The organism is Vibrio sp. S9_S30, from assembly GCF_014694455.1.
GTDB lineage: Bacteria > Pseudomonadota > Gammaproteobacteria > Enterobacterales > Vibrionaceae > Vibrio.
Map to the genome: position 1 here is coordinate 115,344 of NZ_JAAUWT010000012.1, position 57,671 is coordinate 173,014.

49 protein-coding genes (2 of these 49 cut by a window edge) are annotated in these 57,671 nt (G+C 44.1%); 30 read left to right on the top strand and 19 right to left on the bottom strand.

What is annotated here, in order from left to right:
- Both HC752_RS15335 and HC752_RS15340 read right to left on the bottom strand, forming a co-directional pair.
- On the bottom strand, window positions 1–282 hold the 5' portion of the coding sequence (locus HC752_RS15335) for a glycine cleavage system protein R (RefSeq protein ID WP_190336044.1). The gene continues 231 nt to the left of window position 1, outside the view; only the first 282 of its 513 coding nucleotides appear in the window; the start codon lies at window positions 280–282; its stop codon lies off the left edge, out of view.
- Between the two features lie 192 nt (window positions 283–474).
- Complete coding sequence (locus HC752_RS15340; protein ID WP_190336045.1) at window positions 475–1,377, bottom strand: DUF3943 domain-containing protein; 903 nt, start codon at window positions 1,375–1,377, stop codon at window positions 475–477.
- A gap of 200 nt (window positions 1,378–1,577) precedes the next feature.
- Here HC752_RS15340 and HC752_RS15345 point away from each other — a divergent pair, with 200 nt between their 5' ends.
- Both HC752_RS15345 and HC752_RS15350 read left to right on the top strand, forming a co-directional pair.
- A complete protein-coding gene (locus tag HC752_RS15345) occupies window positions 1,578–2,813 on the top strand; it encodes a CinA family nicotinamide mononucleotide deamidase-related protein (protein ID WP_190336046.1) in 1,236 nt (411 codons plus the stop codon).
- A gap of 219 nt (window positions 2,814–3,032) precedes the next feature.
- Entirely contained in the window at window positions 3,033–3,299 is a 267-nt protein-coding gene (locus tag HC752_RS15350; RefSeq protein ID WP_190336047.1) for a 30S ribosomal protein S6 modification protein, read from the top strand.
- A gap of 42 nt (window positions 3,300–3,341) precedes the next feature.
- On the opposite strand, the gene yfaE is transcribed toward HC752_RS15350, so the two are convergent.
- The 4 genes from yfaE to ubiG form a co-directional block, all read right to left on the bottom strand.
- Window positions 3,342–3,623, bottom strand: a complete 282-nt coding sequence (yfaE, locus tag HC752_RS15355) for a class I ribonucleotide reductase maintenance protein YfaE (protein WP_190336048.1) — start codon at window positions 3,621–3,623, stop codon at window positions 3,342–3,344.
- Window positions 3,623–4,756 carry a class Ia ribonucleoside-diphosphate reductase subunit beta gene (gene nrdB, locus HC752_RS15360; RefSeq protein ID WP_190336049.1) on the bottom strand — a complete coding sequence of 378 codons (1,134 nt, stop codon included), beginning with the start codon at window positions 4,754–4,756 and terminating at the stop codon, window positions 3,623–3,625. Before nrdB ends, yfaE begins: the two co-directional genes overlap by 1 nt.
- Window positions 4,757–4,835: 79 nt before the next feature.
- Complete coding sequence (gene nrdA, locus HC752_RS15365) at window positions 4,836–7,118, bottom strand: class 1a ribonucleoside-diphosphate reductase subunit alpha (protein ID WP_190336050.1); 2,283 nt, start codon at window positions 7,116–7,118, stop codon at window positions 4,836–4,838.
- 847 nt (window positions 7,119–7,965) lie between these two features.
- Window positions 7,966–8,676, bottom strand: a complete 711-nt coding sequence (gene ubiG, locus HC752_RS15370) for a bifunctional 2-polyprenyl-6-hydroxyphenol methylase/3-demethylubiquinol 3-O-methyltransferase UbiG (RefSeq protein ID WP_190336051.1) — start codon at window positions 8,674–8,676, stop codon at window positions 7,966–7,968.
- Window positions 8,677–8,951: 275 nt separating this feature from the next.
- Between ubiG and gyrA the strand changes: the two genes are divergently transcribed.
- The 10 genes from gyrA to HC752_RS15420 all read left to right on the top strand — a co-directional run bounded on the left by gyrA (window position 8,952) and on the right by HC752_RS15420 (window position 21,705).
- On the top strand, window positions 8,952–11,600 hold the full coding sequence (gene gyrA, locus HC752_RS15375) for a DNA topoisomerase (ATP-hydrolyzing) subunit A (protein ID WP_190336052.1): 2,649 nt from the start codon (window positions 8,952–8,954) through the stop codon (window positions 11,598–11,600).
- A gap of 805 nt (window positions 11,601–12,405) precedes the next feature.
- Window positions 12,406–12,585, top strand: coding sequence for a hypothetical protein (locus tag HC752_RS15380; protein ID WP_190336115.1), 180 nt, complete (start codon window positions 12,406–12,408; stop codon window positions 12,583–12,585).
- Window positions 12,586–12,900: 315 nt separating this feature from the next.
- Window positions 12,901–13,497 carry a GTP cyclohydrolase II gene (locus HC752_RS15385; protein WP_190336053.1) on the top strand — a complete coding sequence of 199 codons (597 nt, stop codon included), beginning with the start codon at window positions 12,901–12,903 and terminating at the stop codon, window positions 13,495–13,497.
- 156 nt (window positions 13,498–13,653) lie between these two features.
- Window positions 13,654–14,913 (top strand): imelysin family protein, encoded by a 1,260-nt coding sequence (locus HC752_RS15390; protein WP_190336054.1) that lies wholly within the window; start codon window positions 13,654–13,656, stop codon window positions 14,911–14,913.
- Window positions 14,914–14,980: 67 nt separating this feature from the next.
- Window positions 14,981–16,369 carry a di-heme oxidoreductase family protein gene (locus HC752_RS15395; RefSeq protein ID WP_190336055.1) on the top strand — a complete coding sequence of 463 codons (1,389 nt, stop codon included), beginning with the start codon at window positions 14,981–14,983 and terminating at the stop codon, window positions 16,367–16,369.
- A 12-nt stretch (window positions 16,370–16,381) separates the two neighbouring features.
- Window positions 16,382–17,467, top strand: a complete 1,086-nt coding sequence (locus HC752_RS15400) for an imelysin family protein (protein WP_190336056.1) — start codon at window positions 16,382–16,384, stop codon at window positions 17,465–17,467.
- A complete protein-coding gene (locus HC752_RS15405; protein ID WP_190336057.1) occupies window positions 17,457–18,590 on the top strand; it encodes a DUF1513 domain-containing protein in 1,134 nt (377 codons plus the stop codon). Before HC752_RS15400 ends, HC752_RS15405 begins: the two co-directional genes overlap by 11 nt.
- A 199-nt stretch (window positions 18,591–18,789) precedes the next feature.
- On the top strand, window positions 18,790–20,301 hold the full coding sequence (locus tag HC752_RS15410; protein WP_190336058.1) for a L,D-transpeptidase family protein: 1,512 nt from the start codon (window positions 18,790–18,792) through the stop codon (window positions 20,299–20,301).
- Window positions 20,302–20,411: 110 nt separating this feature from the next.
- Window positions 20,412–20,963 carry a DUF882 domain-containing protein gene (locus HC752_RS15415; protein WP_190336059.1) on the top strand — a complete coding sequence of 184 codons (552 nt, stop codon included), beginning with the start codon at window positions 20,412–20,414 and terminating at the stop codon, window positions 20,961–20,963.
- A gap of 88 nt (window positions 20,964–21,051) precedes the next feature.
- Window positions 21,052–21,705: an MBL fold metallo-hydrolase gene (locus HC752_RS15420; RefSeq protein ID WP_190336060.1), complete on the top strand. Its 654-nt coding sequence runs from the start codon at window positions 21,052–21,054 to the stop codon at window positions 21,703–21,705.
- 85 nt (window positions 21,706–21,790) lie between these two features.
- On the opposite strand, the gene HC752_RS15425 is transcribed toward HC752_RS15420, so the two are convergent.
- Window positions 21,791–22,465 (bottom strand): DUF2982 domain-containing protein, encoded by a 675-nt coding sequence (locus tag HC752_RS15425; protein ID WP_190336061.1) that lies wholly within the window; start codon window positions 22,463–22,465, stop codon window positions 21,791–21,793.
- Between the two features lie 197 nt (window positions 22,466–22,662).
- Between HC752_RS15425 and HC752_RS15430 the strand changes: the two genes are divergently transcribed.
- The 6 genes from HC752_RS15430 (at window position 22,663) to HC752_RS15455 (ending at window position 29,052) form a co-directional block, all read left to right on the top strand.
- Entirely contained in the window at window positions 22,663–23,031 is a 369-nt protein-coding gene (locus HC752_RS15430; RefSeq protein WP_190336062.1) for a MarR family transcriptional regulator, read from the top strand.
- A gap of 625 nt (window positions 23,032–23,656) precedes the next feature.
- A complete protein-coding gene (locus HC752_RS15435) occupies window positions 23,657–24,754 on the top strand; it encodes a TRAP transporter substrate-binding protein (RefSeq protein WP_190336063.1) in 1,098 nt (365 codons plus the stop codon).
- 248 nt (window positions 24,755–25,002) lie between these two features.
- Window positions 25,003–25,527, top strand: coding sequence for a TRAP transporter small permease subunit (locus HC752_RS15440; RefSeq protein ID WP_190336064.1), 525 nt, complete (start codon window positions 25,003–25,005; stop codon window positions 25,525–25,527).
- A gap of 15 nt (window positions 25,528–25,542) precedes the next feature.
- Window positions 25,543–26,826 carry a TRAP transporter large permease gene (locus tag HC752_RS15445; protein ID WP_190336065.1) on the top strand — a complete coding sequence of 428 codons (1,284 nt, stop codon included), beginning with the start codon at window positions 25,543–25,545 and terminating at the stop codon, window positions 26,824–26,826.
- A 135-nt stretch (window positions 26,827–26,961) separates the two neighbouring features.
- Window positions 26,962–28,317 carry a cache domain-containing protein gene (locus HC752_RS15450; RefSeq protein ID WP_190336066.1) on the top strand — a complete coding sequence of 452 codons (1,356 nt, stop codon included), beginning with the start codon at window positions 26,962–26,964 and terminating at the stop codon, window positions 28,315–28,317.
- 78 nt (window positions 28,318–28,395) lie between these two features.
- Window positions 28,396–29,052 carry a response regulator transcription factor gene (locus tag HC752_RS15455; protein ID WP_190336067.1) on the top strand — a complete coding sequence of 219 codons (657 nt, stop codon included), beginning with the start codon at window positions 28,396–28,398 and terminating at the stop codon, window positions 29,050–29,052.
- Between the two features lie 128 nt (window positions 29,053–29,180).
- Here HC752_RS15455 and HC752_RS15460 read toward each other — a convergent pair whose 3' ends face one another.
- Complete coding sequence (locus tag HC752_RS15460; RefSeq protein ID WP_190336068.1) at window positions 29,181–29,669, bottom strand: MarR family winged helix-turn-helix transcriptional regulator; 489 nt, start codon at window positions 29,667–29,669, stop codon at window positions 29,181–29,183.
- 497 nt (window positions 29,670–30,166) lie between these two features.
- Here HC752_RS15460 and HC752_RS15465 point away from each other — a divergent pair, with 497 nt between their 5' ends.
- On the top strand, window positions 30,167–31,744 hold the full coding sequence (locus HC752_RS15465) for a BCCT family transporter (RefSeq protein WP_190336069.1): 1,578 nt from the start codon (window positions 30,167–30,169) through the stop codon (window positions 31,742–31,744).
- Window positions 31,745–31,841: 97 nt separating this feature from the next.
- Here HC752_RS15465 and HC752_RS15470 read toward each other — a convergent pair whose 3' ends face one another.
- The 6 genes from HC752_RS15470 to HC752_RS15495 all read right to left on the bottom strand — a co-directional run bounded on the left by HC752_RS15470 (window position 31,842) and on the right by HC752_RS15495 (window position 41,123).
- Window positions 31,842–32,567: a 3'-5' exonuclease gene (locus HC752_RS15470; protein WP_190336070.1), complete on the bottom strand. Its 726-nt coding sequence runs from the start codon at window positions 32,565–32,567 to the stop codon at window positions 31,842–31,844.
- A gap of 11 nt (window positions 32,568–32,578) precedes the next feature.
- A complete protein-coding gene (locus HC752_RS15475) occupies window positions 32,579–34,462 on the bottom strand; it encodes a DUF294 nucleotidyltransferase-like domain-containing protein (protein ID WP_190336071.1) in 1,884 nt (627 codons plus the stop codon).
- A 235-nt stretch (window positions 34,463–34,697) separates the two neighbouring features.
- Window positions 34,698–35,888: an amino acid aminotransferase gene (locus HC752_RS15480; RefSeq protein WP_190336072.1), complete on the bottom strand. Its 1,191-nt coding sequence runs from the start codon at window positions 35,886–35,888 to the stop codon at window positions 34,698–34,700.
- Window positions 35,889–36,134: 246 nt separating this feature from the next.
- Entirely contained in the window at window positions 36,135–37,637 is a 1,503-nt protein-coding gene (locus tag HC752_RS15485; RefSeq protein WP_190336073.1) for an HD domain-containing phosphohydrolase, read from the bottom strand.
- 346 nt (window positions 37,638–37,983) lie between these two features.
- Window positions 37,984–39,384 (bottom strand): asparagine--tRNA ligase, encoded by a 1,401-nt coding sequence (asnS, locus tag HC752_RS15490; RefSeq protein WP_190336112.1) that lies wholly within the window; start codon window positions 39,382–39,384, stop codon window positions 37,984–37,986.
- Between the two features lie 119 nt (window positions 39,385–39,503).
- Window positions 39,504–41,123: a methyl-accepting chemotaxis protein gene (locus tag HC752_RS15495; RefSeq protein WP_190336074.1), complete on the bottom strand. Its 1,620-nt coding sequence runs from the start codon at window positions 41,121–41,123 to the stop codon at window positions 39,504–39,506.
- A gap of 671 nt (window positions 41,124–41,794) precedes the next feature.
- Between HC752_RS15495 and HC752_RS15500 the strand changes: the two genes are divergently transcribed.
- The 3 genes from HC752_RS15500 to queD all read left to right on the top strand — a co-directional run bounded on the left by HC752_RS15500 (window position 41,795) and on the right by queD (window position 44,039).
- The gene (locus tag HC752_RS15500) at window positions 41,795–42,355 is read left to right on the top strand and encodes a hypothetical protein (RefSeq protein ID WP_190336075.1); all 561 of its coding nucleotides are present in this window, start codon (window positions 41,795–41,797) and stop codon (window positions 42,353–42,355) included.
- The gene (locus HC752_RS15505) at window positions 42,352–43,530 is read left to right on the top strand and encodes a hypothetical protein (RefSeq protein ID WP_190336076.1); all 1,179 of its coding nucleotides are present in this window, start codon (window positions 42,352–42,354) and stop codon (window positions 43,528–43,530) included. Before HC752_RS15500 ends, HC752_RS15505 begins: the two co-directional genes overlap by 4 nt.
- Window positions 43,531–43,676: 146 nt before the next feature.
- Window positions 43,677–44,039: a 6-carboxytetrahydropterin synthase QueD gene (queD, locus tag HC752_RS15510; RefSeq protein WP_101114681.1), complete on the top strand. Its 363-nt coding sequence runs from the start codon at window positions 43,677–43,679 to the stop codon at window positions 44,037–44,039.
- Between the two features lie 100 nt (window positions 44,040–44,139).
- Here the strand turns inward: queD and HC752_RS15515 are convergent, their stop codons facing one another.
- The 4 genes from HC752_RS15515 to HC752_RS15530 all read right to left on the bottom strand — a co-directional run bounded on the left by HC752_RS15515 (window position 44,140) and on the right by HC752_RS15530 (window position 48,299).
- Complete coding sequence (locus HC752_RS15515) at window positions 44,140–44,616, bottom strand: GNAT family N-acetyltransferase (protein ID WP_190336077.1); 477 nt, start codon at window positions 44,614–44,616, stop codon at window positions 44,140–44,142.
- Between the two features lie 63 nt (window positions 44,617–44,679).
- Window positions 44,680–46,038 (bottom strand): L-serine ammonia-lyase, encoded by a 1,359-nt coding sequence (locus HC752_RS15520; RefSeq protein WP_190336078.1) that lies wholly within the window; start codon window positions 46,036–46,038, stop codon window positions 44,680–44,682.
- Between the two features lie 81 nt (window positions 46,039–46,119).
- Window positions 46,120–47,373 carry an aromatic amino acid transport family protein gene (locus HC752_RS15525; RefSeq protein WP_190336079.1) on the bottom strand — a complete coding sequence of 418 codons (1,254 nt, stop codon included), beginning with the start codon at window positions 47,371–47,373 and terminating at the stop codon, window positions 46,120–46,122.
- 335 nt (window positions 47,374–47,708) lie between these two features.
- Entirely contained in the window at window positions 47,709–48,299 is a 591-nt protein-coding gene (locus HC752_RS15530; RefSeq protein WP_190336080.1) for a CoA pyrophosphatase, read from the bottom strand.
- Between the two features lie 119 nt (window positions 48,300–48,418).
- Between HC752_RS15530 and HC752_RS15535 the strand changes: the two genes are divergently transcribed.
- Window positions 48,419–48,958, top strand: a complete 540-nt coding sequence (locus tag HC752_RS15535) for a heme NO-binding domain-containing protein (RefSeq protein WP_190336081.1) — start codon at window positions 48,419–48,421, stop codon at window positions 48,956–48,958.
- Between the two features lie 132 nt (window positions 48,959–49,090).
- Here HC752_RS15535 and pabB read toward each other — a convergent pair whose 3' ends face one another.
- Window positions 49,091–50,458, bottom strand: a complete 1,368-nt coding sequence (gene pabB / locus HC752_RS15540; RefSeq protein ID WP_190336082.1) for an aminodeoxychorismate synthase component 1 — start codon at window positions 50,456–50,458, stop codon at window positions 49,091–49,093.
- A gap of 326 nt (window positions 50,459–50,784) precedes the next feature.
- Here pabB and HC752_RS15545 point away from each other — a divergent pair, with 326 nt between their 5' ends.
- The 7 genes from HC752_RS15545 to HC752_RS15575 all read left to right on the top strand — a co-directional run.
- Window positions 50,785–52,308: a fumarate hydratase gene (locus tag HC752_RS15545; RefSeq protein ID WP_190336083.1), complete on the top strand. Its 1,524-nt coding sequence runs from the start codon at window positions 50,785–50,787 to the stop codon at window positions 52,306–52,308.
- Between the two features lie 199 nt (window positions 52,309–52,507).
- Entirely contained in the window at window positions 52,508–52,693 is a 186-nt protein-coding gene (locus HC752_RS15550; protein ID WP_190336113.1) for a hypothetical protein, read from the top strand.
- A gap of 67 nt (window positions 52,694–52,760) precedes the next feature.
- Window positions 52,761–54,140, top strand: a complete 1,380-nt coding sequence (locus HC752_RS15555; RefSeq protein ID WP_190336084.1) for a YcjX family protein — start codon at window positions 52,761–52,763, stop codon at window positions 54,138–54,140.
- Window positions 54,137–55,159: a YcjF family protein gene (locus tag HC752_RS15560; protein ID WP_190336085.1), complete on the top strand. Its 1,023-nt coding sequence runs from the start codon at window positions 54,137–54,139 to the stop codon at window positions 55,157–55,159. The genes HC752_RS15555 and HC752_RS15560 overlap by 4 nt, the downstream gene beginning before the upstream one ends.
- 160 nt (window positions 55,160–55,319) lie before the next feature.
- Window positions 55,320–56,861 (top strand): transcriptional regulator TyrR, encoded by a 1,542-nt coding sequence (gene tyrR / locus HC752_RS15565; RefSeq protein WP_190336086.1) that lies wholly within the window; start codon window positions 55,320–55,322, stop codon window positions 56,859–56,861.
- 2 nt (window positions 56,862–56,863) lie between these two features.
- On the top strand, window positions 56,864–57,445 hold the full coding sequence (gene rimJ, locus HC752_RS15570) for a ribosomal protein S5-alanine N-acetyltransferase (RefSeq protein ID WP_190336087.1): 582 nt from the start codon (window positions 56,864–56,866) through the stop codon (window positions 57,443–57,445).
- A 32-nt stretch (window positions 57,446–57,477) separates the two neighbouring features.
- Window positions 57,478–57,671, top strand: the 5' portion of a protein-coding gene (locus HC752_RS15575; RefSeq protein WP_190336088.1) for a DUF2947 domain-containing protein. The gene runs 286 nt beyond the window's last position; only the first 194 of its 480 coding nucleotides appear in the window; its start codon is at window positions 57,478–57,480; its stop codon lies off the right edge, out of view.

Consider the following 57,671-nt stretch of genomic DNA (forward strand, 5'->3'; position numbering starts at 1 on the left):
AGAATCCAACCGGATTTGGTGGACGGTGTCGGTTTCGTAACTCAAATCACTCACTTGGCTGAATTGTACAGTGAGATCGGGGGTATCTAAGAAAGCTGCTTTGACGGCTTCTTCATTCTCAGATGGCAACTCTATTTTTATAACAGCGGCGACTTGGTGTTCGATGAAATTCACTTTGCTAAGCAGCCACTTTCCACCATTATCGTGTGTTATTGATGCCAATTTCTTGATAGTGGTAGGGGTTGCCGTGCCGACAAAATTCACAATAAACGTCGTGTACATATTACGTCCTCTTGATGGCAGGGTGGGTATATTTAAGTATAGGAAATTACCGGAAGGGAAATAGGATACGAATCAAGTTTATTAAAACCGAAGTAGGTGTTGCTGAAAAAAGGCATAGCTCTAAAAATAAAGACAGTTCTAAAAACAGAAAAAGCGCCAGCACGGGCGCTTTTAAGTAGGGTGATAGCAACATTAAAACGTTAACGTCAGCTCCATCCCGTAGAACTGTTTGTCCAGTGGACCTTGCGGGTTGACCGCCATGTCGGTTTCGGTTTGGTAACCTGTCCAAGGTTGAGTTCGGAAGTTAAATTTCGCATCGCCGCCCCATGCGTCTGTTACCCAATAATGGATGTGACCAATTGGGTTTAAGAAAAACAGTGATACGTCCCCGAGAGTTTCTGACCCTAGTAATTCGCCACCATTTTCAACTATTCTTTGCTCGCCTGCGAACATGAGTTCACCAACAACCGCGCCAAAGAAAGGCGTGATAAAAACATCTTGCCAAGAGGGGATTTCAGCAAACGCTTCTACGCCAAACTCCCAGAACAGAGTCGACATCGCCATTGAGTAGAGGTAGGACTCAAATTCATTAAATCCTGCATGGCGAGAGGCAGTGTAATACACACCGCCAAAGTATGGGTGCATGATGTAATTGAGGAAGTGTTCGTCTCTGTCCCAAACCGGACCTTGGCTAACGTTATCAAGCCATTTTTTTCCGAGCTTACTCATATCGCGGGCTTCGGCATCCCACTTGGTAATGCTCTCAGGTAGAAGCGTCATTAAGCCAACGGTAGCAACACTGAGACCCAAAATCGTATAAGTTTGTTCTGTAAGGTATTGCCAGTCTTTTTCGGGTTGCATTTGAAGATACAAAGGAAGAGGCGCGTCGAGTTTTGGTTCCGTCTCAATATTGTCATTTAAAGAGAGATAGAATGGATTTACATTTGTTTCAATGCTAAGACTGTAGCTTTGTTGATTATCGCCGTTATATAAGTCATAAGAGAAGTTGTTGATATCAAAATCAGCAGCTTGAGTTGACGTAGTAAAAACAAGCAATGCGGTAGACAGTGGCTTCAGTCGCACAGAGATCTCCATTGAGAAAAACCAAAATTTGTGAGTTGTGCATTATTCTCTTTACGAATGAGAGATGCAATCCCTTTAATTGTTAGAAAATTGAAAATATTAGCATGTAAGGCGGTCTGATTAGAATGGTTGAAGGGGATTTGATTGATTATTGATTACTATTTAGCACCTAACAACTGTGATATCAGAAGAAAACAGCGAAGGTTAAATTTATGTTGAAAGTGGCAATGTTAAGTACAGGTGAAGAGGTGCTTCATGGTGATATTGTGGATACTAATGCGTCATGGCTAGGTGAAATCCTATATCAAAGTGGGTTTCAACTTTCTGCGCGTTCTACAGTTGGTGATCAGCTTGACGTGTTGAAAGATGAAATTTTGCGTCTTAGCGAGTCTTTCGACATTGTTATTGTGAATGGCGGACTCGGTCCAACGACCGATGATTTAACGGCCTCGGCAGCCGCGAAAGCATCTGGACAGAAACTTCGTTTGTTTCAAGATTGGTTAACTGTTTTAGAAGAAAAATTTACACGTCGTGGGCTTGTCATGCCAGATAGTAATCTCAAACAGGCGATGCTTCCAGAAAAGGCCACTATCATTGATAACCCAATAGGGACGGCATGTGGGTTTTCAATGACGCTCAATAGGGCCAAGATGTATTTTACTCCGGGTGTTCCAAGCGAATTCAAGCGTATGGTTGAGGAGAAAATAATTCCGATATTTAGCGAGACATACCGTGATGTTCTCCCATCTGAATGCAGCAGGATCTACACTATTGGGCTCTCTGAGTCGGGGATATCGGACAAATTAGACCCGATTAAACTGCCCGATCAATATGAACTGGGATACCGTTCTTATTTGCCTTTCATTGAAGTTAAGTTATTTGGACCAGCGGCGGATATGGAAAGGCGCTTGAAGTTGCTTCAAATTGTTTATGGTCACCTGCAAGACAATGTTGTGAGCGTGGATGAACCCATGATTGATAATGTTGCTGCTCTCCTGATCGAAAGAGGCACTACGTTGTCGCTTGCTGAACAAGCCAGTGGTGGTTTTCTAACGAGTTGGCTGCACGAGAATGAGCTGTTGGCAAAACAGGTCAAGCAGAGTTGGGTGATGAACACTGACATGGATAAAAATTTGGTTGAGCAAGATCCACTTGCCGCTTCTTTAGCCTTAGCGGCTGCAACTCGTGAAAACGGCAAGGCGACGTTTGGTTTGTCTTGTGGGAAATTGAAAGACAATGTGTTTGCTGTGGCTTTATCTACCGGAGATGGTGAGTGGGGACAAGTATTCGAGTTTGCGCGCAATTATGGTAAGCAGGATAAACGTAGCTTGATCGCTGCTGTTATGTTGGACATGTTAAGGCGTCATTTAGAGGAAAAAGCTGTCTTTGGACATTACAGCTCTCTGGTTAGAAAAAAAGAGCTTTATGTGCCAAATTCTGCGGTATAAAAGTTATAAGAGAATTCGTTGACTTTTAATTTGTCGTTATCTCTCAAAGGGTAAAGACAAGTTAAAAATGACTCGATAGGTTTCATTTTTTATGCAAGTTATTTTTTGACCATTTTCTTTATTTTGAGGCTTGGGATCGGCCGAGAATTAGCTAATAATAAGAAGGATCAAAATAACAAATGGCACACTGTTCTCATCATTTACGATCTGGAGGGACCCATGATTACACAAACAATGATCAAAGTTTGGTACCGAGTATCCGGTGAAAAAGTGTTGTTAGGAGAAGCACATAGCAAACATGTCGGTGATTTAGTCTCGACTTGGTTAGCAGCCCCTGTCGCAGATAATGATACCCCGAATGGTGGCTATCGAATGTCATTGTTTGATGACGATGGTAAATCAATAGGTGAGAAAGACATTTCCTTCAAAACGGCTGAATATTTACTCAGAAAATATGCAAGTCTAAGCAATTCTGAGTGTGTTTAATAAGTGGGAAATGAGCAGATATTAAAATGATATCGTGAGATATCAAGCGCTTTTGACCTTGAGCTGATAGTTTACTTTTTCTAATTCAACATCGGTTTTTGCCCTGCATATGCAGGGCAAAATTTCTTTTGGCTGTGTCAATGCCATCGCAAAACCAACGTATTCGACCTCTCCCGACTTCAACTCACATCGGCATGCGCCACAATGACCATCTCGACAGTTGTACTCAGGTTCAAACCCAGCGCTCTCCATTTCCTCCAGCAACGTCTTTCCGTTGCTGGTGAGAATAATAGGGTTAAGTTCGTTGATTTTGATTTTTGGCATTACAGTTCAAAGTCCCCGAAATCTTCAGCGTCGACTTCGTTATCGATCTGACCCACTAGGTAAGAGCTGATTTCCGCCTCTTGTGGTGCGACTTGAACGTTATCAGACGACAACCAGGCGTTGATCCATGGAATTGGGTTAGAATTTGCACCAGGGTATGCTGCGTCCAAGCCGACGGCTTGCATACGAATATTAGTGATGTACTCGACATACTGACAAAGAATATCTTTGTTCAGACCGATCATGGAACCGTCTTTGAACAGGTATTCCGCCCATTCTTTTTCTTGCTCTGCTGCTTCTTTAAATAGGTCGAAACATTCTTGTTTGCATTCTTCAGCGATTTGTAAGAACTCAAAATCGTCTTGACCATTACGGAGTATATTCAGCATGTGCTGTGTGCCCGTTAAGTGCAGCGCTTCATCACGGGCAATAAGCTTGATGATTTTGGCGTTGCCTTCCATCAGTTCGCGTTCAGCAAACGCAAATGAGCAGGCAAAGCTTACGTAGAATCGAATGGCTTCTAGCGCATTAACAGACATCAGGCAAATATAAAGTTTTTTCTTCAGTGTGGTGAGACGGATATCAACCGTTTTCCCATCAATGACGTGTTTACCTTCGCCATAGCGGTGGTAATCGTTCGTCAATTCGATTAGATCATCGTAGTAATGGGCGATGTCTTTCGCGCGCTTTAGGATGTGTTCGTTCTCAACGATGTCATCAAATACTAAACCCGGATCATTCACAATGTTACGAATGATGTGAGTGTATGAGCGAGAGTGAATCGTCTCAGAGAAAGACCAAGTTTCGATCCAAGTTTCCACTTCTGGAAGTGAGACTAGCGGAAGCAACGCAACATTTGGGCTACGACCTTGAATAGAATCAAGAAGTGTTTGGTACTTCAGGTTACTGATGAAAATATGCTTCTCATGATCGGGCAGTTTGTTGTAGTCGATACGGTCGCTTGACACATCCACTTCTTCTGGGCGCCAGAAAAAAGAAAGCTGTTTTTCAATCAGCTTTTCAAAAATTTCAAACTTCTGTTGATCGTAACGAGCTACGTTCACTGACTGACCGAAAAACATCGGTTCTTTTAATTGGTCATTTTTCTTTTGAGAGAAAGTACTGTAAGCCATAAATGCCTCAAATCCATTAAAGCCCCTTTGAAATCAAAGAGGCTGTTTTAACTTTTGCTTTGAGTTAATGCTCAAAACTTTAAATCTTACAAGCGCCGCCTGCACAATCATCTTCTTGAGCCTTAGCCGCTTCAGATTGTCCATCGCTCGCACCATCACGGGTGTTGTGGTAGTAAAGCGTCTTAAGACCGTACTTGTATGCGGTAAGCAAGTCTTGCATCAGAAGCTTCATTGGCACTTTACCGTTTGGTTGAACACTTGGGTCGTAGTTCGTGTTCGCAGAGATCGCTTGGTCTACAAACTTCTGCATAATGCCCACAAGTTGCAAATAACCATTGTTTGACGGAATCGTCCAAAGTAATTCGTAATTGTCTTTCAAATTGACATAATCAGGTACGACTTGTTTCAAAATGCCGTCTTTCGACGCTTTTACGGAAACGAAGCCTCGTGGTGGTTCGATACCGTTAGTCGCGTTTGAAATTTGCGATGACGTTTCAGATGGCATTAACGCCGACAGCGTCGAGTTGCGTAAACCGTGTTCCACGATTTCTTTACGTAGAGAATCCCAATCGTAATGCAGTGGCTCGTCACATACGTTGTCTAGATCTTTCTTATAGGTGTCGATAGGCAGTAAGCCTTTCGCGTAGTTGGTTTCGTTGAACAGTGGGCACGCACCTTGCTCTTTCGCCAGGTTCATTGAGGCTTTTAGTAGATAGTACTGAATTGCTTCAAATGTACGGTGTGTCAACCCATTGGCGCTACCGTCTGAATACTTCACGCCATTTTTCGCGAGGTAGTAAGCGTAGTTAATCACACCCACACCTAAGGTACGGCGGTTCATGGTTGATTTACGAGCTGCTGGTAGCGGGTAGTCTTGGTAATCTAGTAGTGCATCAAGCGCACGAACAACCAAGTCAGACAGTTCTTCAAAGTCATCTAGGCTTTCAATCGCACCTAGGTTAAACGCAGAAAGTGTACAAAGCGCAATTTCACCCTGGTCATCTTCAACATTATTTAGAGGTTTGGTCGGAAGTGCGATTTCTAAACAAAGATTAGATTGGCGAACCGGTGCAACCGCAGGATCAAACGGGCTGTGTGTATTACAGTGGTCTACGTTCTGAATGTAGATACGGCCTGTGGATGCACGCTCTTGCAGAAGAAGAGAGAACAAATCGACGGCTTTAATGGTTTCACGTTTAATGGAGTCGTCGGCTTCGTATTTCTCGTATAAACGATCAAACTCCTCTTGGTTTTCGAAGAACGCATCGTACAGACCTGGTACATCCGAAGGTGAGAACAGAGAAATGTTTCCACCTTTAATCAACCGTGAGTACATCATCTTGTTGATCTGTACACCGTAATCCATATGACGGACACGGTTTTCTTCTACGCCACGGTTGTTCTTCAATACCAACAAAGATTGAACTTCGCGATGCCAAAGTGGGTAAAATACGGTGGCTGCGCCGCCACGAACACCACCTTGAGAACAGCATTTAACCGCGGTTTGGAAGTATTTGTAGAACGGAATACAACCTGTGTGAAACGCTTCACCGTTGCGTATTTCAGAGCCTAGCGCACGGATACGACCAGCATTAATACCGATACCAGCACGTTGAGAAACGTAACGTACGATTGCGCTAGACGTTGCGTTGATAGAATCCAGGCTGTCATCACACTCAATCAGTACGCAAGAACTGAACTGGCGAGTAGGGGTACGAACACCAGACATAATGGGGGTAGGTAGGGAAATCTTAAATGTCGATGCTGCGTCGTAGAAACGTTTGATGTAATCAAGGCGCGTATCTTTCGGGTACTTCGCAAACAAGCACGCCGCAACCAGTATATAAAGGAATTGTGCGCTTTCGTAGATTTCTTTAGTTACGCGGTTCTGAACGAAGTATTTACCTTCAAGCTGTTTCACAGCAGCGTATGAAAAATTCATATCGCGACCGTGATCTATGAAGCTGTTCAGTTCCTCAAACTCAGACTGCGTGTAATCTTCGATTAGGTGTTTGTCGTACTTGCCAGCATCAACCAACTCAGAAACGTGTTTATAAAGTGTTGGGGGCTCAAACTGTCCGTACGCTTTTTTTCGCAAATGGAAAACAGCGAGTCGAGCGGCAAGATATTGATAATCTGGGGACTCTTCAGAGATTAAGTCAGCAGCAGATTTGATAATGGTTTCATGAATGTCCGACGTTGTAATACCGTCGTAAAATTGAATGTGTGACTTCAATTCAACTTGAGAAACGGAAACATTGTCTAGTCCTTCTGCAGCCCATGCGATAACGCGATGGATCTTTTCCAAATCAATGTTTTCTTTGCGACCGTCCCTTTTTGTCACAGTGAGTTGTTGGTTCATTCTGGTAGATTTCCCTGACGAAACTGCTAAAAGCCGTATTTCTTTGGTAGTTCTTGTAAAAATGTAGTCGGCTTTGTGATCTATATCCACTACATATTGTGCTTAAAAACACTATATGTGGTGTTGTTCGATTGAACGAGTTACAAGATAGTGCGTGATGAGTGACTTTTCAAGTTGGATAGGCTGCAAGACTTGTGGATAAGTTGGGGGAAGAAAAAAAATCGTAAGTAGGCACTAACCTATCATTTTAGGCAGAGATTACCTGCAAAAAAGATCCCATTCCAGAGTGTTTTAATTATGAGCAGAATAAAAAATATTTTTCTTGATCTTTGGGAAAAAATCGAGCTCAAAATTAAGCTGTACAAAGGTCACACAAGTCGTTGTCATATTGCGCGAAAAGACGATGAATCTCTACTTTTTACAAAAAATAACTTTCTTGATTGATGGCTTATTTTTTTAGAGATATGGGAAAAAATGGCATATAAAATTCGGTTTTTCATTACGCAGTGAGGCACGTTGCTGATCAGGGAGTTTTGAATGCGTTGAGAGAGTAAAAAGTCAGCGGCGTTAGGGAGTCTCATTCGCATTTTTTTGAGATGTCTAACAGCATGTCAATGCACGTGTACGAGGCTTTGATTCTGCCTCCATCAACGCTGTTTAGTGTTTAGGTGACAATAGAGAACTTGAGCAATTTAAAGGTCTGCGATGCAGGTGTGTAATAGATAAGAGGGATGGTAAAGACATCTTTAGGAACAGAATAGAGGGCGTAATAAGTAGAGGAAATAAAACAATAAAAAGACAACCGAAAAATGGTTGCCTTCATCAAAAGAAACAGGCAATGACGATACTAAGTTAGGCGTGTTGTGTGAACGATATAGTTAACGTCGACGTTGTTTCCTAGCGAATACGTATCGGTCAGCGGGTTGTAATGCAGCCCTGTAATGGATTCTTCAGTTAGGTCGGTTTTATCAACCATTTTTAGCAGTTCTGCTGGGCGGATAAATTTTCCATGATCGTGCGTGCCTTTTGGTACGAGTTTCAAAAGATGCTCTGCACCAACAATGGCAAATAAGTAAGATTTGAAATTGCGGTTTAATGTAGAGAAGAACACTTTCCCACCTGGCTTCACCAGTTTGGCACAAGATTGAATCACAGAGAGTGGGTCGGGGACGTGTTCCAACATTTCCATACAAGTTACTACGTCGTACCTTTCTGGATTTTCTGCGGCATGATCTTCTACAGTGCTTTGAACATAATCGAGTTTCGTTCCTGTTTCCAACGCATGAAGGCGAGCCACTTCAAGAGGCTCTTTTCCCATATCCAACCCCGTCACTTCCGCACCCTCTTTCGCCATACTTTCCGCCAATATGCCACCACCACAACCCACATCGAGCACCTTTTTACCGAAGAGACCTTGGCAATTATCCTGCACGTAATTCAGTCTTAATGGGTTGATTTGGTGTAGAGGTTTAAATTCGCCTTCTAAATCCCACCATCTGGAAGCCATATCTTCAAACTTTTTGATTTCCGCAGGATCGACATTTTGTTGTTTGGTCATAACAATCACACTCAGGATTAGGATTGACGCATTATAGCGACTGAAAAGCAGGAGAACACCTGAATTCCGATTTTGTGGAATTAGGCATTACAATATGGCTAAAATTCATACAGATAAGGCTGTTCTGTACGATTTCTCAACGATTGAATCACAACCAAGGTCACAACATGATAAAACGAAGGGGAAAGAGATGCCGAACGGGGTATTTGTGTGTTATATTTTTGAACCTTGTACGTATCTAACATACGATCAAACTATAGAGGGATAATGGCTCTATGAGCGATCTAGCTAAAGAGATCACGCCCGTAAACATTGAAGATGAGCTTAGAGGTTCATACTTAGACTACGCGATGTCCGTTATCGTGGGTCGTGCTCTTCCAGATGTGCGTGATGGTCTAAAGCCAGTACACCGCCGCGTTTTATTTGCGATGAATGTGCTAGGCAATGATTGGAATAAACCATATAAAAAATCTGCCCGTGTGGTAGGTGATGTTATCGGTAAATATCACCCTCATGGTGATAGTGCAGTTTACGATACGATTGTGCGCATGGCGCAGCCGTTTTCACTTCGCTATATGCTCGTCGATGGTCAAGGTAACTTTGGCTCGATAGATGGTGACTCTGCAGCGGCAATGCGTTATACCGAAGTTCGTATGGCGAAAATTGCCCATGAACTGCTTGCTGACCTCGACAAAGAGACGGTGGATTACGTACCAAACTACGATGGTACAGAGCAGATCCCTGCAGTACTTCCTACAAAGGTTCCTAACCTGTTGGTAAACGGTGCTTCTGGTATCGCAGTGGGTATGGCAACGAATATTCCTCCTCACAACTTAACCGAAGTGATCAATGGATGCTTGGCATTCATTAATAATGAAGAAATCACAATCGATGAGTTGATGGACTACATTCCAGGCCCAGATTTCCCTACGGCGGCATCAATTAGTGGTCGTAAAGGCATTGTTGAGGCTTATAAGACGGGTCGTGGCAAGATCTACATGCGATCAAAAGCTGAGGTCGAAGCGGATAAAAATGGTAAAGAAACCATTATTGTCACTGAAATCCCATATCAGGTGAACAAAGCTCGCCTTATCGAAAAGATCGCGGAACTGGTTAAAGATAAGAAAGTTGAAGGCATCAGTGCACTGCGCGACGAGTCTGATAAAGACGGTATGCGTATTGTTATTGAATGTAAGCGTGACGCAGTAGGTGAAGTGGTTCTTAATAACCTATACGCTCAAACTCAGCTACAAACCACTTTCGGTATCAACATGGTTGCCCTGAATAACGGTCAGCCACAGTTGTTTAACTTGAAAGATATGCTTAAGTGCTTCGTCGATCACCGCCGTGAGGTTGTGACTCGCCGTACCATTTTTGAATTACGTAAAGCGCGCGATCGCGCACACATCCTTGAAGCGCTTGCTCTTGCATTGGCTAATATCGATGAAATCATTGAGCTCATCCGAAATGCTGCAACCCCAGCTGAAGCGAAAGCAGGTCTTGTCGCTCGTGGTTGGGATCTGGGTAATGTGGCTGCCATGCTTGAAAGCACGGGTAACGATGCCGCTCGTCCAGATTGGCTTGAGCCTGAATACGGTATTCGTGATGGTCAGTATTTCCTAACAGAAACTCAGGCACAAGCGATTCTCGATCTTCGTCTACATAAGTTGACTGGTCTTGAGCACGAGAAGATTCTAGATGAATACAAGGAACTTCTAGAAGAAATCGCGGAATTGATGCACATCCTAGCAAGCACAGAGCGATTGATGGAAGTGATCCGTGAAGAGCTTGAAGCAGTGCGTGAAGGTTTTGGCGATCAGCGTCGCACAGAAATCACAGCGGCTGTTCACGACATCGACATGGAAGAGCTTATCGCTCAAGAAGACGTGGTCGTTACTTTGTCTCATGAAGGCTATGTTAAGTACCAAATTCTAAGCGATTATGAAGCTCAACGCCGTGGTGGTAAAGGCAAGAGCGCAACTAAGATGAAAGATGAGGATTACATCGAACGTCTATTGGTTGCGAACACACACGATAACATCTTGTGCTTCTCTACTCGTGGTAAGACATACCGTCTAAAAGTGTATCAATTACCTCTAGCAAGCCGAAATGCTCGCGGTAAACCTATTGTAAACATCCTTCCTCTTGAAGACGGTGAGCGTATTACTGCGATCTTACCAGTATCTGAATACTCCTCGGATAAGTACATCTTTATGGCAACGGGTGACGGTACGGTTAAGAAGACGTCTTTGGATCAGTTTGCTAACGTACGTTCAAATGGTCTGATTGCCGTTAACCTACGAGATGATGACTCATTAATTGGTGTCAATATTACCGATGGCGAAAGCGACATTATGTTGTTCTCCCAACAAGGTAAAGTGGTGCGCTTCGCGGAAGACAAAGTGCGTGCGATGGGGCGTACTGCTGCTGGTGTTCGTGGTATGAAACTGGCAGAAGGCGACCAAGTCGTATCGTTGATTGTACCTTCAAATGATGGTGACGTTCTGACAGTGACGCAAAACGGTTACGGTAAACGTACACCGCTTGCAGAGTACCCTACGAAAGGCCGTGCTACTCAAGGCGTTGTTTCTATAAAAGTGTCTGAGCGTAATGGCTGTGTAGTCGGCGCGGTTCAGACGGAAGAAAACGACGAGTTTATGATGATCACGGATGCAGGCACTCTGGTTCGTACTCGCGTATCTGAAGTAAGCCAAGTAGGTCGTAATACTCAGGGCGTGACTCTGATTAGAACAGCGGCAGACGAAAACGTTGTTGGCTTGCAACGTATCGAAGAGATCGAAGAGTCTGAATTACCACCTGAAGGTGAAGAAACAGAAGTAGAAGCGACAGCGGAAAACAATGCTGAGCAATCTGAATCTGCCACAGGGCAAGACGCTCCAGAAGAAAATGATTCTGAAGAGTAATCTTCTCAGTATCAAATAAATTAAAAGCCATCGGCATGACGCTGATGGCTTTTTTAATATAAGAATGCCTAAGTGAACGAGCAGCTAATGTGACTTCACTTAGGCATTTGTGTTTACGGCACATTACTCTGATTTCAAAGAGGAAAACTCTTTGCGAGCCTAGATGTATACGCTTCGATTAATTGATTAAACAGTTGTTCTTTATGTTTAAAAGAATACGCAACTCGCGTTTGGTCTAACACTTGCTTTCTGAACCATGGATCTCGATGTGGCGCTTTTAAACGCATGAATGAAAAATAATGCGGCTATCTCAAACTTTCAGGTTTGGTGTAATTTGATGGCTAACAAACGCCTTACCAATGTCCTTGTAAACAAATGTTTGCTGGAGTGCTCTAGAGAATAAGTGTGCTTAGAAAGCCAATATAAGCGGTTTCCGTCAGCCTGTCTTCATCTGTTGGCTTTGCTTAACAACGGAGATAAATGAAGAACAAAGATGTTGTATTTGACGGTTGATGGAAGGAAGCAAAGAAAAGCAATAAACTTTAATGAAAAGCTCAGTGACGTTATGTATGGAGGGTAAGGTGACAAGACATTAGTTTTGCTTAGTTCTTTCTATTGAATAAAAAGCTCATATAATTTCGTCTTGTCTCATTTTTAGCAAGTAGCTCATCGCGCAAAATCAATTTTGTGACATTAAACCAAAAAAATAGCTAAACGTCTCTTGTACTATATAGTGAGTGTTACTATTATTCTTATAAATTATTGTAGTTATATAGAAAACGTTTCGCAATAAAGGTGATGTTTCGTGGAACCAACTATCTCCAGTTTACGGCAAATTTTTCAAAATAAGGTCCATTCCGCCTCTGGCGTGCAATCTTCCGTTTCCGGTTCTGCATCTACCTTATCTGTTCTAACAAAAGAAGAGCTTTCAGAGCTTGAAAACCTCTGGGTTCAGCTTATTCTTTGGCAGAAAAAGCAGCATTAAACGGTTATAATTCCCGACATAATGTCACGTCAATTGCCTGTAGTGATTGGCTTTCTGTAAACAACACATTCTCATTCTTCTCTAAGCCCGCAAACGTTGCGGGCTTTTTGGCTTTACTCATGTTTCATCCGGAGTAGGTTTTGTGATTCTCATTAAGTGTTATATTATAACAATTGATTGAATGAGGATTTAGAGAATGATCGATTGATTATCATATCTCGTATCCCCATCTAGTAGTCAGAATGCCTCTGCATTACAATATAGAGAGCTAATGTAAGAGTGTGTAGAGCACATTCATTATAAATGGGAAGAGTTATGGCGGAAGTACGAGCCAGAGTAGAATTGAAAGTGGGTTCTAAGAGCCACATTGATGCAGAATTATTGTCTTTTCACGGATTAGAAACAGATAAAGAGCATGTTGCGGTCGTCTTCAAATCGGCAGATAAAGGTAGCGAAACGCCATTAGTAAGAATGCATTCCGAGTGTTTGACCGGTGACGTGTTTCACTCATCGCGGTGTGATTGTGGTGAGCAGTTAGATGAAACCATTGTAAAAATGGGGGAGCTAGGCGGTATCATCCTTTATCTGCGTCAGGAAGGACGTGGCATTGGCTTGTACAATAAAATTGATGCGTATCGCTTACAAAGTGAAGGTATGAATACGTATGAAGCGAATAACCATTTAGGTTTTGGTGATGATCTCCGAGATTTCACAGAGGCGGCTCAAATGCTTGAAGCATTAAGCGTTAAGAAGATTCGCCTTATTACCAATAACCCTAAAAAGATAAAAGAATTGCAAGACCACGGAATTGAGATAGAAGAAGTCGTCAACACCCACGCGCATATCAAACATGGAAACGAGAACTATTTGAAAGCAAAAGTCTCGCATGGTAAGCACTTACTGGATTTGTGATAGATCTATTATTTGTTCAAAATAAACCCCACAATTGTGGGGTTTATTCGTCTTCGTTGCTTGAAATTAAAATGTAAATTTGTATGATCGAAATCAAGGTGCAAATGATAATAATTAGCACTACATATACAATTTTGCTCAACAAGGACGATTTTCATGATCCCAAAACGATTTATTGCTCGCGCTGTGGCTGCTTCACTTCTTGTGACCAGTGGCGTGTCAATGGCCGCTGTTACTAAAGGTCAGGTAGTAGAGCATTACGCCGACCTCGCTTACGCTGTTTTTTCCGATGCAACCATCACTGCAAAGAACCTCGATCAATCCATTGACCAATTCCTAGCCAACCCTTCTGAAACTTCTTTGGAATCTGTGCGTCAAGCTTGGATTGATTCTCGTGTACCTTACCAACAAACCGAAGTATTCCGATTCGGCAATGCTGTAGTCGATGATTGGGAAGGACAATTAAATGCGTGGCCATTGGATGAAGGTCTGATCGATTACGTTGCTTCAGACTATCAATATGAGTTAGGTAATGAAGGTGCGCGGGCTAACATCGTGGCCAACACTCACATTCAAGTTGGCTCTCAAACAGTAGACGCGAGCAAGATTACACCGCAACTTATTGCTGATCTTAATGAAATTGGTGGGTCAGAAGCGAATGTTGCTTCTGGTTACCACGCCATTGAATTTTTACTTTGGGGACAGGATTTGAACGGCACTAACTTTGGTGCTGGTGATCGTGCCTATACTGATTTCGTTGATGGCTCAGGTTGTACTAACGGCAACTGCGACCGCCGCCGCGATTACTTGAAAGCGGCCTCTCAGCTCCTTATCCAAGATCTAGAATGGATGGAAAAGCAGTGGTCGCCCAATCAATCAGACAATTACCGTCAGGAGCTGCTATCTGATTCGGCGGACAACGGATTGCGTAAGATGCTATTTGGCATGGGATCGCTTTCCCTCGGTGAATTGGCTGGTGAACGTATGAAGGTCGCGCTGGAAGCAAACTCGACAGAGGACGAGCACGATTGTTTCTCAGACAACACTCATAACTCTCATTACTATAATGAGCAAGGCATCTATAACGTTTTTACGGGGCTGTACAAGCGTGAAAATGGTCAATTAGTTTCTGGTCCTAGTCTTTACGACTTAGTGGCTCAAAAAGACAAGCAAGCAGCGAAAGACATTCAGAAACAATTTGATATGGCCCGTGCTCAGGTCGCTCAGCTTGTGGTTTCCGCAGAGGAAAACAATCAACATTTTGACCAGTTGATTGCGGCGAATAACGTGAAAGGTAACGCGTTAGTGAACGACACCATCATGTCCCTCGTGATGCAGACCGGTTCAATTGAACGTGCAGCGAACATCATTGGTATCGATAGCCTTAACCCAGATACTGCTGACCACGAGTTTTGATCGTACATTATTATAAAAACGAGTTAAGGGCTCTATAGGAGCCCTTTTACACTTGAGAAGCACAAGAATGAAGCCGTTTCTAGTTCCCACCATTATTGCAACGCTGCTGATCGCAGTCAGTACCCATGCCTATGAAATTAAATCGGGTGGCGGTACCAGCGTGAAAAAAGACGGTCCTAACGCATTTTCACTCCCTGCTTATAATTTGCCCATGACATCTCGGCTGGATTTCAATGTTGGTAACAGCTTTTTCCGTAACCCATGGGTTCAAGCGCCCGCTTCGACAGATGCCCGTGATGGTTTAGGTCCTTTATTTAATACCAATGGTTGCCAAAATTGTCACATTAAGGATGGGCGTGGTCATCCGCCAGAGCCGGGTGAGGCAAATGCCGTTTCGATGTTAGTTAGGCTGAGTATTCCAGCGACAACACCAGAACAGAAGCAGGCGTTTATACGTGATGGGACCGTTCCAGAACCGACATACGGAGGGCAGTTGCAAGATTTCGGTCTTCCTGATGCCAAGCCTGAAGGGAGAATCAAACTCACGTACAGCGATGTAGTGGTCACGTTTTCAGATGGTGAAAAGGTGGTATTGAGAAAACCCAACCTAAGTATCACCAACCTGAATTATGGACCCATGCACCCTGATACTCAGTTTTCCGCCCGTATCGCACCTCCGATGATTGGATTAGGGCTTTTAGAAGCTATCCCAGAGGAGACCATCCTAGCAATGGCAGATCCTCAAGATAAGAATGGAGATGGGATATCAGGCAAGGCAAACCGTGTATGGGATGTTGTAACAAACAGTGATGCGTTGGGTCGATTCGGCTGGAAAGCGGGGCAACCCAATCTTATGCAGCAAAATGCCGCTGCATTTAATGGAGATTTAGGCTTAACGAGCGCTTTGTTCCCTAATGAAAACTGCACTCGCGCGCAATCTATCTGCTCCGATTTACCTCATGGTGGAAAGCCGGAAGTCAGCGAAAAGATTCTGAACTTCGTCGAGTTTTATTCTCAGCATTTAGCGGTTCCGATTCGCAGAAACGTAAGAGATCCTCAAGTCATTTTGGGTCAGGCAAAATTCGTTGAAGCAGGCTGCCAATCTTGCCATTCGGTCAACATACAAACGGCAAAAAATGATCGCTTTCCTGCCTTATCAGAGCAGACCATTCATCCTTATACTGATATGTTATTGCATGATATGGGGGAAGGATTGGCCGATCACAGACCGGAGTATCTCGCGAATGGTCGTGAGTGGCGAACGCCGCCACTTTGGGGGTTGGGTTATACCCAAGAAGTGAGTAAGCACACGAATTTCTTACATGACGGTCGTGCCAGAAATGTCATGGAAGCGGTACTTTGGCATGGCGGTGAAGCCAAGCCTGCTCAAGAGAAAGTACTCAATATGTCAAAAAATGAGCGTGAAGCGCTAGTCGCGTTTCTTAACTCACTGTAATTGAGGTGAAACATGAAAAAAACACTGGGTTTATGTTTGTTGGCGTTGGTTGGTTGCCAGTCCAACGATGCTGAGATACCTCAAGCGGTTATGATTCAAGACAGCGCAGAAAAGACATCAACGGCTTACGATCCGGCAGCGAAAAACAAAGCGGGCTCCCATGTCAGCGAGGCGGTGTATGAAGTTGAAAAAGAAGCGGCGTTGGGACTGCTAGCGAACAGCAAGCTTCAAGCGCTCAGTTGGCGGCAATACTGCCATTCCGATGAAGTTAAAGAGGAAGCGCTTAAGTCTGTTTGGCGCAACACGATGATCAGCTGGATGGCTTTGCAAGGACAAGAGCGAGGTCCTGAAAGTGCATTAAATGAAAGCTGGAATATGCAGTTTTGGCCAGATAAAAAGAACACAACAGGTAGGAAAATGTCTGCTTTGGTGAAATCAAACCAGGTATGGACCGCAGATCAAATTGCTCAAAAAAGTGTGGCTGTGCAAGGGTTAGGGGCCATTGAGTGGCTGTTATATGACTCAGCGTCTCCGATTTCAACGGATAAAGCCAAAACATGCCAAAGCGGTTTGGGTATTAGTGAAAATATCGCTCACCGTGCACAAGTGATTGCGCAGGCTTGGGAAGACAATCCTTGGCAATCATTCGATGAAACCAAGTGGAATTCTGAATACCTCAATCTGCTTTCTAATCAATTGGAATATAGCATGAAAAAGTTGAGTCGACCGCTCGCGAAAATTGGCAATCCGCGACCATACTTTTCGGAATCTTGGCGTTCTCAAACATCGCTCTCGAATCTAAAAGCCAACGTAAAAGCGTTGCAGTCTCTATACTTGGCTCTTGGGAATGGTCTTGATCGCCAATTGAGAATTCGAGGAAGAGAAGCACTTGCTGACAGCATTGTTGATCAGTTTGACTTGATTCTTGATACATGGCCAGCAGACGCCAGTTTGTTTGCCCGGTTAAAGTCGAAAGAAGGCTATCGAAATACGTTAGCGCAATACAATAAATTGGCGTATTTGAAGTATCTGATCCATGAAGAGGTAGCGGTTGAATTGGGTGTCGTCGTAGGGTTTAACGCAACTGATGGTGACTGATAAAACAAGAAGAAGGCTGCTAAAGGCCGCCTTATTTGGTGCTTCTGCGCCATTACTAACGGTTGCTTGCTCATCAAGAGAGCAAACGCGCTATTCTTCCCCTGCCTTAATAGGGTGCTCCATTTTAAATCGCGACAAATACTTTGCGACGGTTGCGGATATAGAAGGTAGCCCAATACACCAGATTCCACTTCCTGCAAGAGGTCACGGTGTGGCGATCGACAAAAAGGGATCACTGGCGGTGGTTTTTGGTCGAAGACCGGGTGCCTTCTTCCAGCCTTTTGATTTTCACACTGGCGAGACGCTTCCAATCGTGGCGACCAAACCGGAACGCCATTTTTATGGGCACGGTGTGTTTTCTCCCGATGGGCAACTATTGTATGCCACAGAAGGAGAGAGAGGTTCGAGCCGAGGGATTATTGGTGTTTATGATGCTTCCAGAAATTTTGAAAAGATTTCAGAATTGACAGGCTTTGGTTTAGGTCCTCATGAAATCATCATGTTACCTAATGGTCATTTAGCGGTGGGCGTTGGAGGGGTTCATACCAATGGTCGAAGACCGTTAAACCTTGAAACCATGTCACCGTCACTTACCTACATCAGCTCGGAAGGCAAAATACTTGATCAAGTGTCGCTTTCAGATAACAGGCTGAGCATCCGGCATTTGGCGTATGGCTTTCAGCAACAAAGTGTTGAGAGTCAAAGCCTTCAAAAACAAGCGAATACCCAAGGTCTTGTTTTTTGTGGGCAGCAATACCGTGGGTCACCCGACGATTATCCAGCCCTGTTAGCGGTTCATCGTATGGGGCAACCATTGGTTTCGTTTAAGGCAGAACCCGAACAGTGGGCACGCTTTAACCAGTATATTGCCAGCATAGCGGTCGTAGGTGACTGGGTACTGGCGACATCTCCTAGGGGAAATTGTTATGGGATCTGGAGCGTATCAACAGGGGAATTACTGGACATTGAGTCACTTCCTGACGCCTCGGGGGTTGTAGTAAATCAGAATGCTTTCAAAATAAGCTCAGGAGCAGGAAGAGTGATCTCGCGCCCCATTCAAGGTGATGAAAAAAAATATTCATCTGGTATTCATTGGGATAACCATTGGTCTTCGATAATCTAAAAACTGATACAAGTTTTTATAGTATTTTTTTGCCATACTTTAGGAACACATATATTAGAAACTAAAGTAAGTGAGGCGGGTTGTGGGATTGAAGAAGTGCTGTTTTTTCATACTTATAACTATGCTGCCTTACTTTTCGTTAGCAAACAATTACTACGCGGTAACATGGGTAAACAGCTCAACCCCAGCAGGGGTGGTTTTGTCGCATCAAGATGTTATCGCGTCGCTTTACCACGAGTATCAATATCAACCTATTTGGTTTCAATACGATGCGATAGTGGCATTTGAATCTCAGTTAGAAAATCTAGTACTGTCAGACGTAAGTGAGCTTTTCTATAAAAGATTGTTGGCCCTCAAAAAGGCTCGCTATTACAATCGTTGGCAAGAGTTCGATGTTTTAGCGACAGACACCCTATTAAATTACATCAGCTATACAGAGTTGGCTCAATCCATGGGGAAGGGGTGGTTTTTCGGAGGAGGAGTACCTGCAATCCTGCCACCTCCTTCAGAATTTAGCTTGAGTGCGTTCCGTTTAGCGTTATCTCAAGATAAATTGGTCGAGTTTATTTCGGCTCTGGTACCACAGTCTCCCTTTTACAGCGACTATCAATTTGCCATTCATGAACTCAAGCCTTGGCTTAACATCTACCTAGGTGACTATAGCCAAAAAAGGCGTTATGCCCGTCTCGGCGATAGGCTTTCACATAAACGTGTATTGCTTAATCGGCTTGAGGTATTGAGGTATGACGTGTCATCGGTCGATATTTCTGCTCAGGACAACGCTGATAAAACGTACGATGCTAACCTTGAAGTATTGATCAAACAATTCCAAGCCCAACATGGGTTAGAGCCTGACGGTATTATTGGTCCAAAAACCATTCAATGGATCAACGCATCAATAGAGGAACGCCTTCGGCTTATTGCATTAAATGCACAGAGGCTGCGTGTTTGGCCTCTTCAAAGAGATCACATTGTGTTGGTTAACGTTCCTCAATACTCGATGTCGTACTGGCTTGGAGGGAAAGAAACCTTTTCTTCGGATGTGATAGTAGGTCGCCCTTCAAGGAAGACGCCGTTGATTGATACTAGAATGGATTCGGTGATAGTGAATCCGAGTTGGAACGTACCTCGTAAAATCATGGAGAACGACATATTACCCAAGGTCATCAACGAAGAAGCGTATCTGACCGACCATCATTATGAGATTGTTGAAAGTTGGCAAAATCGGATATTGGTGGATCCGCGAGGCATCGACTGGGCGTCCATTGACCCTAAGAATTTCCCGTATCGTATTCGTCAAACCTCCGGTCCATACAATGCTTTGGGAAAATACAAATTCAATACCCCAAATAAGAACGCCATCTTCTTGCATGATACACCCGCTAAATCATTGTTTGCTCAATCTAGGCGGGCATTCAGTTCCGGCTGCATTCGCATAGAGTCGGCGGAGAGCTTTGCGCATCTGCTGTTAAACACGCATTCTAAAATCCAACCTAGCCACCATGAAAGAATCAGTCGGGAAGAGACGGTTGTGGTTGCGTTGAAAGAAAAGATCCCCGTATCCATCATCTACCAAACGGTTTGGACAGAAAACGGACAAGTGCAATACCGCAGTGACGTCTATAAATACGATCAACTGAGTCGCAGTTCAAATTTTGACGCGAAACTTACAAATCTAATCAATGTAGATAAAACTCTTTCTGCTCAATAACTAACCATCACTATTGTGTTAAACGCAAATAATTTGAGCTGCCGACTAATTGACGGTTGTATCAATTGCGTTTACTGTCGCGACTTTGCAAGCCGCACTAGATTATTGAGATGACAATAAGAGAACTCACTCGCCGAGATTTTTTATGTAGGACAGCACTCGTCACTGCTGCCGTGACGCTCCCTTTTTCTCCTACCGTATTGGCCACCTATGCAAACCGACCGCGCACCTTGTTGTTGAATAACCTACATACCGGTGAGTTGCTTGAATCTTGCTATTTTGATGGCAAAAAGTATGTGTCTAACGAGATGGCTCAGATTAACCGTTTGTGTCGTGATCATCGTCGAAATGAAGTTCATACGATGGATAGAGCATTGTTTGATCAGATAAACGCTATTCAAAACATCATTGGTAGCAAAGCGGAAGTGCAAATTATTTCGGGTTACCGCTCGCCAACAACCAATGAAACGTTACGTGAAAAATCCAAATCGGTGGCCAAAAAAAGCTATCACATGCAAGGAAGAGCACTCGATTTTCGTCTAGATGGCGTTCGACTGTCGGAGGTGAGAAGAGCGGCGATGTCGCTAAAAGTGGGTGGCGTCGGTTACTACCCTAAAAGCAATTTTATCCATATTGATACGGGGCCGGTTCGGGCTTGGTAGGCAGCTTTTCGGCTCGTCTGTCTGCTTGTAAAAATCAAAGGCAAATGTCATAGTCTTTGGCGATTCAAGTTGATACAAGGTAAGGAAAATGAGCCTTCAATATAGAGTGGTGCCTGTCACTTCTTTCCAACAAAATTGTTCCATCGTTTGGTGTGATGTCACCATGGAAGCCATTGTGGTTGACCCTGGAGGCGATGTACCGAAATTAGAGGCAATGATCCGCGACTTAGGTGTGAAGATCGTAAAAATTGTGCTTACTCATGGGCATTTAGACCATGTTGGTGGTACAGAGGAGCTGGCTCGGTCACATAATGTTGACATAATTGGTCCACATAAAGCAGACAATTTTTGGTTACAAGGCTTGGAAGGACAAAGTCAAATGTTTGGGTTCCCGTTAACCGAAGCGTTTGAACCGACAACATGGTTGGATGAAGGTGACATTGTCACATTCGGGCAGGAACAGTTAGACGTTTTACACACTCCGGGTCATACACCTGGACATGTTATTCTTCACAGTCAAGCATCTCAAACCGCATTCGTTGGTGACGTTTTGTTTCATGGTGGTGTGGGTAGAACGGACTTTCCTCAAGGGGATTTCAATACACTCATCCGCTCGATTAAAGAAAAATTATGGCCTCTGGGTGATGACGTCAAATTCGTTCCAGGTCATGGTCCGGAGTCTACATTTGGGCGAGAAAGGGCAACCAACCCATTCGTTGCAGACGAAATACCACTCTATTAAAAGTGATGGTAGATTAAGGTGGATGGTAGATTAAGGCGGATGGCAGATTAAGGCGGAATTCAGGAAGTGTTGGGCTGATGACCCTTTAAGTGTTTTCATTGTCGGCTGCTGCTAGGTACCGTCTAACTAAGCCGACAAATTCTTCCTCACTTCTATCTAAATCCGATGTGGAAATGAAAATATCGTACCCAAAGTTTTCTCGTTGGTAGGTCATTCTATTCGCCAGTATCGCCTGTAATCCTTTATATATATAGCCCCTTTGAGTGACGAAGTGTTTGGAATCTAAGACAATATCTTCAAAGGGCGTGTTCTCTTTACCGGATTGTTTCATTCCTAAATAGAGTAAAGAACGTTGTTCTAGAAGCAGTTGTGTGCTGATTCTTGGGCATATGTTATCAAGATAGGGCTCGTATTCTTTTAGCTTTATACCGATCCAAGGAATGGGTTGGTGCCATCCGTCTTTTTCATACGTGCAAATGCCAATTTGACTGATATTAGTCCATTTTACCACCCAGCCTCCTTTAAACATGTGTTGTTGAAAGTGAGTTGCCGTTAGGGTGAAAGAAACTTTACTCTTTTCAATAAGAAAATGAGTAACAGCAAAAAAGGTAATGAGCCCGAAAAGTGACAAGAATGCTTGTTGAATACTCGGTGATAATATGAGCAAAAAGAACGCGATCAGTGTGGCGGACGCCATGACGATTTTCCCTGTTGGAGAAGAGTAACTGAATGCTATGTTGGTTAGGTGTACGGTATTCATATTGTTGTGCCATTCAATCCTTTTAGGGGATGGCTCCAGTCTCTAGTTCTGTCTAAATAGTAGCCTTTCGGCGAACCTTTCCCCATTTTTACGTTGAAAGTTCCCGATAGGCTACAAATTGGTGTCATATTTTGGTATAAATCGCGCTTCAAATTTTTCACCACTGCGCGGTATAGCAGTGAAATGGAGAAAACCCAATGAGACTCGCTCACAAACGTAAAGTGCAGGCTAAACTGCAAAAACGCATCCAAGCGACTTTAAATGTGGCTAAAGCCGATCCTGTCGCAAAGAAGCCGACTGCGAAAAAGGCTGTTGAAGCCAAAGTGGAAAAGCCAGCTGTAAAAGCACAAGCCGCTGTTAGCTTAACGCCAAAACAACAAAGTGTTTTGGATATCGTTGCAAAGAACCCAGAAGGCATTAACCCTAAAGGGATTGGTCTTGAAGCTGGCCAGGAAGACGCGAAAGCGGCATCTTGGGCAACGGGTGCCCTGAAAAAACTTCTAGAAGACAGTTTAGTCGTAAAAGAGCAATTGGCAGGCAACAAAGTGGTGTACAAGCCAGTATAAATAACCTCTGCTCTGGATAACATGGTCGCCATTTTTGCCGCTAATCTGCGTTGAATGCATTTGCTATTGGTTTGCTATTGACGCGTAAATTTGCCTTGTTACCAATCAAAACCTCTGATTAAAAAGGAGGCAAAATACGATTTCCATTTAATGAAATGAGTTATGTGGTTTCTTATCCAAAGCTGAGGTTAATTAGCGATGTATTTCGTGATGAAGCCCCCGTTTTGGGGCTTTTTTTTCTTTTTTTTCAAATTAATTTAACGTAAAAAACGCGACTATTCGTACGTATATTCTCCCACCTCTCCATTTTTTATCTGCTCAATTTATTGATAAGTCAGCTTGCAAAGACTTAAATCTCTATTAGATTACGTATATATACGTAGGGTTAAAGCTCTATGGGCTCTCTGAATAAATAATTACGTCCGTGCTCACCCTAATAGGTAAATGGATTGTAATAGTGCATTGTTATATCACCTAGGTGAGATCCGGACAGAGCTCTTAGCCTGCCTAGCCTCTTTGACGTTATTCAGGTGAAGAGAATATTCGGGTGTAGAGGTTGCTTGGGTATATTCGCAATGCCATTCAGGGATGGTTTGTGAGCAAACACAACATAGGACGTGAAACAATGAGTCTCTTAAAAAAATCAATTCAACGCACTCTAAAAGGCACTTTAATTGCTGCTGCGGCATGTGCTGCGATGGTGACGGCTTCCGCCAGTGCAGCGGAAAAAGTGTATCGACTAAAACTGGCTGAAACTTGGGGGCCAAACTTCCCAATATTCGGTGATGCGACTAAGAACATGGCTAAGATGGCCGAAGAAATGTCTAATGGTCGTTTGCAGATCCGCATTGACTCTGCGAATAAGCACAAAGCACCTCTTGGTGTTTTCGATATGGTGAAATCAGGTCAATATGACATGGGTCACTCTGCTTCCTATTACTGGAAAGGCAAAGTGCCTAACACACTTTACTTTACGTCTATGCCTTTTGGTATGCTCCCAGCAGAACAGTATGCTTGGTTCTACTACGGTGGTGGTATGGAGTTGATGAATAAAGTGTACTCGCCGCACAATTTGCTGTCTTTCCCCGGTGGTAATACAGATATGCAAATGGGGGGATGGTTCCAAAAAGAAATCAACTCTGTCGATGACTTAAAAGGTCTGAAAATGCGTATCCCAGGTTTTGCCGGAGAAATCCTTGCAGAACTGGGTGCTAAGCCTACAAACATCGCACCAGGTGAGTTGTATACCTCATTAGAGCGCCGCACTATCGATGCGTTGGAGTGGGTCGGTCCATCGTTAGATTTGCGAATGGGTTTCCAAAAGATCGCACCTTACTACTACACAGGTTGGCATGAGCCAGGTACGGAGCTTCAGTTCCTTGTGAATAAGCGTACTTGGGAACGCTTGCCTGATGACTTGAGATCCATCCTACAAGTAGCAATGAAAACAGCGGCTTACGACATGTACACGCAAGCAACCCATGAAAGTGGTAAAAACTGGTCAACAATCAAAACTGAGTATCCAAACATTCAGGTGAAAGATTTCCCTGCACCAGTCATGAGCGCAATGCGTGAAGCCAATGATCGCCTATTAGCGAAATACGCTGAAAGTGATGAGCTTGCGAAAGAAATTCAAAAATCTCAAGCGGATTATTTGAAGCAAGTTCGTTCATGGATTGACATTTCACACCGTGCGTACCTGAACAGTCAGGCACAGCAATAATAAGGTCTTCAGACCCAAAAAATATAGGTCAGTGAGCCTATCGCTGGGCGAGTTATCGCCCAGCTTATTACTCAGGTTTAAATAAAGAGTTTTAATTTAAAAGCACTTTAATTTAAAAGCACTTTCAATAACGTGAGTACATGAGTCCAAGAAATATCAGGGTCTTCTTAAAGTCTACGCTGCCTTATCATGTTGGTGTAGTACTGGTTAGGCTCTAACCTCTCGTTTGTCTTTCCAAGGAGTATGGAATGAGAAGCCTCATTTACATGGAACGATTCTTTAACCGTATCAGCGATGTGCTGGGTTGGATCTCCAGTATATTATTTTTATTACTGCTGCTTAATGTCGTATACGACGTTGTCATGCGGTATGCCTTTAACGATGTATCCATTGCATTTCAAGAAATGGAATGGCATTTATTTTCTGCCGTATTCTTGCTAGGGGTGCCCTATGCACTCAAGGCTGGGGGGCATGTACGTGTCGATATTTTTTACGAGCGTCTTTCCTATCGTGCGAAAGCGATCATCGATATTTTAGGTACCCTCTTTTTCCTATTTCCGTTTTGTCTGCTTGTTGTGTGGTTTGGCATCGGCTTTGCCCAAGAATCTTATGCTCTTGGCGAGACATCCGGCGATCCTGGCGGCTTGCCGTATCGATGGATCATTAAAGCTATGATTCCTGTTTCGTTCTTTTTCATGGCAGTGAGTGGCATTGGTTTGCTGCTTAACTCATTGAATAAGATTTTTAACCCAAGCCCAGCTCATGCCAGATAATAAGGAAGTACTATTATGATTGGAATTGTCATGTTTCTGGTTGCGCTGGTGGCTTTGCTATTAGGGTTTCCTGTCGCGTTTACCTTTGGTGGTATTGCTTTGCTCTTCGGCGTATGGGCTGAAGGGGCAGACATGTTTGCTTTCATGCCTTATCGCATCGAATCCATTATGCAGAACACGGTGTTAATGGCAGTACCGTTGTTTATCTTCATGGGTTTGGTGCTGCAAAAAACCAAATTGGCGGAGCAGTTGCTTGAAGCCATGGGACGCCTGTTTGGTTCGGTACGTGGTGGTATTGCGATATCGACGGTGTTAGTTGGTGCATTGTTAGCAGCCTCAACAGGTGTCGTAGGGGCATCTGTGGTGGCTATGGGGCTTATCTCTTTGCCTGTCATGCTGAAATATAACTATGACAAGGGATTGGCGTGTGGAACGATTTGTGCCTCGGGTACGCTGGGTCAAATTATTCCGCCTTCGATCGTATTGATCCTTCTTGGCGACGTGTTGGGCGTGCCAGTAGGGGATTTATTCCAGGCCGCTGTGGTTCCTGGTTTGGTACTGGTTGGCGCATACGTTGTTTATATTCTCATTTACGCGAAGTTGAATCCTGAGTCTGCTCGACCTATTGATCGCGATGAATCTGTCTCTCGTCGTGAAGAGGTGATCGAAGCGTTAAAAGCTGTTGTTCCACCTTTGGCTCTGATCGTTGTTGTTCTTGGTTCAATTTTTGCTGGCATCGCTACGCCAACAGAATCGGCAGCGTTGGGGGGGGCTGGTGCGATAGTGTTGGCACTGTTATACCGTCAATTTAGCTGGGGAATGGTTTACGACGCGTCCAAAGAAACCGTTAAAGTCACAGCGATGGTGTTCGCTATCTTACTGGGTGCAACGGCGTTTTCAATGGCGTTTACCTATACAGGCGGTGATTACTTGGTGGAAGAATGGATGTTGAAAATCCCGGGTGATAAATGGGGTTTCCTTATCATTACCATGCTGGTGATTTTGATTTTGGGCTTCTTCATCGACTTTGTGGAAATTTGTTTCATCATTGTTCCTATATTGGCTCCAGTTGCTGAGTTAATGGGCATTAACATGGTTTGGTTTGCTATATTGATAGCAATGAATCTGCAAACGTCTTTCTTAACACCACCATTTGGTTTTAGCCTGTTCTATTTGAAAGGGGTTGCACCGAAAGGAGTGTCAACGGGAGATATTTACCGAGGCGTGATGCCCTTTATCGCCATTCAAGTTGCAGTTTTAGCTACCATTCTTGTTTTCCCTTCGCTTTACGGAATGTGATCTCACGATTGTTGCTACCGCTAGTTTCATTGAAACAATAGGACTTAATGCCTGCCTTTGATACAGTCAGAGGCAGGTTAAACGTTATCCCCAATCAATGGCGTTCATCAACGCTTGGGTGAAAGAGGGAATAGAATGCCTCTTAGAGCCAAACTGATTTTGCTCACTCTACTGCCACTAATTTTGGTTACCGCCAGTATTAGTTGGATCTCGATACATCAAACAAAAGCATTGGGTTTGAAAGAGGTGGAAACACTTCGGGCAAGCCTGCTCCGTTCCCGTGAAAATGCACTTAAAGATAAACTCGATTTAGCGTTTGCGGCTATTCAGTATGTGTACACCGACGAAACATTAGATGAGGACGATGCTAAAGAGCAGGTGAAGAAAATCCTAACCAGACTAAGATACGGTTCGGATGGGTATTTCTTCGCATACGATAAATATGGGGTCAATTTGGTTCACCCGATCCTCCCTGAATTGGTAGGGCAAAACCTGATCGATATGCAAGACGAGAATGGGAATTTTCTGATTGTGTCATTGATTGAACAAGCCCAAAATGGTGGTGGATTTGCAAAGTACTTGTGGCAGAAACCGTCTACGAATGAAATCGTACCTAAGCTGAGCTACGCCGCTTGGCTGCCGAAGTGGGAATGGATGGTGGGCACAGGACTATATATTGAGGATATCCATTTAGAAGTGGCTCAGATGGAGGCCTCAATCAACAAGAACATCGAGGCGACGTTTATTAGCACAGTGTCTATCCTGAGTGTCACTGTGGCTGTGATTGTTGTGCTGACACTGGCGGTAAATTGGCATGAGCACCGTATTGCGGATAAGAACCTAAAAGAGTTGGCACATAAAACCGTTATGTTTCAGGAAGACGAGAAAAAGCATTTAGCAAGAGAGCTTCACGATGGCATCAACCAACTCCTAGTGTCCAGCAAATGCCATCTTGAGTTGCTGGTACATAAGTTAAAACAAAAAGTCCCTGATATTGACGATAAAACCCTGGCACACTTAGAAAAATCGCAACTTTCGATGCTTACCGCGATTAACGAGGTTCGTCGAATTTCTCATAACTTGCGCCCTAGCTCTCTGGATGATATAGGTTTACAAGCTGCTTTGGTAACATTGCTTCAGGATTTCAAGGATCACTCTGGGATTCAAGTGGAATACGATATCGACAGTTCGTTGTCTCGAATGAACTCCGAAGTAGCAACAACCTTGTATCGTGTCGTGCAAGAATCCCTCACGAATATTGAGAAACATTCGTTTGCTACTAAGGTTGAAGTGATTGTCCACCAAATTGGTGATCAAATTCAGCTCATGATTCGTGACGATGGGCGTGGATTTTCGGTGAGCGATACGATGAGAGCGAAGGGGATAGGGCTTCGAAATATGAGAGAGAGAGTTGAGTTTATTGGCGGAGACTTTGAGATTTTTAGCGAACCTAACTATGGTACAGAAATTACGGTATTGGTTTTAGTCTAAGTTCTTCGGATCTTGAATGTTGAAACTCTCCCTAGGTTAAGAGACCCAAAATTTATATCAACTATCTGGATGGATGGAATGCAAAAAGTAGTAAGCCAGGGTAAGGCTATTAATATTGTAATCGTTGATGACCATCAAGTGGTGCTGGATGGTTTTTTAGCGCGTCTAGAATTGGAAGAAGAGATCAACGTGATTGCGACCGCAAGCAATGGCGTCGAAGCAATAGAAGCCGTTTCACGAGAAAAACCCGATGTCGTATTGATGGATGTGAGTATGCCTGTGATGAACGGCATAGAAGCCACCATGTTGCTAAAAGAAGAATACCCTGATGTGAAAGTCCTCATGCTGACAATGCACGATAATCGTGAATACATCATGAAAGTCATGCAAGCAGGCGCAGTAGGGTACATGCTTAAAGAGATTTCAGCAGAAAAGATGGTACAGGCGATAAAAACGGTTTTTCAAGGCTCCACGTATTTTTGCGAATCGGTGACCCAAACGCTGTTCACTCAACCTATTATGCCTGCCAATCAAAAGCCGAATCCACTCAGTCGGCGAGAGGAAGCGGTGTTGAAATTGGTTGCGCAAGGGCAGAGCAGCAAGAAAATAGCCTCGACACTCAATATTAGCTACCGCACAGTTGAAACCCACAGACAAAACATAAAGCACAAACTGGATTTGCATTCTACGGCAGAGCTTGCCAAATATGCGTTAGAGAAAGGCTTAGTAGACTGAGGTTCCCCATTCTAGATGAATGTCAGTGTAGTGATAGACGTTGGGTAAGCCGTGATTGCATTGACGCAAGGGCGACATTAACAACAATCAGATAGACAAAAGCGAGTGATCATACTCGCTTTTTTGTTTTAGCCGACGGGCTGCTCGTTTTCCGTTATGCTCCCGAGTTCGAGAACCGGTGCTACATCGTAGCTTTCAGCATTCATCATTGATGAGATACGTTGAACAGACGAGAGCAGTAGGCTTTGCTCCCACTCATCCAGTTTATGGAATTGGTCAATGAAGCTGTCTTGCAATGGTAAGGGGGCTTTTTCTAAAATGTCATTGCCTTCACTCGTGAGGTACGCATGAACTTTGCGCTTGTCACTCACACTTCTCTTTCTTTCTACATAACCGTTACGTTCTAAGCGATCAAGAATGGTCGTCGCTGTAGCCTGGCTCATGTTGGTATTATTCGACAGTTCGCGAATGGTGACTTCACCGAGCTTACGAATAGAGCGCATAAGAATAAGCTGTGGACCAGTCAATCCTAGCTCTTTGCCAAGTTTTTTTGAATGTAAGTCGATTGCCCTAATAATTTGGCGCATCGCTATCAGAACTTCTTCGTGTTTTTCCAACGTATTTATTCCGTTCCAGAGTTGCAGCGGTAGGTAACCTGCATTATCACCCAAATTTGTGCAGTGAGGTATCTCTATTTGTGAGGTCTGTTCGTCATTACTTACGGCAAGGGTACTTTGGTTTTGTCAGTACAGTGGGTGTTTTTAGCATAATTGTGCTGAGTATAACTAAGTTAAGCCCTTTGGGTTCGCCAAAATCAAAGATAGAACACACTTTTTAGAGTCCATTCCTTATCTTTCACTATATGATACGAACTCGAATGTTTAGACCACAAATAAAATTACAACAGTGATTGGTATGAAAAGTAGGCAATTAGAAAGTGAAATCCGATTTTTTGGTGGTTTTTTCGAGTTACATCTGGTTTTTTGCATTAACTTTGGTTAGGGTTTGTGATGTTTAAAATAATGAACTGTTATGTTCACTAACTATTATTGTTCTGAGTACTAGTGAAATAAGTTCTAATCTAACAAACCTGTTACAAGGTTAAAGAGGAGATATGACAAAAGGAATCGACAAGTACAGTATCGAAAGTACCGACTATACCGTTGGTCAAGATAACGTACAGAAGTGGGGATTTGATGTTCATAATCCAGTTTTCGGTACCAGTGCCGGATTGATTATTCTATTTTTAATTGCTGTTTTAATTTCAGATGCCGAAACTGCGAAATCAACATTGGATGGTTTGAAATGGCAAATCATCGGCATGTTTGACAAGCTGTTTATCTGGTCGGGCAATATTTTCTTAGTATTTTGCCTTGCATTGATTGTGTCACCATTCGGTAAGATCCGTCTTGGTGGTAAAGAGGCGTCTGCCGATTACTCCTTCATGTCTTGGCTTGCGATGTTATTTGCTGCGGGTATGGGCATCGGCTTGATGTTTTGGAGTGTAGCAGAGCCCGTCGCGTATTTTACCGGTTGGTATGAAACGCCCCTTGGTGTTGAGCCAAACACACCGGAAGCGGCTAAAGTAGCACTGGGTGCCACTATGTTCCATTGGGGGCTTCACCCTTGGGCTATTTACGGCATTGTGGCACTTTCATTGGCTTTCTTTACCTACAATAAAGGGTTACCTCTTTCTATTCGTTCCATTTTCTACCCTATTTTAGGCGACAGAGCATGGGGGTGGGCTGGTCACGTAGTCGATATTCTTGCGGTACTGGCGACCTTATTTGGTTTGGCGACATCGCTAGGTTTAGGGGCTCAGCAGGCGGCAAGTGGTATTAATCATGTGTTCGGTATGGATGGCGGTATTGGTTTGCAAATTGCCGTGATCGTATTGGTCACGCTGCTTGCCGTGGTATCCGTTTTCCGTGGCATTGATGGGGGTGTTAAGGTCATCAGTAACATCAACATGATTGTCGCATTTGTTTTGTTAATTTTGGTTGCGCTTCTTGGCTATGCTGTGGCGTTTGGCTCGATTCCAACAACGTTGATGGCGTATGTTGAAAACATTATTCCACTGAGTAACCCGCACGGGCGTGAAGACGAAGCTTGGTTCCAAGGCTGGACCGTTTTCTACTGGGCGTGGTGGATCTCTTGGTCACCATTTGTCGGTATGTTCATCGCCCGCGTTTCAAAAGGTCGTACGGTTCGTGAATTCCTGACCGCTGTATTGATTGTTCCAACGGTGGTTACTTTGATTTGGATGTCAGTCTTTGGTGGCTTGGCGATCGATCAAGTGATCAACGGTGTCGGCGCATTGGGCACAGATGGTTTGAAAGAAGTGCCATTGGCTATGTTCCAAATGTTTGAAGCGCTTCCATTTAGCACTGGGCTTTCTGTGATTGCAATTGTCCTTGTCATGGTTTTCTTTATTACCTCATCGGATTCAGGATCTCTGGTTATCGATAGCATTACCGCTGGTGGTAAAGTGGATGCACCGGTTATGCAACGTGTATTCTGGGCGTTTATGGAAGGCGCTATTGCGGCGGCGTTGCTTTGGGTTGGTGGTACACAAGCCATTCAAGCCTTGCAAGCAGGGGCGATTTCGACTGCACTGCCGTTCACCTTTATCCTGCTGCTGATGTGTGTCAGCCTAATCATGGGGATGAGAACGGAAAATACCTATCGATAAGTTGATGTGACATGTTGATATAAGATATTGAAAAAGCTGCTTTGGCAGCTTTTTTTATGGGTATTTTAAACTAAAAATGGTTCTCTTGAGCGAGCACTTAAAGCCAAATTTTCTCTATTGGTGTGTCACCAGAAAAGTGATGCTGAATCTGTGCTTGGAATAATTCTGCGGTAGCCATGGCATCGGTTAACGCATGATGTGGTGGGTAAGTAGGTAACCCGTAGCGTTCTCTTGAAGCACCAAGCCGAACAGACTGTCTTTTCGTGCCCTTAAAGCGGTTTAAGATGCCAGCGGTAAGGTCATCTTGCACCTGCGCTTCAATTTCCATGGTGTCTATAACTGGGAAAACGATGCCTTCATTGATGCGTTCCTTCAATGCAATATCGAGGAATTCGCGCTCTATTTTTCGATAGTGTACGACCACAACCTTTCCGGCTAACGCATCGAGCACCTCATCAATAACACGTTTTAAGTCGGGGGCGCCTAAAATATCATTATGAGTGATGCCGTGAATCACGACCGATTCTTCTTCTAGTGGCGTATTGGGCTGAACGATCCAATGTCGGGCGTGGCGGCAAAAAATTCGGTTTACATTAAAGGGGACTAAACCGATGCTGATGATATCGTCTTTTTCGGCATTCAGCCCTGTGGTTTCGAAATCCAATGCAACCATTGGCACCTTAGCAAGCGGTGTCGTACCATCAACAATACCTGCTTCATAGAAGCTGCGTAGCCGCTCATCTCTAACGGTGCTTGCCTTTTCTTTAAAGAGAGCAACCCAGTTTTCAGAGTGACCGAGCCGATTTTTGCTAAATAGATTCAAAACGCTGCCTATTATTTAAACGTGTTTGCTTGATAACGGTATTTCAAAAAATTCTGAGCATTGCTTAAAATCTGAAAGGCATCTTTTAGGTTACGGCGCTCGAAGTCGGACATGTTGTCGGGTTCGATATTGTTGTCGGGCTCTACCATGGCTTCGACGTCCAACGCTTGGTGGCGAATACGAACGGTCGAAATGAATTCCATCGCATCACGTAGATCCTCTCCTTTGCCTTTTGGCAGAATACCCGCATCAATAATGTCATCTAACCGTTCAAATGAGTTTTGGGAGCGTGACCCGACGGCAAGAGCATGTACTCGAATAAGATCCGCGAGAGGGGCGGTTCCACGTCGTTTTAGATTAATGGAGTTCTTGTGTTGGCCATCTTTCTCCATCACAAAACTTTTGAAGAAACCCAGTGGCGGTGTACGGCTGATGGCGTTACGAGCCAAACAAGCCAAGAAGCGATTGTTTTTTCTTGCTCGGCGGACAATATAGCCATTGAGTTGTTCCGCCCATTTAATCCGACCATGAACACCATCGAGATCGAAGAATATGGAGCTGTTGAGCAGTGCTTTAGGGTTCGGATCATCTATCCAATTATTGAAACACTCTTCCCACTCTCTGCGTGTCATACGCCACATTGGATTGGTGGCCATGATACCCCCAGTGCAGTAGTTATAACCGCATTCATTGAGGGCATCACAAACAAACGTCGCAAAGTTCTCGAAGTATTCATTGTGTTTTTCTGCATCGTAGGCTTCATCAAGAATGATGGCATTATCTTGATCGGTCACGATAAGTTGTTCGTCCCTTGCCATTGAGCCCAGTGCCAAGAAGCAATAAGGCACAGGAGGCGAACCGAATTTTTCTTCCGCCATTTCTATTATTCTTTGTTTGAAACTGCGCCCAATGACCGACATAGCACTGCCTACCATATGGGAATTGGCGTCTTCGTTGACGAGCCTCACGAAGCTATCTTTCACTTGTTCAGAAAGGCTTTTTAATTCTTCTAATGTTTGCTGCTGGAATATACTGCTCACGAGTAGTAGAGAGTTTTGCGATTCGTAGCGGACAATATCCGTGGCTTCAATAATACCTAAGGGCTGTTGATTCTTTATCACCGGAAGGTGGTGCACGTTGTAGCGAAGCATGGTCAACATGGCTTCGTATACGTAGGTATTGTGATCGAGAGAGATCACATCCGTCGACATAACATCCGCTACGGGGGATTCTGGTGAAAGACCCGATGCGAGCACTCGCGTACACAAATCACGATCGGTGATAATGCCCTTTAAGGGGTTTTCGTCTTCTTCGTTTTCCGCCGTTTCTTGGTGGAAGACCAGTAAAGAGGAAACATTTTCTTCCGCCATGAGTTGTGCGGCTTCTTGAATGGACTGATCACTGAAAATGGTCACGGGTTCTCTGGTTAGCAACGTCCTAACCTTGGAGGTGGTAAGATCGTTTGCGTCACTGCTGTTTGATACCGCTTGGCGTAACCTTGCTGCATCTTCTACCTCAACAAAATCCGCAAAGTGATCATTTTCATCATAAAGCGTTTGAAACATCTCTTCCGGAATGCAGTACACAAGTGTGTCTTCAATCGCGGTCACTGGAAATCGCACTTTGTTGTTAGTGAGCAAGCCCATTTGCCCAAATATGTCCCCTTCATCGAGTCGGTTATACAGCTCACCATTGCGACGGTAGACTTCGACAACACCACTTCGCACAAGATACAAATCATGAATGTGATCACCGAAATGGATGATGGGAGTGCCTTGCCTGAAATAGGATATTTCTATGCGGTTTGCAACGCTATTGAGCAGATCTTCAGTCAATTCATTGAATGGAGGATATTGAGAAATGAAGGATTTTATTTCTATGATTTCTGCTTGCATGATTCGGCTCTTGGTTGACCTTCGATTACGGGGATGCTGATTTTTAAAATGCCAACGAGGTCTAATGGTGGAAATTCTGGCTGAACCTAGCACCTTGGTGTGGCTTGAGTATAGCCATCGTATAGGATTCAACAAAAAAGACCAGCTATGAGGCTGGTCTTTTGGCTGAGAGTCGTCCATTTAATCCATCTCGTTCATCCAAGACAAATGCAATGAATAACGCCGAGTGAACCGATTAAAGAACCGCTGCAATCCCTTTACATAGGGGACCCATATTTTCCTTTGTCATACCCGCAACGCTGATACGACCAGAGCCTACGATATAGATAGCAAACTCTTCTTTTAAACGAGCGACTTGATCTTTAGACAAGCCAGAGAATGAGAACATGCCATTTTGACGTTCAATGAAGCTGAAATCAGACTCCACCCCTTCAGATTTCAAGGTTGCAACGAAAAGCTCACGCATTTCTTGAATGCGGTCACGCATTTCAGCGACTTCTTGTTCCCACTCGGCACGAAGGGCGGCATCGTTAAGAATGTAAGTTACTACCGCAGAGCCGTGCGCAGGAGGATTCGAGTAGATTGAGCGAATGATGCTTTTCACTTGAGAGAATGCCGTTGTCGCAATGTCTTCTTCTTTTGCCACAAGCGTAAAGGCGCCCACACGTTCGTTGTACAAACCAAAGTTTTTAGAGAAAGAACTGGCGACTAGAATTTCTGAGTTGTGCTTAGCGAAGATTCGAAGACCTGCGGCGTCTTCTTCTACGCCTTTCGCAAAGCCTTGGTAGGCAAAATCGAACAGAGGAAGTAAACCTTTGTCAGCACAAAGCTTTGCTAAGACTTCCCACTCATCTTCTGTTGGGTCAATACCGGTTGGGTTGTGACAGCAACCGTGGAAAAGTACGATGTCGCCAGCACTCGCCGTTTCTAGGTCCGCGACCATGGAAGCAAAGTCTTTGTCTTGTGTTTCTGCGTTATAGTAGCCGTATTGCGCCGTTTCAAGACCCGCCGCTGTAAATACCCCGTTATGGTTTGCCCAGGTTGGGTTGCTGATCCAGATTTTAGGGCTATTGAGTTGGCGTTTAATGAATTCGCCAGCCACACGCAATGCACCAGTACCACCTGGCGCTTGTGCTGTTTTTGCGCGCTTAGACGCAACAACTTCGGAATCCGCACCAAATAGTAACTTTTGTACTGCTAAACCGTACTCAGCCGTACCTTCAATAGTGAGATAAGATTTGGTTTTTTCTGTTTCAAGAAGCGCTGCTTCCGCTTTTTTTACGGTTGCCAGAACAGGCGTTTGACCTTGCTCATTTTTGTAGATACCCACACCTAAGTTGATTTTTTCTTCGCGGGTGTCTTTTTTGAATTCTTCAGTTAGTCCAAGGATTGGGTCAGCGGGGGCGGCATTGACTTTTTCAAACATAATCGGCGTCCGTTTTAATTAATGTGGAAAGGTTAAATATACGCTTATTTATACCTTTCCCCGTCAAGGGTTACAACTGGATTTCAACAGAAAGAGGTATTTTTATTTGCTAACAGACCCGTGACCATACAACGTCAGAAAAATCGAATTGATCTCCTACTAATCCAGACGAATATGGCCAGTTAAATACACAAAACCACACACAGTTCGAAGCGGTGAGTATCTTGGGTATCGCGGCTAATAATACTAGGCAAGTTGCAGGTTATCGGCACTAGGCTTTTGGTCTTCGGCGTTCTGCTCGTTGTCTTTGTAGTGTGCCGCAATTTGTTTGAATTCATCTTCAACGTTTAAGAAGGCTTCTACCACTTCTGGGTCAAAGTGCTTTCCTGTGCCTTCTAGAATAATGCCCTTGGCTTTCTCGTGGCTGAACGCGGGTTTGTATACGCGCTTAGAAATCAGTGCATCATAGACATCCGCAAGAGCCATTAAGCGGCCAGAGAGTGGGATATCTTCTCCGGAGAGTGCATTTGGATAGCCGCTTCCATCCCACTTTTCATGGTGCGAGAGTGAAATTTCACGCGCCAGTTTCAAAAATGATGAACTGCCCATGCGCTTTTCCGCAATAGACAAAGCGTCTGCCCCAATCTGCGGGTGTCCTTTCATGATATCGAACTCTTCGTCCGTCAGCTTTCCAGGTTTTAAAAGGACAGCGTCGGGGATGCCGACTTTGCCCACATCGTGTAAGGGAGCCGACTTATAAAGGAGGTCGATATAAGCAGGGGATAAGAGACGACGATATTTTTCGGAAACAGACAGATGAATCGCTAATGCTTTCACGTATTCTTGGGTGCGTAAAATGTGCGCCCCAGTCTCGTTGTCACGGGACTCAGCCAGAGCGGCGAGGCTGACGATAGCCACATCACGCGTTGTTTGTATTTCATCTTGTGATTCTTGCAGTGAATCGAGCATTTGATTCGTTAGAGTCGCCATTGCCCCTAATTCATCATTTTGCGCTATCGGAAGTCTTGCTGAGATATTGCCATTGGTGACTTGAATGAGTGCTTTTTCTTGACTGATGAGAATCTTTTTCATTAGCCTCGCCCATAAGACGATGATAATGATGGCATACCCTGTGAGCACGGCGGCGATGTATATGAATTCTTTTAAGATGCTGAGTTTTCCAGAACCGTCATATAAGGCTTCTGGTGTGTTTTCTAGCCAATATATGTCTTTAAATGCCACCATGCTGAGCATGATAGCGAGCGTCGACAATAATAAAACAACCAGTGTAATCATTTGTTTTACCATTGAGCGCCGTTTGCCCATTAAACTAAAGCTGGCTTGATCTTGTTCCATTAAGGAGCTGAATTCTTTTATCTGGTGATTCAAATGCAAAATGCATCCGGTAAAAAAGCCGAATAACGTCATACCAAAGAGGACTTTTAAATTGCTTTCAATGGGAAAGTCATAAACAGAGCGATAAAAATAAGCAAAAGGAAGGCTGATCAGGAAAAACAGTGCCATGTCTAAACGAATAAAATTGGCGTTTTTCTTAGTAATATAAAGGTTGGTGATAGTGAGTCGTAGGGCAAAGAGAATTGCATAGACGGCACCTGTATGAAAAAGCACTTCTTTAAGCGTTAGGGTTTCCAGCATTGGGCATACTCGTCCCCCGTAAATACCAAACAGCAAACCCGCTATCGTATACAACGTGAAAGTAAGTGATGTATTAAAGTCCTTGGTGTTCATAGGACAATCCTTAATTGTTCTTTGGCCTATCTTATCTTCATTTCAGTCTAGCACTTTAACTCCGTGATCTTCCCATATATAGGTCTACAAGAATAAGACCGACCTTTCATTTTTTCCTTTCCGCTGAATATGTCCTGATTTCTTTAGGCGCATAGAGCAAGAACCATAGGCGTATAGAGCAAGAGCCATCGGTGTATAGAGCAAGAGCTATCGGTGTAAAGAGCAACAGGGGGATAAAGCAAGCAAAAGTACAGAGCATGGCGTTGAGTTTCTCTGAACTTGAGAGGGTAAAAACAAAAACGCCACTCAGATGAGTGGCGTTTGTATTGAAAAGGGGATGCAGCGTTTAGAAATTTGCACTACGTGGTGTACGTGGGAATGGAATCACGTCACGAACGTTACCCATACCGGTGACGTAAGACACTAGACGCTCAAAACCTAAGCCGAAACCAGCATGCGGAACCGTGCCGTATTTACGAAGGTCTCGGTACCAGCTCATGTGCTCAGGATCGATGTTCATTGCTATCATGCGCTCGTCAAGAATGTCCAGACGCTCTTCACGCTGTGCACCGCCAATGATTTCTCCGATGCCTGGTGCAAGTACGTCCATGGCTGCAACTGTTTTACCATCATCGTTTAGGCGCATGTAAAACGCTTTAATGTCTTTCGGGTAGTTCTTAACAATAACAGGCGCTTTGAAATGTTCTTCCGCAAGGAAACGCTCATGCTCAGAAGACATGTCGATACCCCATTCAACTGGGAATTCAAATTCTTTACCTGAATCCAGAAGAATTTGGATAGCGTCGGTGTAGTCCACTTGTGCAAAATCAGCGTTCACGAATTGCTCTAGACGAGTAATGGCGTCTTTGTCGATTCGCTGTGCAAAGAATTCTAGGTCGTCACGGCGTTCTGCAAGTACGGCTTTGAATACATATTTCAGCATGTCTTCCGCCAGTTTTGCTACGTCATCTAGGTCAGCAAACGCAACTTCAGGCTCAACCATCCAGAATTCGGCTAGATGGCGGCTTGTGTTGGAGTTTTCTGCGCGGAAAGTAGGGCCAAATGTATAAACTTTGCTGAGCGCACACGCATACGCTTCGGCGTTAAGTTGGCCAGAAACGGTTAGGAACGTCTCTTTACCGAAGAAATCTTCGTTATAGTCTACGTCGCCTTTGTCGGTGCGAGGCAGGTTTTCCATGTCTAGAGTGGAAACGCGGAACATCTCGCCAGCGCCTTCTGCATCAGATGCTGTGATAAGCGGAGCCGATGTCCAGAAGAACCCTTCTTCATGGTAAAAACGGTGAATGGCTTGAGATAAGCAGTTACGAACTCGAGCCACTGCACCAATCACGTTAGTACGTGGGCGTAGATGAGCGACTTCACGCAGATATTCAATTGAATGCCGTGTCTTAGCCATTGGGTAAGTGTCCGCATCTTCTACCCAGCCAACCACTTTCACGTCGGTTGCTGCGAGTTCGAAATCTTGACCTTTCGCTGGAGATTCTACAATCTTACCGGTTACTTCAACTGAGCAGCCTGTTGTTAGCTTCAATACTTCGTTGTCGTAATTATTAAGATTATTTGGGACCACGGCCTGAATCGGGTCGAAACAAGAGCCGTCATAAATGGCAAGGAAAGAGATTCCAGCTTTGGAATCACGACGTGAACGGATCCAACCGCGGACAGTGACTTCACTGTCTACCGCTAGCTTACCGCTTAATACGTCTGTTACAGGCGCGTAAGTCATGTTTGATATATTCTCCATAGGCAATACACAACCCGATTGAGTGATTTGTGAACGCTCAATCGGGTTAGAAATCATTTCTTTAATTTGAACCTGACATATTACCTGTCAAATCATTCGCTTCAACCTTTAATGTTGGGTGGAAGCGTAAATTGATTCAGTAATGTCTCAAGTTGCTCAGATAAATGCTCAAGATTTAGACTGATCTCGCGTGTTTGGCTCGCGGAGGTGGAGGTTTTATTTGCGTGTAAAGTAATGGTTTCTATTTTCTGACTTACATTATTGCTAACACATGTCTGCAATCTTACTTGTTCTTGAATGCTGTTGGCATGTTGGTTCGCTTGCTGCATCTCTTCCACTACGTCCGACAACGTCTGTGAGAGCAATTCAATGGATTCTGCCCTTGAGTGAGCTTGTTGGCAGACATGATCCACAGACTCAAGAGATTGATCGCTACCTTGTTGGAAATTCGAGATAATGGTTTCGATGCTGGCAGTCGCTTCTTGAGTGCGTTTTGCGAGTTGACGAACTTCGTCTGCGACGACGGCAAATCCTCGACCTTGTTCGCCCGCTCGGGCGGCTTCTATTGCGGCATTTAGGGCAAGTAGGTTGGTCTGTTCTGCAATGCCTTTGATGACAGCAAGAATGGTTGATACTTGACCTGTTTGCTCATTTAAGTTGGTGATCATGCCTTTCACCGATTCAATATCACCCACTAGATTTCGAATGTCTCTACTTGCATTGTGTGAACGTGCAGAACCCGATTTAGCGGTGTCTGTAGTGTGCGTAATCAAAGAAGAAGCTTCGACCGTGGCGTTTTCAATTCTTTGTTGCTGTTCTTGGAGCTCAATAATGTTCTGATTGACTTCAGCGGTTTCTATTTGCTGATTGTTCGCTGCATTATCGTTATCGCGTGCAACCCCAATAAGCTGTGTTGCAGAGAGCGCCAAAGAGCTGGAGGTCTGTTGTACTTGAGCTAGGCTGTCTGCAACATTATCGAGAAGTGTGTTGATGTCTTCTGTAAGCTGACCCACTTCATCCTTTTTATGCGTTTTCAGCCGAATAGAAAGATCTTTCTTTGTGCTGACCTGCTTCATAAATAAAGACGTATTTTTAAGAGGATTGACAACAATTTTGCGTATGACACCCTGTGCGACGAAAAAACCTAATGCGGCAATTCCGGTCATGATTGCGACTGCGATCAATGTGCGCTGACTCACCAAGGTATTTAAATGACTTAAGTTATACTCTAACCGAATCGCACCGAGTACCTCACCTTCTTGAGACATATGACACGTAATGCAATTGGTGCCGCGGTAGTTTTCTCTTGCTTTCATCGGCAGTGCCACGACAATGCCTTTTCCCCATTCCGCGTTAATGTTTTCAATCACGGTTTCGCCAGCCAGAGCGCGCCTATCAATCTCATCTTTTGGGTTTTGATACTCTGATCCCGGTCCATAAAGTTTGGAGACAGCGTTCGCTCTTAGTACTCGTACGTTTTCAATACCATCTTGCTCTAATGCTTTTTCTCGTAACGTTTCTTTTTGCGACATGGTGCCTGTCAGCATCATCATGTTAAGGCTATCAAAATAATTGCCTGCTTTATCCATTAGCTGTTCGCTTAATACGGTATTGATTAAGTTACGTTGCTGGAAGTATTGGTAAGTTGTCGATGAGGCTAATACCAGAGTGAAAACGGAAACCAATGTTAATAGTAATTTAGACGTAATCGAAATAGGCATAATGGGTAACTTAAAATGTTCGTTATAGATTTCGTGGGTACAATGTTAATATTAGAGCGCAAACTGGTGCGGAACAAATTTAAGCCTAATATCTGAGTTTTTATTTGTGAGCTGTATACGATGTTTTTTTGTTTAGAATAAATATAGGAGGAAAATAGAGAAAAGCGATGTATTTTTAGAACAATCGTATTCGATTTGAAGGGGTTTGGTGACCTCGTTTGACAAAAAGAAAGATGAGCAACACGATGAATCATTTTCACGCCATACGATGAGGGTTAGGCATACCAAGCCCTGTAAGCTGGTTCAACGTTGTGATGATGGCATAGTTACATCTGTCTTGAGCATTTTCCTTGGGCATTGCCTTCTATCCGGCTCGCTTGACCTTCCATTCTTCTTCCCTATAAACCTTGCCTATAAGCATTGAGTCCAGTGGCATGATTGATCACATGTCGTAAGACGTATCCGGTTTTGTTTCGCCTTCATCGAATGACACAATAAAGCCATTGGAAGGTGAAATGGGACACAATCTGTATTTATCACATAACTTGCCTATTCGTTGACTATAGGCTGACAATAATCCCCTTGGTGTAATGTAGAAATGACCTCCTCAAATACGCACGCTCGATAAAGAAGAGAAGCTTCAAATGTGAACCAATCAAGGAGGACTATACGTGTCGGTAAACGAGATTCAGAAACCAGGTTTAGAAGGCGATAGACTAAGCCCTAGCGGTTTTCCTATTGCTTTTTTTGTATTGTTCACTGTGTTATCTCTTTATTATCTTTGGGTTCTTTACCTTATTGCGACCCCTCAAGTCAGCTTATCTTACAAAACATACTATATGGATAAAAAGACACGTTACTGGGGTCATGATGATGAAACTTTTGAGATCCCTGAGTCTGGTGTGGTCGATCTGTCTCAAAAGTCACCCTTAATATCGAGATCGGGCTGGACAAAGGAAACGCTGGAGGGGTTTCGGACTTTAAAGTCGGAAGGCGGAATTTATTTCTCTTCTATTCCAGCGGGAAAGAAAACAATAACGTTAAAAATGAAAGGAAAAGACAGAATAAACAACATTTCTTATTTTTTAAATGGAATTAAGTTGAGCTCGTACCACACTTTTGATGAGGTAATTCTTTCAATTCCAGACTTGAGTGGATATTCATATGAGTTGAACTATTTGGAAATTAAATCTCCATATGAAATTAGTATAAGTTCGGTGATATTTAGATGAATACTACTATTTTAACCCATGGAAATACCTTCAATAAAAAGGTACAAAGCCAGTTACCCAATATTTCCTTGTCAAAAGAAGAATGGCTAACGATATTCTTTGCCGTAATATTTAGCCGTGCTTTATTGTATCTTGTTGGTTTCGTTGGTGTTGAATCCTTCAATACTGTCGATACCAGCGAACTCAATGCGTGGCAAGTGATCTGCCGTTTCGATTGTGTCTGGTTCCGGAGAATGATCGATTATGGCTATGATCTTTACCCTAAATGGTTAAGTGGGAAAAATGCTGCGAATTGGGCATTCATGCCGGTTACTCCCTATCTGGCTAAATTGCTCTTACCCATCTTAGATGATGCGAGGCTAGCGCTGATCGTCGTTTCCAACCTCTCTTTTTTTATTAGCGTACCTATCTTCATTATGACATTGAAGCAGATGGGGGTCAGTGCATCAGGGCAAAAATGTGCAGTATGGATAATGTGCTTTTGTCCTTTTACGGTCTATTCAATGGCTGGGTATGGTGAGCCTTTGTATATTGCGCTGGTATCTGGTGTTTTCCTTTTTTCCTACCGAGGGCAGTGGCTGTACGTCGCGTTATTAGGGTTTGTTGCGGCTATCACGCGCAACCTCGGAGTGATGTTAGTTTTTCCCATACTGATTATTGCAATACAGCATTACGGCTGGCGAGATCTGATTCGCTTTAAAATGCCTGCCGCTAAAGCACTGACTGCGATTTGGTGTGTGCCTTTGGGCTTTTTCGGATTCATGACCTTTTTGTATTTTCAAACGGGTGATGCGTTGGCGTTTGGTCACATACAGATAGCTTGGGGGCGTACTTTTACTCACCCTCTCAATTGGATTGAATATGGGTTTGAAAAAGGGGGAGCGAAGCTCTACCTGACTTTGGTCGCTTTATTCGGGTTTGCGATGGTGGGGTATCTTTGTGTTAAGCGCTACTACGGGGAAGCGGTATTTATGTTCATTAATCTGTATCTGCCGTTTTCTTCTGGCGTAAATGCAATGCCTCGATACCTATTCGGGCTGTACCCAGCGTTTTTCTGCCTAGTATTGCTGTTAGAAAAATACCCTAAGGCGAGAACGCCCACTCTATGTGCATTCAGTGCACTTTCGGTCATCATTACCATCGGTTTCTTTTCACGCGTTTTCTTTACGGTTTAAGACTATAAAACGCACGTATCTTGAGGTTGCTTGGGGATATCAGTTGCGACGTATCCTCAACAATAAGATGTTACTGATCTTCCCTTGTCTAATGCGAGGGATTTGAGTAGCATTGCCCCCTAATTAAGCTACTGCATAGTTAACTGATGAAAACTGAATTGTATAAAGAGTTCATGTTTGAAGCGGCACACCGTCTTCCACATGTTCCTGAAGGACACAAATGTGGCCGTTTGCATGGTCATTCGTTCCTTGTTCGCTTGTACGTTGAAGGTGAAGTGGATCAATATACGGGCTGGGTTATCGATTTCTCTGAGATCAAAGCAGCATTTAAGCCGATTTATGATCGCTTGGATCACTACTATTTGAACGACATTCCTGGGTTGGAAAACCCAACCAGTGAAGTATTAGCAAAATGGATATGGAATGAACTGAAACCGTCATTGCCTTTGCTAAGTAAAGTCGAAATCAAAGAAACCTGCACCGCAGGCTGTATTTATAAAGGCGAGTAATCGTTTTATATTTAAAGCATGAAAATCCCGAGAAAATCTCGGGATTTTTGTCTTTATCGTCTCGACGAGCCATCGCCCCAAATTGACTAGGGTAGCGCTGTTAGAAAGGAGCGGTTATCGCTTTTCTCAAAATTCTAAGTTGCTTGTTGCCATCGTAAAAAGGTTTGTTGGTATCTTCAAAATCGGCACTTAAAAAACACTGATAAGCGGCTTCATTGTCTGTTTCTATGATGACACATACGGAATCGTAGTTGGCGTAAGCGGTATAAAGGTAAGCGAATAAGCGTTCAAGTGTTGCCTTTGCTTTTCCTTGCCGTTGAAAACGTTGATCGATGACTAGATTTCTCAATCCAATCTCTCGGCTTTTTACAAAGGTAAACTTCTTTTCAAATCCTTCATCTAGCGCAAAGAAACCAATGGGCTTACCGCCTTCAGATACCGAATATATGACGTCCTGCTTGTCTCTATGTTCATACAGGTGATCAAAGGTTTCTACAAATTGGCTCTGTTCTGACGTAACGTTTAACTCTATAAGTGAAGAAAAGTGTTTGATTTTTGGGCGTTTGATAGCAATCATAATCGTTATATACAAATAGGGGCATGGATATCCATGCCCCTAGTGTATTTCTAGATTAAGTTATCAGCAAATAACTTTTACGGCTAATCCGCCTTGTGATGTTTCTCGGTACTTGGCGTTCATGTCTTTACCTGTCTCCAGCATCGTTTCAATAACTTTATCGAGAGATACTCGTGGTTCAGAAGAGCGGCGTAGTGCCATGCGAGTGGCGTTAATGGCTTTCACTGCGGCGATACCATTACGTTCAATACAAGGCACTTGAACCTGGCCGGCGACAGGGTCACACGTAAGACCAAGGTTATGTTCCATCGCAATTTCCGCTGCCATGCACACTTGCTCAGGGCTTCCGCCCATCAGTTCCGCAAGGCCTGCGGCAGCCATAGAACAAGCGACACCGACTTCACCCTGACAGCCTACTTCAGCGCCCGAAATGGAGGCGTTTTGTTTAAACAAGCCACCTACCGCACCTGATGCAGCAAAATAGCGAGTGTATTCTTTTACACCAACAGATTGTACGAATTTGTCGTAGTACGCCAAAACGGCCGGAATTATGCCGCACGCTCCATTGGTTGGGGCGGTGACCACACGTCCGCCAGCGGCGTTTTCTTCATTAACGGCAAAAGCGTACATGTTTACCCAATCGACAACTGTCATGGGATCGTTAGAAAGGCGCTCACCTGTTTTAAGTTGTTGATGCAAAGCGGCTGCTCGACGAGGAACTCGAAGAGGTCCGGGTAGCACGCCCTCGGTATTCAAACCACGCTCCATGCAGGCTTGCATGGTATTCCAAATGTGCTCAAACTCGACTTCGATCTTGTTTGTGTCTTTAACAACGCGCTCGTTTGCCATGACCAAAGCACTGATCGATAGACAATTGTCTTTACAAAGGTCTATCAACTCTTTCGCGCTATTGAATTCGTAAGGAACAATGACTTTGTCTTCAGGTTCTACGCCAAAGTTTTCCTCATCAACGATAAACCCACCGCCAATAGAGTAATACGTTTTGGTATGAACCAAATCACCTTGGCTAAATGCGTGGATCTGCATTCCGTTTTCATGCAACGACAAGTTGCTCGTACGGAATATCATGTCTACGTCGTAGTCAAACGTCGCTTCTTTTTGGTTCGCAAGAGGCAAAATTTTTGAGGATTTTACCGTATCGATGAAAGAGGGAATAGAATCAATATCTACACTCTCAGGAGAGTTACCAGCTAAGCCAAGAATAATGGCTATGTCCGTATGGTGACCTTTCCCAGTTAAAGAAAGGGATCCATAAACATCGACTTTAATGTGGTCAACATCCGCTAGACGACCTTGTTTAACAAGATCGTCGACAAAATACTGACCGGCCTTCATTGGCCCTACTGTGTGTGAGCTTGAAGGCCCAATGCCGACTTTATAGATGTCGAATACGCTGATCATATGTTTACCTTAGGTTGAGCCTCCGCAAGTATTGAGAGGCTCTTTATTATCTTTATAAAATTGCATTCGCGTCAGCGAAATTTAAAGAGCGCTGTAGATTACAGAAGTTATAGACGCCAGACCACAAATTGCTGTGAAAACTTGTACAAATGCTGACGTTTTGTACTTTGCCATTGCCGGGATTTTTTGCATTGCAAATACAGGCATAAGAAACAAAATAGCGGCAATCATCGGTGCGCCCATCGTTTCAATCATACCCAGAATTGATGGGTTCACAATCGCAACAATCCAGGTTGTGATCCCAATAAAGATCAAAGAGATTTTTTCTATGCGCTTAACGGATGTATCACAACGAGATTTAGTGAGACCAACCAAGCCTTCTTGCGCACCTAAGAAATGGCCAAAGTAGCTGGAGGTGATAGCGGCAAACGCAATGAAAGGACCAAGAATCGAAATGAGTGGTGATTCATGCACATTGGCCAGGTAAGACAATACGCTGATGTTCTGTTCTTGTGCTGTTGCCAGTTGCTCTGGTGACAGCGAAAGTACCACCGAAAAGACGAAGAACATCACGAAACCCATCAGCATCATAGCGCCGCCGCCTGTGATCATGTCGGTTTTTTGGGCTGCGTCTTCACCGTATATACGGCGTTGTTCTTTCGCAAATTGGCTGATGATTGGGCTGTGGTTGAATGAAAACACGATGATCGGAATGGCTAACCAAATAACACTTGGCATGGCAGACCAATCTGGGCTGACCGACATCATGGAAGTGTTCCAATCAGGAATGAGATAAAACGATAAAGCCAATAGAATGAATACCAAAGGGTAAACCATCATTGAGGTTGCTTTTAGCATCAGTTCTTTGCCAAAAACGACACCAGCAGTCATCAGAGAGATTAACGCACCAGAAAGTAACCAGCGCGGCATGGACGCAAAGCCAAGTTGGTTCACCATGAAAGAATCGACGGTATTGGTAATGCCAACGCCGTAAATAAGAACGATAGGGTAAATGGCGAAGAAGTAAGCAAAAGTAATGATGTTTGCGCCAGTTTTACCGAAATGTTCTTCCACGGTATCTGTAATGTCGGCGTTAGGGTTTTTAGCGGATAAAACAAAGCGAGCAAGACCTTTGTGTGCAAACCAAGTCATTGGTGCTGCGAGCAAAGCAAGGATAACTAATGGCCAAAAACCACCGGCACCTGCTTTAATAGGAAGAAACAGAACACCAGCACCCACTGCGGTTCCAAAAAGTGAAAGAGCCCAAGTGAAGTCTCTATAAGTCCATTTTGATTGAGTCCCTTCGGCGCGAGCCGGAGTAACGTTTGATTGCATATTTATTGTCTCGTGTAATGTTAGGGAACAGGTATTACAAGGGCTATTGTCTCCGTTTTTTGGTGAAATGTCAGGATCGGGATCAATAAATATTGCGAGTATGAAAACAATGATTAACAAAGGAGAGATAAATCACGAAAAATACGTGCTACACATTAGATTTGGTAGTGCTATCCATAAGAAAAAATAATTCGAAATGGTGTTAGGTTTCTTTACGATGCAAGCAAACGATTGCGCTATTTCGTCGGGGTCGTCTGTGGTCGGAGGGATTTGGCAAGGCATTCATATAATGAATAAGAAAAAGTAAACTATAAAATCAGAGTGTTCAACAAGAGTTACCTTATAAATTGTGTATGAAGAGTATGAATAATTTGTGCCGTGACTCCCCATATAAGATGACTTTCAAATGGGATGCTGTACACAACTCTGCGCGACCCATTAAAGTATGCACCTAAGGCGTGAATATTTGATTTTTTGAATAAATACTCAATTGGTGCCTCAAAAATAAAATCCACTTCATTGGGATCTGTCTGGGCTTGGTAGCGGTTATCAGCAAAGGCAATGACGGGGGTGACTTCAAAACCGCTGATGGTTTTTATCGGATTGAGTTGACCTAAGTGATGGATTTGGCTGGCGGCCAGTCCAATTTCTTCATTCGCTTCTCGCATTGCGGTTTCAAATGGCGATGTATCGCCTTTTTCTGTTTTTCCCCCAGGGAAGCTTATTTGCCCCGGATGATGACGAAGGTGAGAGGCACGGCGAGTCAATATCATGTTTAAACCCGTCTCTCGCTCTACGAGACCTATCAGCACGGCCGCCGTGCGAAAGGTATCGCGCTCTGAGTCATCATGTCTTGTGAAGCTTTCTCTATGATATTCCAAAGGTGGAGTAAATAGAAAGCGCTTGAGAAACTCATCTTTATCCATAAATGCCTACTTTTTCTTAACTATCTTATTAATTGTTAATGAAAATTGAAAAAATGACTAGTGTGGATCATGCTTTTATTACCAAAGTCGTAAATATGGTTATTTGCTAAGGGGAGAAAATGAAGGGCTTAATATTTACCGAATTCCTTGAGTTGGTTGAACAAAAGTTCGGTTTACCAACGCTGGATAAAATACTGGATATTGCTGGTGACGATGGTGTTTATACGTCAGTAGGCAGCTATAGCCACCTTCATTTGATCGAGCTTATCATGGCACTGAGTGAGGAAACTGGGGTCGGCACCGATGAACTTCAGGAAGTATTTGGTAGAGCCACATTTACGAAGCTTTTCAGCACATTGACACCAGAAGATGTCTTAAATAACAGCAACAGTACATTCCAGTTTCTTCGTCACGTTGAAGATCATATTCATCTAGAAGTCAAAAAACTGTATCCCGATGCGCAACCACCAAAGTTTAAATTTTTGTCTGAAAATCAAACGGAATTGGTGATTGAATATCGAAGTGCTCGATGCATGGGGAGTGTTTGCAAAGGACTGATTTTGGGGTGCGCTGATCATTTTCAAGAAAATTTATCCGTGAAAATGAAACCAATGTTAGAGGACGCCAGTCTGGTGAGATTTACGCTCACGCTGATTTAACTTGAACTCGCGACAACACATGGCTTTCATGGCTCTTTGAGTTATCACGGTGCAGAGAAGTGGTGGCAAGAAAGCCGGATAAAATGGGAGCTTTGACGTGCCCCCAAGATAGACGTTAGCCAAGAGTGGACGTTAGCCAAGAATTGGCAAGATTCGGCTGAGCTTGTCGAAGGTTTCTTGGTATTCGGAGTTGGCTTCGCTGTCTGCCACCAGCCCACCGCCAGCCCAAGCATACAGAGTTTGATTTTCTGCCACCAATGTGCGAATGGTGATACTTGTGTCCATTCTCCCGCAGCGGCTAATGTAACCAATGCTGCCGCAGTAAGCATTACGGCGATGCGGCTCCAATTCTTCTATGATTTCCATCGCTCTGACTTTGGGGGCCCCAGTGATTGAACCACCAGGGAAACACGCACGCAGTAAGTCGGTAGCGGATTTATCTTCGGCTAATTCTGCCGTAACCGTACTCACCAAATGGTGGACAGCTGGAAAGCTCTCAATTGAAAACAGTGTTGGAACGGCAACGGTACCAGGTTTAGCCACTCTGCCTATATCATTTCTGAGCAAATCAACAATCATCAGGTTTTCTGCCTGATCTTTTTCAGCCAACTGTAACGATTGTGCTTGCGCTTCATCCTGCTTTGGATCATCCGATCTTGGGCGAGTGCCTTTAATGGGCTTAGTTTCGATGACGCCATTTTTCAGTTGCAAAAACCGTTCAGGAGAAACGCTGATGATCGTGCTGTTTTCCATTCGGATAAAGGCAGAAAAAGGCGCTTTGTTTTGCTCTTCAAGCCTTACATAAGCGAGCCATTCGCTGCCTTTATAGCTTGCTGAAAAACGCTGCGCCAAATTGATTTGATAGCAGTCTCCAGCTTGCAAATAATCTTGAACTTGATTGAATCGCGTAACGTAATCATTTTTGCTGAGGTTCGATCGCCAACGGGTGATGAGCGAAAATTCGTCCAGTTTTTGAACCTCGGCAAGATTGGACAGCCATTCCCATTGAGATTGGGCGGACGTACCGATAAGCGTTGCTTTCTTTAGTTGATGATCACAAATTAATGCCCACTCATAGATGCCAACAGCCATATCCGGTGAGTTGATGTCTTTTTCAGCATGCACAGGTATCGCCTCGACACGTCTTCCCAAGTCGTAGCTGAAATAGCCAAGTGCGCCGCCGACAAACGGTAAGTCGTCCATAGGCTGCACCTTGGGCAAGCATTCGGATTGCAGCGCATCCAATAACTGAAAAGGATCGTCTTTGGATACGAATGAACGATGACCTTGATCTACGGTAGTGCTGTCTCCAGAAGTAATAATGGTGGCAACTGGATTGGCTACAAGAATATCAAAGCGGCTATCGGGGTGGCTTTCAGAAGCGGAACGCAGCAGCATGGACCAAGGTCGTGATTCGATCTTGCTGAAGAGATCAGAGGCGAGCGATGGTGAGTACTCAATAGAGACCGAAGATAGAGTTTTAATAGACTTGTTATTCATTTGTATAAATTTGTGACAAAGAGTTCGGAGACTACGTAGCGGATTGTGGTGAGCCAGAGTATCATAAAAGAGAGTTAGAGGATGCAACCTAAAGATAGATTTTATCGGTCTGATTAAAAAGTATCCCAAAGACAAAAAGAGAAACAGTTTGTTGATACTCAAGCGACTTTCTTAGGTTCTGCTCACTTAGGCGTTAGAAGTTTCGTTTTTGAGCCGAGTTGTTAGAACTTCGTTTTTTTAGACAGCGCTCTCGCTATTGTGAGAGGAGAGAAAGTGGTTTTGGTATACCAAAATGGAAGCACAAATTATAACAATCGAGGCAATGTATGACCGTTATTCGTAAGCAAGATGTTATCAGTAGTGTGGCTGATGCACTTCAATACATTTCTTATTACCACCCTATGGACTTTGTCCAAGCCCTAGATGAAGCCTATCAACGTGAAGAAAGCCAAGCGGCAAAAGATGCCATTGCTCAGATCCTAATCAACTCGCGCATGTCCGCTGAAGGTCACCGACCTATTTGTCAGGATACGGGTATCGTGACGTGTTTTGTGAATATCGGAATGGGCGTGCAGTGGGACACCACCGACATGACTGTACAGCAAATGGTCGATGAAGGTGTTCGCCAAGCGTATACCAACCCTGATAACCCTTTGCGTGCGTCAGTTTTGATGGATCCCGCCGGCAAGCGAATCAACACCAAAGACAACACGCCAGCGGTTGTTCATATCAATATGGTACCGGGCGATAAAGTGGAAATTCAAATCGCGGCGAAAGGTGGCGGCAGCGAAAACAAGACCAAAATGGTGATGTTAAACCCATCGGACGACATTGCTGAATGGGTTGAGAAAACATTGCCAACCATGGGGGCAGGCTGGTGCCCACCCGGTATGTTAGGCATTGGTATCGGGGGCACTGCTGAAAAAGCCGCCGTATTGGCGAAAGAATCGCTCATGGAACACATCGATATTCATGAGTTGATCGAACGAGGTCCTGAGAACGCGGAAGAAGAGTTACGTTTGGATATCTTCAATCGTGTGAATAGGCTCGGTATTGGCGCACAAGGTTTAGGTGGATTGACGACGGTGGTGGATGTGAAAATCAAAACCGCACCCACGCACGCCGCATCAAAACCAGTTTGCTTAATTCCTAACTGTGCAGCGACTCGTCATGTTCATTTTACTCTCGATGGCACCGGTCCAGCTGAGCTGACGCCACCTAAGTTAGAAGATTGGCCGGATATTACGTGGGAAGCGGGAGAAAACACACGTCGTGTGAACCTTGATACCATAACTAAGGAAGACGTTCAGGAGTGGAAGACGGGGGAAACCGTGCTTCTATCTGGAAAAATCTTGACTGGTCGTGATGCGGCTCATAAACGCTTGCAAGGTATGCTACAAAGTGGTGAAGGCTTACCGGATGGCGTGGATCTGAAAGGCAAATTTATCTACTACGTTGGTCCTGTTGATGCGGTTGGTGATGAAGTTGTAGGGCCAGCCGGTCCAACGACCTCAACCCGTATGGACAAATTCACCGATATGATGCTGGAAGAAACGGGCATCATGGGCATGATTGGTAAAGCGGAGCGTGGTCCGGCGACCGTAGAGTCCATCAAAAACCACAAAGCCGTCTATCTAATGGCCGTCGGTGGCGCAGCCTACTTAGTGGCAAAAGCGATTAAGAAAGCCCGTGTCGTGGCATTTGAAGACTTAGGTATGGAAGCGATTTATGAATTTGAAGTGGAAGACATGCCGGTAACCGTTGCGGTCGATTCAACGGGTGCAAATGCGCATCAAATTGGTCCGGATACATGGAAAGTGAAAATTGCCGAAGCCAGCAAAGCACAGTAAAAAGAGCACAGTAAAAAGGACATACTGAAAAGAACCTAGAGAATAGGGCATAGCGAATAAGTTCGTTTGAGTATAAGCGAAATCCCACTTTTCAAATATTGATGATGAAAACGCAGCTAACGCTGCGTTTTTTTTGGTTTTTCATTTGGTAAGCGTTAGTATCGGTTTATATGAAAGGCAAAAACAAAAAGGAGAAATGATGCCTCGTTTTGTGAAATTCCTACAAATTCTGATTGCTGTTATCGTTGGTGTGATAGTGGGTTACGACGTGATCCTTCGTGGTATCGCCGTTTTTCAAGAAACCTATGTAATTACGACGGTTGTTCTGACTTTACTGCTCGAACTTGCATTGTTCGTTATCTACAAATTGATTGAAGACGATTAAGAGCAGTTCATCTGGTATTAATTCCGTTTTTTGCATACTCTGGCTGCGTTAGTACTGGAGTATGTGAATGAAACGAATCACTCAAGAAGTCAACGACTTAGTCCATCGTGGTATGGACAGACACATAAAACTGGCGGTGACTGGGCTGTCTCGGGCAGGCAAAACGGCTTTTATCACGTCGTTAGTTAATCAACTGCTTCATTCGTCCACTCATGACAACCTTCCCTTACTGGCCGTCTCTCAAGAGCATCGGCTTGTCGGTGCCAAGCGCGTGCCGCAATCCAATCTGATGGTGCCTCGTTTTGGCTATGAAGAGGCCATCGATTCGCTTCAGTCTGCTCCCCCTGCGTGGCCTAAACCCACCCGAGATGTCAGTGAAATTCGCTTAGCCATCAAATATCGCCCGCATTCTGGTGTCATGAAATACCTTTCAAGCACAGCAACGTTGTATTTGGATATTGTTGACTATCCAGGCGAATGGTTATTGGATTTGCCGCTTCTTGAAATGAGTTTTGAAGAGTGGAGTCAATCGCAGTTTGAATCGGTAAAAAGCGATCGTAAGGCACTCGCACTGGATTGGCTTAACGCGATGTCAGGGTTTGACCCTAATGCAGACGCGAATGAAAAGGAATTGGCGGATCTTAGTGCCCGTTATACGGCGTTTTTGCACCGATGTAAGGAGGAAGGGTTTCATTGGGTTCAACCGGGGCGCTTCGTATTACCCGGAGAGTTGGCGGGTGCACCGGTATTACAATTTTTCCCCTTGCAGGACCTTTCCAACGTTGATGACACTCTAAAAGGCAGCCAATATGCCATGCTGAAGCAACGCTATCAGGAGTATCAGCAAAAAGTGGTTAACGTGTTCTATAAAGAGCATTTTTCAACGTTTGATAGGCAAATCGTGCTAGTGGATTGCTTGCAGCCCTTAAATGCAGGAAGAGCGTCTTTTCATGATATGAAAGGCGCCATAGAGCAGCTTCTTCGATCATTCAAATACGGAAGAAATCATCTGCTAAGACGCCTGTTCTCGACCAAAATAGACAAAGTACTGTTTGCAGCAACGAAAGCCGATCATGTCACACCCGATCAGCATGCCAATTTGGCATCCTTGCTGAAGCAAATGGTGCATCCAGCTTGGCAACACGCCGCATTCGAGAATATTGATATGAGTTGCATGACACTCGCATCCATTCAAGCGACACAGGCAGGGTTTGTTGGTACTGGTGATGAACATTGCCCAGCGATACAGGGAACGCTGCTTTCTGATGAAGCGATGACGCTTTACCCAGGCGAAGTACCGCGCACTCTGCCGGACGAACAATATTGGGCAACCCATACGTTCGACTTTCAAAGTTTCAGACCTTCACAGGTGGAGGAAGGCGAACCATTGAAGCACGTTAGAATGGATAAAGCGCTGCAATATCTGATAGGGGACAAACTAGCATGAGTGAATTCAAACCAAAACGCGTTTTCAACGAACCCTTGGATGTGGGAAATGACAAAGCAGGAAAAGAGCTCAATGTGCACCTACAGTTTGATGAAACCACCAAATTTGTACCCGCTGAAGTAAAAGCAGAACCAGAAAGTGACGAGAGTTTAGACACGGCCATCAAACCCTCCACTAAACGTCGTTGGGGAGTCACAGGGTTACTTGCAGGGTTTACCGGGCTCGTTGCTTGGCAAACAGTCGATACTTTTTTCACGGCTTTTCAATCGGGTGACTGGCTGACATTTGGTTGGTCGGCTTTTGTTGCCGGATTAGCGTCTGTCGGGATTGGTATCATTGGAAAAGAGCTTTGGAAACTAAAAAAGCTGCGCCAACGGTTCTCAACTCAAGACAATGCTCAGGCTATTTTCGAAGCCGACCAAATTGGTAAAGCGAAACCTTTTTGTGCTTCTATCGCCAAGCAAGCTGGAATAGACGAACATTCCCCTTCTTATGATCGCTGGGTAAACGCCATTAACGCCAATCACAGTGATCAGGAAGTCCTACAAATGTATGACTGCCTTGTCCTCAGGGAACTGGATAAAAAAGGAAAAGAGCTTATCACGCGCTCTGCAAGCGAATCGGCATTGCTTGTTGCTGTCAGCCCATTAGCCACTGCCGACATGATTTTGGTGGCGTGGCGTAACTTTAAATTAATCGATCAGCTTGCCAAATTGTATGGTGTGGAACTGGGTTACTGGTCGCGCATCAAATTACTTAAGCTGGTTTTAGTGAATATGGCGGCCGCAGGGGCAACAGAGTTGGTTGCCGATGCCAGTATGGATCTTCTTTCCATGGATTTAGCTGGGAAGGTGTCGACGCGTGTCGCTCAAGGCATTGGTGTAGGGTTACTTACCGCTAGACTTGGTATTCGTGCCATGTCTTTATTGAGACCAATACGCTGGCAAGCGAATGACAAAATCAAGCTTGGAGAAGTGAGGAAGGGCATTGTTTCGCGCATTTCTAAACGGGTTTCTTAAATGAACGCTCTTATTCGTGTGGTATTTCTTGTACAGAGAATCAGCAAACAGCGGCACGACCTCCCTAAGAACACTCTATTTGAGTGAGTTTTCTTGACTGTCTTTCGCGCTTGTTTCAGACTAGGTGTCAACTTTTCCTGACACCTTGATGGATTCCAAAGTGCGTTTAGAAGTTTTATGTGAAGATCGGTTAGGTCTTACCCGAGAGTTGCTGGGTATCCTTGCAACGAAAGAGATTGATCTCAGAGGGATAGAGATCGATCGTCGCGGCATTATCTATCTCAATTGCCCTGAAATTGAATTTGATGATTTTCGTGATCTTATGGCACAAATCCGTTTGATAAACGGCGTAACCGACGTCCGAAAAATCCAATTTATGCCAAGCGAAAGGCAAAGCACAGAGCTTATGGCCTTGTTGGCTAATTTGCCTGATCCTGTTCTATCGGTGAGCTTAAAAGGCATCATAGACGTGGCAAACCATTCCGCTCATGATCTGTTTTTTCATCAGGGTGCCAAACTCATCGATGAACCGATTGGTCATTACATACCGCAATTCAACTTTGCTCGTTGGCTCGAAGAAAGCAGTGCGCGCTTTCGAGACACGGTAGTCATCAATGGGCTGGATTACACGCTAGAAGTGATGCCGGTGTACATTACTGGTGAATCTAACGATACGGTTTTGGCCAGTGCGGTCATTACATTGAAAAACCGACAGCCGAACATACAAAACGATCCTTTCTTATCCGAGAGCAATCATTTAGGTTTTGAGCACTTTGTGGGGAGTTCCAGCCGACATAAAAGCCTTATGGCACAAGCCAAAAAGCTTGCCACGATGAGCCAGCCTTTACTTATTGAAGGGGAAACAGGCACCGGAAAAGAAATGCTGGCGCGCGCTTGCCATAATCGCTCAGAAAGGGCGAGCCACCCATTTCTCGTTTTAAGCTGTGCTTCAATGCCAGATGATGTAGCGGAAACGGAGTTGTTTGGTCATGCTCCTGGGACGTTTAACAACCAAGTAGGGCATGTTGGCATATTTGAGCAAGCAAATGGCGGAACGGTTTTTCTCGATGAAATTGGAGAGATGAGTGCACATCTTCAAATTAAGCTGTTACGTTTTCTGCAAGATGGAACGTTTCGCCGCGTAGGGGAAGAAAAGGAAGTGCATGTCGATGTTCGTGTGATTGCCGCCACCAAGCAAAAGCTGGCTGAGTTAACGGAATCGGGTGTGTTCCGCGAAGATTTGTACTATCGCTTGAATGTATTGAGCCTGCATATTCCAGCGTTACGAGAACGCAGTACCGATGTTGCTACGCTGCTGGATCTCTTTATGTCTAAGTATGCCCATCAATTAGGGGTAAACAAGCCTGCTATCAGTGAAGGTGCGATCGAAAAGCTCAGTCAGTATCCATGGCCAGGCAACATACGCCAGCTCGACAATATGGTGCTAAGAGCCATGACTCGACTGTCAGGCGATACGCTTCAAATTGAGGATTTTGAACTGCCTTCAATCGAGCAATCGAATGCGTTTTTGGGGGTGAATATGGACGGATCACTTGATGAGATCATGAAGTCCTATGAGTCTCAAATTCTACAAAATTTATATCAATCGTTCCCTTCCAGTCGCAAATTGGCAAAACGTTTGAATGTTTCACACACATCCATTGCCAACAAATTACGCGATTACGGTATCAGGAAGTCCTAACCATGAGTTCATACATAATGCATGCGTCTTGCAATGGTGTGATCGTACGTACGGCAGAGCTTGGTGACGCAAAGAAAATCAGTGAATATTTCAGACGGAATAAAGCGCATTTAAAGCCTTGGGAACCGAGGCGTGAGGAAGCTTTTTTTCGCGAAGATGGATGGGCACAGCGATTAATTAAGCTGCATGAACTGCACCGAATAGGATTGGCGTTTTACCTGATCATTATCGATGAAGAAACGGACGAAATGATGGGGACGATTTCTTTTAGCAATGTATCTCGTTATCCTTTTCATGCGTGTAATGTCGGCTATTCTGTCGCCGAGTATCACCAAGGAAAGGGTGTGATGAAAATCGCGCTTAAATTGGCTTGCGACTGGCTATTTGAAAATCAGAATTTGCATCGTATTATGGCCGCCTATATTCCCACGAATTTACGTAGTGAAGGGGTGTTGAAGCACTTAGGGTTTCAATTGGAAGGGACGGCAAAAGATTACTTGCTTATTGATGGTCAATGGCGAGATCACAACCTTACATCATTGATTAATCCTAATTGGCGTGGAAAGCCAGACTACTCTCATTAACACTAGATTATTCTAATTAATAAAGGAAACACATGTCCTATTTGTCCTTGGATGATTATCAACGCAAATGGATTTTTACCCATCAGTCGATGCCCGTTCCTGAAGCCGAACTGAGTCATGTAAAGCCCATGACCCAAGCGCGTGCAGCGCAGCTTTGGAAAGAGAATATCAGTGCTCAAAGCCCTGATGCTGAACGTTTTAGTTCTCAAGATTGGCCAATGAAAAC

What these genes read in the sequence shown, in the direction of transcription:
- HC752_RS15340 (WP_190336045.1), bottom strand. Translation starts at nt 1,377, where the DNA reads ATGGAGATCTCTGTGCGACTGAAGCCACTGTCTACCGCATTGCTTGTT.
- HC752_RS15345 (WP_190336046.1), top strand. Translation starts at nt 1,578, where the DNA reads ATGTTGAAAGTGGCAATGTTAAGTACAGGTGAAGAGGTGCTTCATGGT.
- HC752_RS15350 (WP_190336047.1), top strand. Translation starts at nt 3,033, where the DNA reads ATGATTACACAAACAATGATCAAAGTTTGGTACCGAGTATCCGGTGAA.
- yfaE (WP_190336048.1), bottom strand. Translation starts at nt 3,623, where the DNA reads ATGCCAAAAATCAAAATCAACGAACTTAACCCTATTATTCTCACCAGC.
- nrdB (WP_190336049.1), bottom strand. Translation starts at nt 4,756, where the DNA reads ATGGCTTACAGTACTTTCTCTCAAAAGAAAAATGACCAATTAAAAGAA.
- nrdA (WP_190336050.1), bottom strand. Translation starts at nt 7,118, where the DNA reads ATGAACCAACAACTCACTGTGACAAAAAGGGACGGTCGCAAAGAAAAC.
- ubiG (WP_190336051.1), bottom strand. Translation starts at nt 8,676, where the DNA reads ATGACCAAACAACAAAATGTCGATCCTGCGGAAATCAAAAAGTTTGAA.
- gyrA (WP_190336052.1), top strand. Translation starts at nt 8,952, where the DNA reads ATGAGCGATCTAGCTAAAGAGATCACGCCCGTAAACATTGAAGATGAG.
- HC752_RS15385 (WP_190336053.1), top strand. Translation starts at nt 12,901, where the DNA reads ATGGCGGAAGTACGAGCCAGAGTAGAATTGAAAGTGGGTTCTAAGAGC.
- HC752_RS15390 (WP_190336054.1), top strand. Translation starts at nt 13,654, where the DNA reads ATGATCCCAAAACGATTTATTGCTCGCGCTGTGGCTGCTTCACTTCTT.
- HC752_RS15395 (WP_190336055.1), top strand. Translation starts at nt 14,981, where the DNA reads ATGAAGCCGTTTCTAGTTCCCACCATTATTGCAACGCTGCTGATCGCA.
- HC752_RS15400 (WP_190336056.1), top strand. Translation starts at nt 16,382, where the DNA reads ATGAAAAAAACACTGGGTTTATGTTTGTTGGCGTTGGTTGGTTGCCAG.
- HC752_RS15405 (WP_190336057.1), top strand. Translation starts at nt 17,457, where the DNA reads ATGGTGACTGATAAAACAAGAAGAAGGCTGCTAAAGGCCGCCTTATTT.
- HC752_RS15415 (WP_190336059.1), top strand. Translation starts at nt 20,412, where the DNA reads ATGACAATAAGAGAACTCACTCGCCGAGATTTTTTATGTAGGACAGCA.
- HC752_RS15420 (WP_190336060.1), top strand. Translation starts at nt 21,052, where the DNA reads ATGAGCCTTCAATATAGAGTGGTGCCTGTCACTTCTTTCCAACAAAAT.
- HC752_RS15425 (WP_190336061.1), bottom strand. Translation starts at nt 22,465, where the DNA reads ATGAATACCGTACACCTAACCAACATAGCATTCAGTTACTCTTCTCCA.
- HC752_RS15430 (WP_190336062.1), top strand. Translation starts at nt 22,663, where the DNA reads ATGAGACTCGCTCACAAACGTAAAGTGCAGGCTAAACTGCAAAAACGC.
- HC752_RS15435 (WP_190336063.1), top strand. Translation starts at nt 23,657, where the DNA reads ATGAGTCTCTTAAAAAAATCAATTCAACGCACTCTAAAAGGCACTTTA.
- HC752_RS15440 (WP_190336064.1), top strand. Translation starts at nt 25,003, where the DNA reads ATGAGAAGCCTCATTTACATGGAACGATTCTTTAACCGTATCAGCGAT.
- HC752_RS15445 (WP_190336065.1), top strand. Translation starts at nt 25,543, where the DNA reads ATGATTGGAATTGTCATGTTTCTGGTTGCGCTGGTGGCTTTGCTATTA.
- HC752_RS15450 (WP_190336066.1), top strand. Translation starts at nt 26,962, where the DNA reads ATGCCTCTTAGAGCCAAACTGATTTTGCTCACTCTACTGCCACTAATT.
- HC752_RS15455 (WP_190336067.1), top strand. Translation starts at nt 28,396, where the DNA reads ATGCAAAAAGTAGTAAGCCAGGGTAAGGCTATTAATATTGTAATCGTT.
- HC752_RS15465 (WP_190336069.1), top strand. Translation starts at nt 30,167, where the DNA reads ATGACAAAAGGAATCGACAAGTACAGTATCGAAAGTACCGACTATACC.
- HC752_RS15475 (WP_190336071.1), bottom strand. Translation starts at nt 34,462, where the DNA reads ATGCAAGCAGAAATCATAGAAATAAAATCCTTCATTTCTCAATATCCT.
- HC752_RS15480 (WP_190336072.1), bottom strand. Translation starts at nt 35,888, where the DNA reads ATGTTTGAAAAAGTCAATGCCGCCCCCGCTGACCCAATCCTTGGACTA.
- HC752_RS15485 (WP_190336073.1), bottom strand. Translation starts at nt 37,637, where the DNA reads ATGAACACCAAGGACTTTAATACATCACTTACTTTCACGTTGTATACG.
- asnS (WP_190336112.1), bottom strand. Translation starts at nt 39,384, where the DNA reads ATGACTTACGCGCCTGTAACAGACGTATTAAGCGGTAAGCTAGCGGTA.
- HC752_RS15495 (WP_190336074.1), bottom strand. Translation starts at nt 41,123, where the DNA reads ATGCCTATTTCGATTACGTCTAAATTACTATTAACATTGGTTTCCGTT.
- HC752_RS15505 (WP_190336076.1), top strand. Translation starts at nt 42,352, where the DNA reads ATGAATACTACTATTTTAACCCATGGAAATACCTTCAATAAAAAGGTA.
- queD (WP_101114681.1), top strand. Translation starts at nt 43,677, where the DNA reads ATGAAAACTGAATTGTATAAAGAGTTCATGTTTGAAGCGGCACACCGT.
- HC752_RS15515 (WP_190336077.1), bottom strand. Translation starts at nt 44,616, where the DNA reads ATGATTGCTATCAAACGCCCAAAAATCAAACACTTTTCTTCACTTATA.
- HC752_RS15520 (WP_190336078.1), bottom strand. Translation starts at nt 46,038, where the DNA reads ATGATCAGCGTATTCGACATCTATAAAGTCGGCATTGGGCCTTCAAGC.
- HC752_RS15525 (WP_190336079.1), bottom strand. Translation starts at nt 47,373, where the DNA reads ATGCAATCAAACGTTACTCCGGCTCGCGCCGAAGGGACTCAATCAAAA.
- HC752_RS15530 (WP_190336080.1), bottom strand. Translation starts at nt 48,299, where the DNA reads ATGGATAAAGATGAGTTTCTCAAGCGCTTTCTATTTACTCCACCTTTG.
- HC752_RS15535 (WP_190336081.1), top strand. Translation starts at nt 48,419, where the DNA reads ATGAAGGGCTTAATATTTACCGAATTCCTTGAGTTGGTTGAACAAAAG.
- pabB (WP_190336082.1), bottom strand. Translation starts at nt 50,458, where the DNA reads ATGAATAACAAGTCTATTAAAACTCTATCTTCGGTCTCTATTGAGTAC.
- HC752_RS15545 (WP_190336083.1), top strand. Translation starts at nt 50,785, where the DNA reads ATGACCGTTATTCGTAAGCAAGATGTTATCAGTAGTGTGGCTGATGCA.
- HC752_RS15550 (WP_190336113.1), top strand. Translation starts at nt 52,508, where the DNA reads ATGCCTCGTTTTGTGAAATTCCTACAAATTCTGATTGCTGTTATCGTT.
- HC752_RS15555 (WP_190336084.1), top strand. Translation starts at nt 52,761, where the DNA reads ATGAAACGAATCACTCAAGAAGTCAACGACTTAGTCCATCGTGGTATG.
- HC752_RS15560 (WP_190336085.1), top strand. Translation starts at nt 54,137, where the DNA reads ATGAGTGAATTCAAACCAAAACGCGTTTTCAACGAACCCTTGGATGTG.
- rimJ (WP_190336087.1), top strand. Translation starts at nt 56,864, where the DNA reads ATGAGTTCATACATAATGCATGCGTCTTGCAATGGTGTGATCGTACGT.